Consider the following 52,447-nt stretch of genomic DNA (forward strand, 5'->3'; position numbering starts at 1 on the left):
TACGGTCCAGCAGCCCGTGGTCGATCCGCAGTCCGTCCGGCGACTCGCCGACCGTCCAGTCGTACTCGCCGACGAACCGTCCCGCGCTGCTCGCGCCCGCCGCGCCGAGCAGCGGCACGCCGGTCGCGAGGACCGTCCACACGCTGTGGGTGGCCAGCCAGAGCACCGGGGGCACGACGAGCGCGGCGAGCAGCGCGCCCCAGGTCGCGCCGGTGAGCGCCAGCGCGATCGCGAGCTCGCGCGCGGGCACCCGCAACAGCTCCCGCGCGGGTGCCTCGCCCACTTCGTGCGCCGTCTCGGGCGCGAAGCCCGCCGCCCGCGCGAGCAGCTCGGCGCGCAGTACGCGGGCCTCTTCCTCACCCAGGAAGGCCAGTTCGTCCTTCTTCTCGGCGCCGACCACGTCGAGCCGGAGCTTCGCGACGCCCGCGATCCGCGCCAGCAACGGCCGGCTGACGTCGATCGCCTGGATGCGTTCCAGACGGATGTGCGCGGCACGTCGGAACAGCAGACCGGTCCGGATGCGCACTTCGCTCTCGGTCACCGAGAAGTGGGTGAACCACCAGGTCAGGAAGCCGTAGAGGGAGGCCGCGGGGACGAGGACGGCGAGCGCGATCAGCAGGGTCGTGGTGGTCAGCCGGGTCAGCTGCTCCTGCGCCTGGTTGGGGTCGTGCACGGCCCACCCGACGACCACCGCGACCGGCGCCCACGCCCGCCGGAACGGCGTGACCGGGTGCAGCCGGCGCTCGGTGACGAGCGACGAGGAGCGGGTGCCGGGTGTGTCCGCCGCGCCTGACGCGCCTGACGCGTCTGCCGTGAATGTGGTGCTTGCGGCTTCTGGTGCGGCTGAGGTGGGGGGTATGTCGGGTGTGCCGTCCTCGACGCCCGGGGTGGTCACAGCCCCGCCGATCGGGCCTCGCCGAGCTGGGTGAGCCGATCGCGCAGCCGTTCCGCCTCGGCCGGGTCCAGGCCCGGAATGGCCGCGTCGGTGGCGGCGGCCGCGGTGTGCAGCTGGACGCTGGCCAGCCCGAAGTGCCGTTCGACCGGCCCGGAGGTGACCTCGACGAGCTGCATGCGCCCGTACGGCACGACGGTCTCCTCCCGCCACAGCACGCCCCGGCTGATCAGCAGGTCGTCGGCGCGCTCGGCGTACCGCCAGGAGCGCCAGTTGCGGCCGAGCAGCACCCAGCCCCATCCGATGCCGGCCAGGGGCAGCAGCGCGAACGCGGCCCACGCGGGACCGGCGAGCAGACCGAGCAGCAGCCCGGTGCCGATGGCCGTCAGCCCCAGCCACACCAGCAGCAACAGCCGTCGCATCCGCAGCAGTCCCGGCGGCAGTCCGGTCCACACCGGTCCGGCCGTCGTCGTCTCCGTGCCACCCGGGCTCCCCGTTTCCATACCGTCAGCGTACGTAGGAGTGCACGTGAGGGAGACTGTGCCCATGACTCCTACGTCGGAGAGCACCGAGACCACGGTCGGGATCGGCGGTGCCGCGGAGAGCACCGACATGGTGCTCAACATCGGCCCCCAGCATCCCTCCACGCACGGCGTGCTGCGGCTGCGGCTCGTCCTGGACGGCGAACGCATCCGGCACGCGGAGCCGGTGATCGGCTACATGCACCGCGGCGCGGAGAAGCTGTTCGAGGCGCGCGACTACCGCCAGATCATCATGCTGGCCAACCGCCACGACTGGCTGTCGGCGTTCTCGAACGAGCTGGGCGTGGTCCTCGCGGTGGAGCGGATGCTCGGCATGGAGGTCCCCGGGCGCGCGGTGTGGACCCGCACGTTGCTCGCCGAACTGAACCGGGTGCTGAACCACCTGATGTTCCTCGGGTCCTACCCCCTGGAGCTGGGCGGCATCACTCCGGTCTTCTACGCCTTCCGTGAGCGCGAGGTGCTCCAGAACGTGATGGAGGAGGTCTCCGGCGGGCGCATGCACTACATGTTCAACCGCGTCGGCGGTCTCAAGGAGGACCTGCCGGCCGGATGGACCGCACGCGCGCGTGGCGCCGTCGCCGCCGTCCGTTCCCGCATGGACGTCTTCGACGACCTCGTGCTCGGCAACGAGATCTTCCGGGGGCGCACGCGGGACGTGGGAACGCTCGCGCCGGAGCACGTGCACGCGTACGGCGTGAGCGGACCGATCGCGCGCGCCTCGGGCGTCGACTTCGACCTGCGCCGGGACGAGCCCTATCTCGCGTACGGGGAGCTGCAGGACACCCTGAAAGTGGTGACCCGGACCGAGGGTGACTGTCTCGCGCGCTTCGAGTGCCTCCTGGAGCAGGCGCACAACGCGCTCGACCTCGCGGACGCCTGCCTGGACCGGCTGGGGGAGCTGCCACCCGGTCCGATCAACCAGCGGCTCCCGAAGGTCCTCAAGGCCCCCGAGGGGCACACGTACGCGTGGACCGAGAACCCCCTCGGCATCAACGGCTACTACCTCGTCAGCAAGGGCGAGAAGACCCCGTACCGGCTGAAGCTCCGCTCGGCCTCGTACAACAACATCCAGGCGCTCACCGAACTGCTGCCGGGCACTCTGGTCGCGGACATGGTGGCCATCCTGGGGTCGATGTTCTTCGTGGTGGGAGACATCGACAAGTAGCGCTCAGTCGGTTTCGGGTTTCGGATCCAGTGGGTGCAGCAGATCCGGCGGGTCCAGTGGGTCGGGGATCCCGACCGGCTGGAGCAGCCATCCGAAGTCGCCCAGTCCGCCCGGCGCGAGCAGCTCGGCGGCTTCCCCGGCGGTCGCGAGGGCGCGCACATACGCGGCGGGGTCGGTGGACGCCAGCGCGAGTGGGGGGCGTGCGCCTGTGATGCCCAAGGCGCGCAGAGCGGCGCGCTGCGCGAGCAGGCGCGCGCCGGACCGTGTTCGTGATGCGCCCGCCGTTTCGCCGTCCGCCGCCGTTTGCCCCGTCCCCGTCCCCGTCCCCGTCCCCGCCCCGGCCGCCGCCCCTCCCGCCGCCGCGCACGCGTCCAGCGCGACATGGGCCGTGATGTCGCAGGAACCGTCCGGCACGGGTGCCGTCCCGCGCCCCTCCCGGAAGCCGGTGAGCGTGCCGTACGGGGGGCGTGCGTCCGCGGTGTGCGCGTAGTCCACCGCCACCGCGAGCCCGCTTTCGACGCAGGCCACGGCGGACGCCCACGCCGTGTCCCGGGGCAGCCCGATCTCCGCCCGCAGCCCCTCCTCGCCCGTCGGCGGCCACCATCGCGCGAGCCACTCCGCCTCCACGCCGGACACCCGCTCACCGAGCCGCTCGGCCCCGTTGTCGCGGACGAGCACCAGCCGGGTGACCCCCGCGGAGTCGACCTCCGCGACCTCGACGGGCACGTTGTCCAGCCACTCGTTGGCGAACAGCAGCCCGGTGATCCTTCGTGGCGGCACGGGCAGCCACTCGATCCGGTGAGCGAGGCCAGCGGGGCGGTCGGCGACTTCGACGCCGTACGCGCGTGTGCGTGCCGCCACCCCGGTGGGGAGCGCGGCCAGGACACCGGTGACCAGCTCGCCCCGCCCGGCGGCCATGTCGACGAAGTCGAGCGACGAGGGCCGCCCCAGCGCTTCGTCGACCCGGCACAGCAACCGGGCCACGGCCTCGGCGAACAGCGGCGACGCGTGCACGGAGGTGCGGAAGTGCCCGGCCGGGCCCTCAGACCGCCGGTAGAAGCCACCCGTTCCGTCCACGCCGTACAGCGCGGTCTGCGTCGCCGCCCGCCAGCCGCGCCACTCGTCCGCGCCCGTCACCTCGTCCGCCACCCGGCCAGACTAGGCGTACAGGTGATCACGGCATCCACCTTGCGGAGTACACGGGCCCGGACCGGATCGGCCCTCCGGTTGACCCCTGCACGCATCGGGCTTCCCTACGCTGGGTCACGTGCAGCGCCTCTATGACTTCCTTCGCAGACACCCGACCGGGGTGGACGGCTTCTGGGCCCTCGTCCTGTTCGGGATCTCCGCTGCTGCCGGAACCGCCGGTCAGGACCGCGGCGGCACTGACTCCATGGCGCTGCTGGTGCCGGTCGTGTTCCTGTTGTGCCTGGTCATCGCGTTGCGTCGGCGCATGCCTGAGCAGATGCTGGTGCTCGCCGCCGCGCTCGGACTGGCTCAGCTGGTGCTGAACGTCGGGGTCACGGCGGCCGACTTCGCCCTGCTGGTGATCGTTTACACGGTCGCCGCGACCGGCGCCCGCTGGGCCTCCCGGCTCGCGCTGGTCATGGCGCTGAGCGCGGCAACGCTGGCGCAGGTGCGCTGGCCGCACGAGAACGCGAGCGTTCCGGGCCAGGTGGCGGTCATCGTCTTCCAGACGGTCCCGTTCGCCCTCGCCTGGGTGCTGGGCGACTCCATTCGCACCCGTCGCGCGTACTTCGCGCAGCTGGAGGAGCGCGCGGCGCGTCTGGAGAAGGAGCGCGAGGCGCAGGCGAAGGTCGCGGTCGCCGCCGAGCGCGCCCGCATCGCGCGCGAGCTGCACGACGTCGTCGCGCACAACGTGTCGGTGATGGTGGTGCAGGCCGACGGCGCCGCCTATGTCCTCGACGCCGCGCCCGACCAGGCGAAGAAGGCGCTGGAGACGATCTCCTCCACGGGCCGTCAGGCCCTCGCCGAGATGCGCCGCCTGCTGGGCGTGCTGCGTACCGGCGAGCACCAGGAGGGCGGCGAGTACGTGCCGCAGCCGGACGTCGAGCAGATCGAGGACCTCGTCGAGCAGTGCCGCGGCTCGGGCCTGCCGGTGGACTTCAAGGTCGAGGGCACGCCGAGGCCGTTGCCCAGTGGCGTGGAGCTGACGGCTTACCGCATCGTGCAGGAGGCGTTGACGAACACGCGTAAGCACGGGGGGCCGAACACGGGCGCGAGCGTGCGCCTGGTCTACTTCGACGACGGTCTCGGCCTGCTGGTCGAGGACGACGGCAAGGGCGCCCCGCACGAGCTCTACGAGGAGGGCGGCGCCGACGGCGCGGGCCACGGCCTGATCGGGATGCGCGAGCGGGTCGGCATGGTGGGCGGCACCCTGGACGCGGGCCCGCGGCCCGGCGGAGGATTCCGCATCAGCGCCCTGCTTCCGCTCAAACCCGCGCATTGACACCGACGCACGCCCCTTGGTGACACCTGTCACGCCCCCCATCACAGAAGATGAAGAAACGGAAGAGGACTCGATGACGATCCGCGTGATGCTGGTCGACGACCAGATGCTGCTGCGCACCGGGTTCCGGATGGTTCTCGACGCCCAGCCGGACATGGAGGTCGTGGCGGAGGCGGGCGACGGTGTCGAGGCCCTCCAGGTGGTGCGCTCCACGGAGGTCGACGTCGTGCTGATGGACGTCCGCATGCCGAAGCTGGACGGTGTGGAGGCCACCCGGCGCATCTGCGCCGAGCCCGAACCGCCGAAGGTGCTGATCCTGACCACCTTCGACCTGGACGAGTACGCGTTCTCCGGACTGAAGGCGGGCGCCTCCGGCTTCATGCTCAAGGACGTACCGCCGGGTGAGCTCCTGGCCGCCATCCGCTCGGTGCACAGCGGTGACGCGGTGGTCGCCCCGTCCACCACCCGCCGTCTCCTCGACCGGTTCGCGCCGATGCTGCCCAGCACCGGCAAGGAGCCCCGGCACAAGGATCTGGAGCGGCTCACCGAGCGGGAGCGCGAGGTCATGGTGCTGGTGGCGCAGGGACTGTCCAACGGGGAGATCGCGGCCCGGCTGGTGCTGTCCGAGGCGACCGTCAAGACCCACGTGGGCCGCATCCTGACCAAGCTGGGGCTGCGCGACCGGGTGCAGGTGGTGGTCCTCGCGTACGAGACGGGGATCGTCCGGGCCGGTGGCCACGGCTGACCCCACGGCCCTGCGGCCCCGCGCTCGCGCCGACGGCTAGCGGAGCATCCCTTCCAGGTAGTCGCTGCCCAGCCGGGCCACCACCGTCACGTCGAGCTGGTGCAGTACGTAGCGGCCGCGCCGGCGGGTGGTGATCAGGCCCGCCTTCTTGAGGACGGCGAGGTGCCGGGATATCTCGGGGGCCGTCATCCCGTGCACCTGGGCCAGCTCGGTCGTGGTGTACGCGCTGCGGGCCAGCAGTCGGCAGATCCGCATCCGGACGGGGTGGGACAGCGCGGTCATCCGCAGAGCCAGCTGCTCCACCGAGGGCGGTGAAGCCAGTTCCGGCGAGCCGACCGGGTAGTGGAGCACCGGCTGCCAGCCGTACCGGTGGAGCACCATCAGGTGCGGCCAGCCGAGGCTCGTCGGTACCAGCAGCAGGCCGCCGTCCCCGGTGGTGCTGCGGCCCTGGACCAGCTTGTCGACGGTGATCCGCGCGGCGTCCACGTCGAGCGTCACGGCCGAGGACACCGAGGCGAGGGCCTCCGCGAGGCCCTTGCGGCGCAGGAGATCCGTCTTGTAGCGGGCGTCCGCGGCGAGGGGAAGGCGTACCCGGGCCCAGACGTCGGCGAAGAACGCCTCGTCGCAGTCCTCCAGGAACTGCCGCAGCCAGCCACGCACGCGTGGCGGATCGTCGAGCAGCCGCCGGGTGAACCGCACCTGCCGAGGTCCGCGCGTGGCGGCCAGCTCGAAGGCGCGCCGGCGCAGCGCCGGGTCGGCGAGCACGCTGGGGCTCGGCACGTCGTACCCGGGCGCACAGGTGAACTCCAGGGCCGAGTCCACGAACTGCTCGTCCGTCAGTTTGTCCAGGAGGTCGAGCTCCTCGGCGAGCGTGGCCCCGGGGAGCGTACTTCTGCCCGGGATGCCCGCGTACGGCAGGAAGATGTCCGAGAACGTCGTCCGCCACAGAAAGTCGGCCTCGCACATCCGGTCCGCCAGGTGCGAGTCGAGCCGGGCGGTCACGCCGGTGACCCAGCCCTGAAGGCCGGGATGGTGCCCCGGCTCGGACAGCGCGTGCAGCGCCATGCCGAGCTCGGCCAGGGGCGACGGCACGACCGCGACCCTCTCCGGCCGCAGCCCCGCGATGTCGATGCTCAGGCTCATGCCCTCATGGTGCACCCCACCAGTGACAACGCGGTCGGCGATTGACGACCGCCGTCAATCGACGCGACGCGCGGCCCCGTCCGGGCACAGCCTGAAGAGGCCGCGGAGACCACGTTCGTTCCTGGAGGGATCAGCCATGAGCATCACGCAGGAGTACGTCCTCGACGCCTACCGCGCCAGGCAGCACGGCGAACCAGTCGTGCCCGCGCCCGGCGCCCACGACTGGCAGGTGATCCGCGAACTGGGCGACTACGGGCAGTTCCGCGCGGTCCTCGCCGGCCGCCCCGCCCACGGGCGGCTGTGGCGGGCGCTGGTCCGCCGGCTGCGCCCGCGGCCTCGCCCTGCCTGCTGACGACCCGTCGGTCACCCTGCCCTGCTGACGACCCGTCGGTCACCCGGCCCTGTCGGCGACTTCAGTCACCCGGCCAACGAAGTCCACGACCGCCCTCTTCACGTCGTCCGCCGTCCATGTCAGTCCGGCGGCGCGGACGGTGACCTCGGTGAAGGACAGCCCCGGCCCGCCGCGGGTCCAGGCGCCGGCGAACAGCATCGTCCTGGTCCGCTCGGCCTGGAGCGCCGCCGCTTCGGCGAGTACATCCGCCTCGTACGGCAGCCAGACCTGGAACTCGTGCGTGTGCGGCACCCCGGGGTGCACACGCGCCCACGCCACGCCCGTTCCGGCGAACCCCTCGCGCAGCGCGGCGGCCACCACACGCGCGTGGGTCACGTACGCGGGCAGCCGGGGCAGCTCGCGCTCCAGGCCGACGAGTGCCGACAGCGCGGTGGGGAACTGCTGGAGGACCATCCCGCCGTAGCGGTGCCGCCAGGTCTTCGCCTCGTCCACCAGCGTCTTCGGGCCGGCGAGCGCGGCGCCGCCGAAGCCGTCGAGGGACTTGTAGAACGACACGTAGACGCTGTCGGCCAGGTCCGCGATCTCCCGCAGGGAGCGGCCGAAGTGGTGGGTCGTCTCCCACAGGCGCGCCCCGTCGAAGTGCACCACCGCGTCACGCTCGCGTGCCGCCTCGACGACCTCGGTCAGCTCCTCCCACGAGGGCAGCACATAGCCGGCGTCCCTGAGGGGCAGTTCCAGCATCAGTGCCCCGAAGGGCTCCTCGAAGTCGCGCACCTCCTCGGCCGTGGGCAGCCGGGGCTCGCGCGTCACCCGGACCGTGCGCAGTTCGCTGACGGTGGTGAGGGCGCCCCGCTCCCACACCTCGGGGTGACTCAGCGCGTGCAGCGCGACCGTGGGGTTGCCGGTGCGTCCCGCCCAGCAGCGCAGGGCGACCTGCTGGGCCATCGTGCCGGTCGGGAAGAAGGCGGCGGCCTCCGTGCCCAGCAGCCCGGCGACCCGCTCCTCCAGGGCCGCCACGATCCCGTCGCCGTAGAGGTCCGCGGGCTCGTCCAGGTCGTAGACCTGCGGCGCGGCCTCGTGCAGCAGCGCGAGCCGGTCACGCAGGGTGCCCCGGGCCCCGTCCCGCGACAGGACGCGTTCGGCGTCCCGGTGGGCGACCGCCCGCCGCTCCCGCAGGCGCTGCCGCGCCGACTTCTCCTCGCCCTGCCCGGCCGTGTATGTCATGCCCCGGATGATGCCGTGCGGCGGCTCGCGGGGCCACGGGCGTTGCAGGCGCCCGCCCGCCGCCTGTCCGTCCGCCGTCCGCCCCGCCCGCCCCCGTCCCAAGCCCCCCGCCCCCACCCGCCGGACGGCTGGTCGGGGGCGGGTGGGATAACCCACAGCCTGTGGACAACCGGATGCCTCTTCGACGGATAGCGTTAACATGACGAGAAATCGTCCGGTACCCGGAGCGGACTGGAACGGAAGGCCCCCGTCGCGTGAGTACAGTCCAACAGCCAGACCCCAGGGACCGCCCCGCGCGGCTCGCCGTCGGCGTCGTCGGCGCCGGTCGGGTGGGTCCCGCCCTGGCCGCGTCCCTCCAGCTCGCCGGACACCGCCCGGTGGCCGTCTCCGGCGTCTCCGAGGCCTCCAGGCGGCGCGCCGCGCAGATGCTGCCCGGCGTGCCCCTCCTCCCGCCGGCCGAGGTTCTCCAGCGCGCCGACCTGGTGCTGCTGACCGTCCCCGACGACACCCTGCCCGGGCTCGTGGAGGGCCTCGCCGAGACCGGCGCCGTACGGCCGGGCCAGCTGCTCGTGCACACCTCCGGGCGGTACGGCTCGAAGGTCCTCGACCCGGCCCTGCGCGCGGGCGGGCTGCCGCTGGCCCTGCACCCGGCGATGACCTTCACGGGCAGTCCCGTCGACGTCCAGCGTCTGGCGGGCTGTTCCTTCGGCGTCACCGCCCCGGACGAGTTGCGGCTGGCCGCCGAGGCCCTGGTGATCGAGATGGGCGGCGAGCCGGAGTGGATCGCCGAGGAGAACCGGCCGCTGTACCACGCGGCCCTCGCCCTGGGCGCCAACCACCTGGTCACGCTGGTCGCCCAGTCCATGGAGCTGCTGCGGGCGGCCGGCGTCGAGGCCCCCGACCGGATGCTCGGCCCGCTGCTCGGTGCCGCCCTCGACAACGCGCTGCGCTCGGGCGACGGGGCGCTCACCGGACCGGTCGCGCGCGGGGACGCGGGCACGGTCGCCGCGCACATCGCCGAGCTGCGCGAGCACGCCCCGCAGACCGTGGCCGGCTATCTGGCGATGGCCCGCGCGACCGCCGACCGCGCGCTCGCCCACGGGCTCCTCAAGCCCGAGCTCGCCGAGGACCTCCTCGTGGTACTCGCCGACGAAGCCCACGGCACTCCCGGGAACCCCGGTGCCCCGGGCACGCACGGCACCGAAGGAGATGCCGGATGACCACCACCCTGCTGCGCACCGCCGACGAACTGCACGCACGCACGCGTGGCGGCCGCCGGGCCGTCGTGATGACGATGGGCGCCCTGCACGAGGGACACGCCACCCTCGTCCGCACCGCCCGCGAGCTCGCCGGGCCGGACGGCGAGGTCGTCGTCACGGTCTTCGTCAACCCGCTCCAGTTCGGCCGGGGCGAGGACCTCGACCGCTACCCGCGCACCCTGGACGCCGATCTCAAGCTCGCCGGGCAGGCGGGCGCGGACGTCGTCTTCGCCCCGTCCGTGGACGAGGTCTACCCGGGCGGCGAGCCCCAGGTCCGCATCGACGCGGGCCCGATGGGGGAGCGCCTCGAGGGCAGCTCCCGCCCCGGACACTTCGACGGCATGCTCACCGTCGTCGCGAAGCTGCTGCACCTCACCCGGCCCGACGCAGCCCTCTTCGGGCAGAAGGACGCCCAGCAGCTCGCCCTGATCCGCCGCATGACACAGGACCTGAACTTCGGCGTCGACATCGTCGCCGTGCCGACCGTGCGCGAGGAGGACGGGCTCGCCCTGTCCAGCCGCAACCGCTACCTGTCCGCCAAGGACCGGCGCACCGCGCTGGCGCTCTCCCAGGCCCTGTTCGCGGGCCGCGACCGGCATGCCGCGCAGGAGGCACTGCGGGCACGCGCGCGTCAGGTGCCCGCCACCCACGCGCGTGCCGAGGCGCTCAGTGCCATAGGGGAGTCCCGAGCGGCGGCCGACGCGCACGCCGTCGCCAAGGCCGCCCCCGGCAACCCGGCGGCCGTCCACGCGGCGGCCCGCGCAGTCCTCGACGAAGCCGCCCGGCTGGACCCGCCGCTGGAACTGGACTACCTCGCGCTGGTCGACCCGTCGGACTTCACGGAGATCACCGAGCTCGAGGACGACTTCACCGGCGAGGCCGTCCTCGCCGTCGCCGCCAGGGTCGGGACGACCCGGCTGATCGACAACATCCCCCTCACCTTCGGAGCCGCCTCGTGACCAGCACAGGCATACGACTGCACGCGCCCGAGCCCGGGTGGAACATCGCCGCGGACGTGGTGGTCGTGGGCTCCGGCGTCGCCGGCCTCACCGCCGCCCTGCGCTGCGAGGCCGCCGGCCTGAAGACCGTCGTCGTCACCAAGGCCCGGCTCGACGACGGCTCGACCCGCTGGGCGCAGGGCGGCATAGCCGCGGCCCTGGGCGAGGGCGACACGCCCGAACAGCACCTGGACGACACGCTGGTGGCCGGCGTGGGCCTGTGCGACGAGGAAGCCGTACGGATCCTCGTCACCGAGGGCCCCGACGCCGTGCGCCGGCTGATCGAGACCGGCGCCCACTTCGACGAGGCGGAGGAGGGCGGCCTGGAGCTGGCCCGCGAGGGAGGCCACCACCGACGTCGCATCGCGCACGCGGGCGGCGACGCGACCGGCGCCGAGATCTCCCGCGCGCTCGTCGAGGCGGTTCGCGCGCGTGGCCTGCGCACGATCGAGAACGCGCTCGTGCTGGACCTGCTCACGGACGCCGGCGGTCGTACCGCCGGTGTCACCCTGCACGTGATGGACGAGGGCCAGCACGACGGCGTGGGCGCCGTGCACGCCCCCGCGGTGGTCCTCGCGACGGGTGGCATGGGCCAGGTGTTCTCCGCCACCACCAACCCGTCGGTGTCGACCGGCGACGGTGTGGCGCTCGCCCTGCGCGCGGGCGCGGAGGTCGCCGACCTGGAGTTCGTCCAGTTCCACCCGACCGTGCTGTTCCTCGGCGCGGACGCCGAGGGCCAGCAGCCCCTCGTCTCCGAGGCCGTGCGCGGCGAGGGCGCCCACCTGGTCGACGCGGACGGCGTGCGCTTCATGGTCGGGCAGCACGAGCTGGCCGAGCTGGCGCCCCGGGACATCGTCGCCAAGGGCATCATGCGCCGCATGCAGGAGCAGGACGCCGAGCACATGTTCCTCGACGCCCGCCACTTCGGCGCCGACATGTGGGAGCACCGCTTCCCGACGATCCTCGCCGCCTGCCGGGTCCACGGCATCGACCCGGTCACCGAGCCCGTCCCGGTCGCCCCGGCCGCCCACTACGCCTCCGGGGGCGTGCGCACCGACTCCCACGGCCGTACGACCGTGCCGGGCCTGTACGCGTGCGGCGAGGTCGCCTGCACCGGCGTGCACGGCGCGAACCGGCTCGCGTCGAACTCGCTCCTCGAAGGCCTCGTCTACGCGGAACGCATCGTCGCCGACATCGCGGCGAGCCGCGCGGACGACGGTCTGCACGCGCGGGTGCCTGCGCCGGTCGAGCACCCCGAGAAGCCGGCCCACCCGCTCCTCGCCCCGGAGGCCCGGTTCGCCATCCAGCGGATCATGACCGACGGCGCGGGCGTCCTGCGCTCCGCCGAATCCCTGGAGAAGGCGGCCGGCCAGCTGGTGCGGCTGCACTCCGACGCCCGGGACGCCCTCGACGAGAACGGCAAGACGGCCGAGCCCGGTGTCGACACCTGGGAGGCCACCAACCTCCTGTGCGTGGCGCGGGTCCTGGTCGCCGCCGCCAGGCAGCGCGAGGAGACCCGCGGCTGCCACTGGCGCGAGGACCACGCCGACCGCGACGACGCGAACTGGCGCCGGCACATCGTCGTACGGCTGAATCCGGACCGCACGCTCGCCGTACACACCACCGATACCGCAGACTTCCCCCCGACCCGGCAGCACCACCAGGAGCAGTGACAGACGTGAGCACCCCCGACCTTCCCCTCGCCCAGAGCGGCGGCTGCGGCGACGGCTGTGCCTGCGGCGCCGACGCAGACGCCGAATTCACCGACGAGGGATACGCCGAATACGCTGAGTGCGGGCTCGATCCCGCGCTCGCCCAGCTGTTGTCCGAGGCCGGACTCGACCCCGTGGAGGTCGAGGACATCGCCAACGTCGCCATCCAGGAGGACCTGGCTCACGGAGTCGACGTGACGACCGTCGCGACCATCCCCGAGGAGGCGGTCGCCACCGCCGACTTCACCGCGCGTGAGGCGGGCGTGGTCGCGGGCCTCAGGATCGCCGAGGCGGTCGTCTCGGTCGTCTGCACCGACGAGTTCGAGGTCGAGCGGCACGTCGAGGACGGCGACCGGGTGGAGGCCGGCCAGAAGCTGCTGTCCGTCACCACGCGCACGCGTGACCTCCTCACCGCCGAGCGCAGCGCGCTCAACCTGCTGTGCCGCCTGTCGGGCATCGCCACCGCCACACGCGCGTGGGCGGACGTCCTGGAGGGCACCGGGGCACGCGTGCGTGACACCCGCAAGACGACCCCGGGTCTGCGCTCCCTGGAGAAGTTCGCCGTCCGCTGCGGCGGAGGCGTCAACCACCGCATGTCGCTGTCCGACGCGGCGCTGGTCAAGGACAACCACGTGGTCGCCGCGGGCGGCGTCGCCCAGGCCTTCGAGGCCGTGCGGGAGACCTTCCCGGACGTGCCGATCGAGGTCGAGGTCGACACCCTCCACCAGCTGCGGGAGGTCGTCGACGCCGGCGCCGACCTGATCCTCCTGGACAACTTCACGCCCCCGGAGTGCTCGGAGGCCGTCGGCATCGTCGGCGGGCGCGCCCTGCTGGAGGCGTCGGGCCGGCTGACCCTGGTCAACGCCAAGGCGTACGCCGAGACCGGCGTCGACTTCCTCGCCGTCGGTGCCCTGACGCACTCCTCGCCGATCCTGGACATCGGTCTGGATCTGCGAGCGGCGGAGTAGGGAACGGGGACCGGCCATGCTGCTGACGATCGACGTGGGCAACACGCACACCGTGCTCGGCCTGTTCGACGGTGAGGACATCGTCGAGCACTGGCGGATCTCCACCGACGCCCGCCGCACCGCGGACGAACTGGCCGTGCTCCTCCAGGGCCTGATGGGGATGCACCCGCTGCTCGGGGACGACCTGGGCGACGGCATCGACGGGATCGCGATCTGCGCGACCGTGCCCTCCGTACTGCACGAGCTGCGCGAGGTGACCCGGCGCTACTACGGCGACGTGCCCGCCGTGCTCGTCGAACCCGGCGTGAAGACCGGCGTGCCGATCCTGTTCGACAACCCCAAGGAGGTCGGCGCCGACCGCATCATCAACGCGGTCGCGGCGAACGAGCTCTACGGCGGCCCGGCGATCGTCGTCGACTTCGGCACGGCGACGACCTTCGACGCGGTCAGCGCGCGCGGGGAGTACGTCGGCGGGGTCATCGCCCCCGGCATCGAGATCTCCGTCGAGGCCCTCGGCGTCAAGGCCGCACAGCTGCGCAAGATCGAGTTGGCCCGGCCCCGGAGCGTGATCGGCAAGAACACGGTCGAGGCGATGCAGTCCGGGATCGTCTACGGGTTCGCGGGCCAGGTCGACGGCGTGGTGACCCGGATGGCCCGTGAGCTGGCGGACGACCCGGACGAGGTCACGGTGATCGCGACGGGCGGGCTGGCGCCGACGGTGCTCGGCGAGTCCTCGGTGATCGACGAGCACGAGCCGTGGCTGACGCTGATCGGGCTGCGCCTGGTGTACGAGCGGAACGTGTCACGCATGTGAGCGACAACGGCCGCCGTGCAGTCAGGACCGGCGCGGCCGCGCCGGTCCGGTCCGGGCCGACCCGGCCGACTCCGCCCACCGGGCGGGTGGACGAGCGGAGGCAGGCCGGGGTGAGCGCGGCGGGCCGGGGACGGTGGCGGCGGGTGACGCGGCCCGGCGGGGGCGGGCCACCGAGGGGCCGGGGCCGCCAGGGCCACCAGGGCGGATTACGGGCGCGCCACGCCCACCCCTTATGTCGAATTTGTCTGATTAGCGCGTATCGTCGCGGCATGCCCACGCCCTACGGATCCCGCGGCGGCATGGCGTTCGGCACGGAGGAGCTGCGTGTGCTCCGCCGCGCCCTCGCCCTCGCCCTCCACCCCGGCCCCGTCTCCGCCGAGGACATCCAGGACTGCCATCGCCTCGCCGAGTCCCTCGACGAGGCGATGCGTGAGGCCGCCCGGTTGCGGGCCTTCCTGGTGGCCGACCTCGCCCGGTACCGCGCCGCCCTCCCCGGCACCGCCGCCGGCTACCTCGCGCTCCTCGAACAGGTGCTGACCACCGGCTACCGGCCCGACCCCGACGATCTCGCCGCGCTCCGCGCCCTGCGCGGCAACCCCGCGGCGGCCGCCCTGCTGACCCGCTGCCAGGTGCTCGCCGAACGGGACGTGCGTGCCCGTCTGGCCTGCCGCACGGTCCGCAGGGCGCCGGAGGCCGCTCCGACCGTCCCGGCGTCCCGTACGCGGCTTCTGGCCCTTCCCGGGGGTCTTTCCGCGGAAGGCTGGGCCCGTATGCCCGTCGCCGCCGGGGAGCAGGGCGGGCGGGCGGGTGAGGAGCCGCGGAAGAAGCCCCCCGGATCGCCTCCGGCACCCGCCCCCGGTCCGGCCCCCGTCCGGCCCGTCACGCCGGAGCCCGCCCGCAGGCCCGTCCCCACGCCGGGCGAGGTCTTCCCGCGCCGCAAGCCGAGCCCGTCGCCGCCCGCCGATCCGGAGCAGCGCAGGATGGCCGCCGGCTGACACGCGCGACCCTGCCCCGGTGTCCGGTTCCCTTCTGGCTACCCTGGGTCCATGGACTATGTCTCCGCGCTCGTGCCTCCCGTCGTCATGGCCGTTTTCTTCGTCGGTGTGATCAGGGTGATCGTGAAGACCCAGGGCGGTGCCAACAAGGCCAAGGAGGACGCGGCCGTGGACGCCGTCCTCGCGCGCGCGGACGGCGCCCGGCGGGCCCCCGCAGGTCCCGACGCCTGACCCGGCCACGACGCTTCCGCATCCCCAGGGCGTGCGGCTCCTTTCGGGGCCGTGCGCCCTTTTTGTTCGCGTTTGCCGATAAAAGTGCCCGTCCGGCACGCGATTGGCGAGATCTCCCACTATTGTTCTGAGCGTGCCTCGCCCATTGGGAGAACTCGAAGACTCGGTCATGACGCGGGTGTGGAAGTGGAACCGCCCGGTGACCGTTCGAGAAGTCCTGGAAGACCTTCAGCAGGAACGGTCCATCGCGTACACCACGGTGATGACCGTTTTGGACAATCTCCATCAGAAGGGCTGGGTGCGCCGCGAAGCGGAAGGCCGGGCCTATCGATATGAGGCGGTCTCGACCCGGGCCGCCTACGCAGCCGCCCTGATGAACGACGCCTGGGCGCAGAGCGACAACCCCGCCGCCGCTCTCGTCGCCTTCTTCGGGATGATGAGCGAGGAACAGCGGCTCGCGCTGCGCGACGCCGTACGCATCGTCCAAGGTCCGGAAACAGCCGAACCCGCGACTGCGGGGAGTCCCGGGAGTACGGGGAGTACCGGCGAGAACCCCGGCTCGGCGACGGAGGCCGACGGACGATAGCGTCCGCACATGTCAGCAGAGAGTCCCCCGGCCGAGAACCGCGAAGTCACCGCTAAAGCCATCACCGTCCGCCGGGCCCGGACCGGCGATGTCTTCGCCGTGCGCCGTCTCCTTGACGCGTACGTCCGCGGCGGCATCCTGCTCGACAAAGCCACGGTGACGCTTTACGAGGACATCCAGGAGTTCTGGGTCGCCGAACGCGACGACAACGCCGAGGTGGTCGGCTGCGGCGCCCTGCACGTGATGTGGGAAGACCTGGCGGAAGTCCGCACTCTCGCGGTGAAGCCCGGGCTGAAGGGCGCCGGTGTCGGTCACCAGTTGTTGGAGAAGTTGCTCCACACCGCCCGGTGGCTCGGCGTTCGCCGGGTTTTCTGCCTGACCTTCGAAGTGGACTTCTTCGGCAAGCACGGCTTCGTGGAGATCGGTGAGACGCCGGTCGACACCGATGTCTACGCGGAGCTGCTGCGTTCCTATGACGAGGGCGTCGCGGAGTTCCTCGGACTCGAACGAGTGAAACCGAACACCTTGGGCAACAGCCGGATGCTTCTGCATCTGTGATCGTCGCCGTCCATTCACATCGACGCGCACTGCCCTGGTTCCCTATGTCCGAAACGCGCACGTTTCCGGGCGAGGGGCGGGCTGCCGGTCTCTGCCGGGGGTTTGTGTTTTCCCAGCAAAAGCGGTTTGCTTTCCGACGTACTGCAGTACTGCATATAACAGGGGCTCGGCTAAACGGCGGACGCCGCGGACCCCCGACCCTCACGTTTTCGATGAAAGGAAATCCGGTGGCACAGAAGGTTCAGGTCCTTCTTGTCGACGACCTCGACGGCGGCGAGGCGGACGAGACCGTGACGTTCGCGTTGGACGGCAAGACCTACGAGATCGATCTCACGACTACCAATGCGGACAAGCTCCGTGGACTTCTCGAGCCCTACGTGAAGGGTGGCCGTCGTACCGGGGGCCGCGCTTCGGGTGGGCGTGGAAAGGCGCGCGCCGCTTCCGGTGGCAGCCAGGACACCGCCCAGATCCGCGCGTGGGCCAAGGAGAACGGTTACGAGGTCAATGACCGCGGCCGCGTTCCGGCGTCCATTCGTGAGGCTTACGAGAAGGCCAACGGCTGAGGCTCGCGCGCCGCAGCCGGACACGGTGACAGTGCGTCGCCAGCGTGTCCACCAGCCGTACGAGATCGGGGGCGCCCCCAACGTCCCCCAGTGCCGACATCATCGGCAGCGAGGCCTCTGTCTCGCACCCTGCCACGGGGGGCCGCAGCCAGACGGCGGCCCCCTGCACCGGCCCGGGACGGTTCGGGCCCGGCTCACGGTCCCGGTCCGGCTCACGGTCCCGGTCCGCCTCACGGTCCCGGTCCGGCTCACGGTCCCGGTCCCGCCCGGAAGGTGGAAGGGGAGCCTCGATGAGCCCGCCCGCGCCGATCGCCGTCAGATCCAGTGGCAGCGCGCCCCACTCCAGCCACTGAAGGATCCCCGGCACCTCCTCCGCGCCGCCCGCCGCCACCAGCAGCCGCATCCGGTCGCCCCGCACGGCCACCGGCGAACCCGGCGCCAGTCGCCGCAGTGCCCCGAGGCCCGCCTCGGCCGGCACGTCCAGCACGTCGAAGCGCTCGCCCACCAAAAGTCGTACCGGCTCCCCGGGCACCGTGGTCCAGCCCAGTTCGTTCTCGTACCAGCCGCGGATCCGGTCGGCCGGATCATCCGGGCCGGGCGGCCGTCGGGGGAGGGGGACCGTGAGGATCGCGGCGGCGGCCGAGCAGACAGCCGATGGGACTGAGCCAACCATGCCAAGTGCAACCGCCGAAAGGCCCGCGAGTTACGCTGGGTGTTTGGACGGACGCCCACTGTGTCGACAATCGGGGCGTGTGGGGGTGTCGGGGGACGCAAGGTTGTTCGCCCGTAGCGGAGGGGACGGGGGCGTACGGCATGGACTGTCGGTCGCAGCGGGTAAGACATCCCTAGTGGGAGGGGGCGACACGCAGGAAAGGCCGTCTCACGTTCGCCATCGGCGTACTGGCGACTGGGGTAACTGCCTGGCCTGCGGGAACATCGTCTCGCACCATCGGGTTGGAGCAGATGTCGGCGTTCGGGGTCAGGAGGCCATCGACGGTGTCGGCAGTTGGAATGAGCGGTCCCCGCTTGCGGGACTAAGCTGCGGAAGGACAGGGAGGGGAAGTTCCCCCCACTGCCTGACCGCTCTGAGGAGCGATTAACGATGTTCGAGAGGTTCACCGACCGCGCGCGGCGGGTTGTCGTCCTGGCTCAGGAAGAAGCCCGGATGCTCAACCACAACTACATCGGCACCGAGCACATCCTCCTGGGCCTGATCCACGAGGGTGAGGGTGTCGCCGCCAAGGCCCTTGAGAGCCTCGGGATTTCGCTCGAGGCGGTCCGCCAGCAGGTGGAGGAGATCATCGGTCAGGGCCAGCAGGCCCCGTCCGGGCACATCCCCTTCACCCCCCGTGCCAAGAAGGTCCTGGAGCTGTCGCTCCGCGAGGCGCTTCAGCTGGGACACAACTACATCGGCACGGAGCACATCCTGCTCGGCCTGATCCGCGAGGGCGAGGGCGTCGCCGCCCAGGTCCTCGTCAAGCTGGGCGCAGATCTCAACCGGGTGCGGCAGCAGGTCATCCAGCTGCTCTCCGGCTACCAGGGCAAGGAGACCGCCGGCGCCAGTGGTGGCCCTGCCGAGGGCACGCCCTCGACGTCCCTGGTCCTCGACCAGTTCGGCCGGAACCTCACCCAGGCCGCTCGTGAGTCCAAGCTCGACCCGGTCATCGGGCGCGAGAAGGAGATCGAGCGGGTCATGCAGGTGCTGTCCCGCCGCACCAAGAACAACCCGGTCCTGATCGGTGAGCCCGGCGTCGGCAAGACCGCCGTCGTCGAAGGCCTCGCCCAGGCCATCGTCAAGGGCGAGGTGCCCGAGACCCTCAAGGACAAGCACCTCTACACCCTGGACCTCGGCGCCCTGGTCGCCGGCTCCCGCTACCGCGGTGACTTCGAGGAGCGACTGAAGAAGGTCCTCAAGGAGATCCGCACCCGTGGCGACATCATCCTGTTCATCGACGAGCTGCACACGCTGGTCGGTGCGGGTGCCGCCGAGGGCGCCATCGACGCCGCCTCGATCCTGAAGCCGATGCTGGCCCGTGGTGAGCTGCAGACCATCGGTGCGACCACGCTGGACGAGTACCGCAAGCACCTGGAGAAGGACGCGGCCCTCGAGCGCCGCTTCCAGCCCATCCAGGTCGCGGAGCCGTCCCTGCCGCACACGATCGAGATCCTCAAGGGTCTGCGTGACCGGTACGAGGCGCACCACCGTGTCTCGATCACCGACGAGGCGCTGGTCCAGGCCGCCACCCTGGCCGACCGGTACATCTCGGACCGCTTCCTGCCGGACAAGGCGATCGACCTGATCGACGAGGCCGGTTCCCGGATGCGTATCCGCCGGATGACCGCGCCGCCGGACCTGCGCGAGTTCGACGAGAAGATCGCCGGCGTCCGCCGCGACAAGGAGTCCGCGATCGACTCGCAGGACTTCGAGAAGGCCGCCTCCCTCCGCGACAAGGAGAAGCAGCTCCTGGCCGCCAAGGCCAAGCGGGAGAAGGAGTGGAAGGCCGGCGACATGGACGTCGTCGCCGAGGTCGACGGCGAGCTGATCGCCGAGGTCCTCGCCACGGCCACCGGCATCCCGGTGTTCAAGCTGACCGAGGAGGAGTCCTCGCGTCTGCTGCGCATGGAGGACGAGCTCCACAAGCGGGTCATCGGCCAGATCGACGCCGTCAAGGCGCTGTCGAAGGCGATCCGTCGTACGCGTGCGGGCCTCAAGGACCCGAAGCGTCCCGGTGGTTCGTTCATCTTCGCCGGTCCGTCCGGTGTCGGTAAGACCGAGCTGTCCAAGGCGCTCGCCGAGTTCCTCTTCGGTGACGAGGACGCGCTGATCTCCCTCGACATGTCGGAGTTCAGCGAGAAGCACACGGTGTCGCGGCTCTTCGGTTCGCCCCCCGGATACGTGGGCTACGAAGAGGGCGGCCAGCTGACCGAGAAGGTCCGTCGCAAGCCGTTCTCCGTCGTCCTCTTCGACGAGGTCGAGAAGGCCCACCCGGACATCTTCAACTCGCTGCTCCAGATCCTGGAGGACGGTCGGCTGACCGACTCCCAGGGCCGGGTCGTGGACTTCAAGAACACGGTCATCATCATGACGACCAACCTCGGCACCCGGGACATCTCCAAGGGCTTCAACCTGGGCTTCGCGGCCTCGGGCGACAAGAAGTCGAACTACGAGCGCATGAAGAACAAGGTCTCGGACGAGCTCAAGCAGCACTTCCGCCCCGAGTTCCTCAACCGCGTCGACGACGTCGTCGTCTTCCCGCAGCTGACGCAGGAGGACATCCTGCGGATCGTCGACCTGATGATCGACAAGGTCGACGAGCGCCTCAAGGACCGGGACATGGGCATCGAGCTCTCCCAGCCCGCGAAGGAGCTGCTCGCGAAGAAGGGTTACGACCCGGTGCTGGGTGCGCGTCCGCTGCGTCGCACCATCCAGCGCGAGATCGAGGACACGCTCTCGGAGAAGATCCTCTTCGGCGAGCTGCGCCCCGGTCACATCGTGGTCGTGGACACCGAGGGCGAGGGTGAGACCAAGACCTTCACCTTCCGCGGCGAGGAGAAGTCGGCTCTGCCCGACGTCCCGCCGATCGAGCAGGCGGCCGGCGGCACCGGACCGAACCTGAGCAAGGAAGCCTGACCCTCAGGGGGTTGAGCGCAGAAAGGGGCCGGTGCTTCACAGCACCGGCCCCTTTCGCATGCGCTCACAAGCCTCGCAGACGTCTCACGGCCCCTGCCGTGGCCTCCACGGCCATGGCAGGGGCCAGGGGGCTACGACAGCTGGCCGTCGTAGTCCGGCAGTTTGTACGTCGTCTCGGCGTGGCCGCCCGAGAGGTCGGTGGCGCTGTTGCCGATGTTCGCGATGATCGTGTAGCCCTTGGACTCGATGTTGACGCGCTGGGCGGTCTTGTAGGCGGCGACGTCCTTGAAGAGGTCGAGGAAGCCGCGTACGTACAGGCCGGAGACCTTGTAGCCGACGTACTTGAGGTTGTAGTCGGTCACCCCGGAGATGATGCCCGGGCGGGCGGTGACGAAGAACAGGGAGACGCCGTGCTCCTGGGCGTACTCGGCCACGTCGAGGACCGGCTTGTTGGCCGGCTGGGGGTAGCTGAAGCCGAAGTCGGTCTCCAGTGTGGTGTTGTCGATGTCGAAGACGATCGCCTGCTTCTCGCCCGGCTTGGTGGCGGCGATGCGCTGCTTCAGCGCCGGCAGGGCCTGGTTCATCACGGCCTGGCAGTCCTGCTGCCAGGTGGCGTAGTCGACGTCCTCGGCGGCGGCCGTGGTGGCGACGGTGGAGGTGCCGGTGGCCGTCGCGGCCTGGGCGCCGACCGGGACCGCCATCGCCGTGACGGCTGCCGTCGCCACGGCGGTCATGGCTATGCGGCGCGTCCAGGTGCCTCTGGTCATGTGTGGGGTCCTCTCGCGTCCTTGCGCTGCCGGTGTCGTGAGCATGCTGATAGCTGGTGGTGACCTGGGGGGAACCAGCGGGTTACTGGACGGTAGAGGTGACTGAGAGCCTGATCACAGACCCGCGTACGCGAACGTGAGCGGGGTCACAAGTGGCCCGTGAGGTACGGGAGTAGCCGCCGTCACATTCCGAAGTCCCTTACAGGGGGCGGCCGGTGACATGCGGCACAGACGATTCGGGCGCTACTAGACCGAATAGTCGTAGCCCAATTAGGAGCAAAAAGGACATACGGCCCCAAGGTTCCGACCCTCGTTCAGGCCTCCGGCGTGGGGCGCTGCCGCAAGTGTCGGGAAAGGGCGATCTGTCAAGAAGTGAGAAGTTTTGGGGTGAAGTACTAGATTAAGTCGTAGATCACACGTTTGGGCGCTTGTGGGCCCCGGGGTTACCAAGGGATGGCCACTGCGGCGGAGGTTCACGCCGGGTGGTTTCTTCTGCCCCCACCCCCGTGAGGTCTTCGATGTTCCAGCACGTCACGTTCCGTTCCTCCCGTACGTCCCTGCTCCGCACTCGTGTGGCCGTCGGGGCCGCAGCCCTGGGCGCCTCGGTCGTGCTGGGAGCCGGAGTGGCGTCCGCCGCCGCGCCCGCCGCAGCACCGGCCGCCGCCAAGACGGCCGCCTCGGCGGCTTCCTGGATAGACCCGGTGAAGAAGTACACGCTGTCCGCCGGATTCGCCCAGGCGGGCAAGATGTGGCAGTCCACGCACAGCGGTCAGGACTTCGCCGTGCCGAGCGGCACCAAGGTCATGGCCGCGCACGGCGGCACCGTGGTCAAGGCCGGCGGCAACGGAGCCGGTGACGGCCCCGCCTACGGCAACGCCATCGTGATCAAGCACGCCAACGGCGTGTACTCGCAGTACGCCCACCTCTCGCGCATCGAGGTGAAGGTCGGTCAGATCGTCAAGACGGGCCAGAAGATCGCCCTGTCGGGCAACACCGGCAACTCCAGCGGCCCCCACCTGCACTTCGAGATCCGGACGACCGCGAACTACGGTTCGGCGATCAACCCGGTCACCTTCCTGCACAGCAAGGGCGTGAAGGTCTGACGCCCATGTGATCAGGTGCCCTGGTGCGCCTGTGTCACCAGATCGATGGCGACCTCGAGGACGGCTGCGCGCTTGTCCTCGGGGTCGCCTTCGAGGTCCTGGAGGAAGAACATGCCGGCGTGCAGCGTGAAGATGGCGCTCACGCAGCGGACCTGGTCGGTGAGGGGGGCGTCCGTGTCGATGATGATGTCGCGCAGGCCCCGCATGCGGTCCTTGAACGAGTCGCCGATCTGGAGTTCCCGTACCGTCGCCTGGTTCTCCTGCATGAAGCGGAAGAGCGGGGTCGCCTCGGAGAGGGCCCGGCTGTAGCGCCGCACGAGTTCCTGCTTGGTCTCCAGGGTGTGCGGCTGGCTCCTGCCCCAGTCGATCAGGTCTTCGATCGGCTTCGTCAGATCCGTGAAGATGCCGACGATGATCTCTTCCTTGGTCTTGAAGTGGTAGTACAGGGCCGCCTTGGTGACCTCCAGGCGCTCCGCGATCTCGCGGAGGGAGGTCTTCTCGTAGCCCTGCTCGGCGAAGAGTTCGAGCGCGACGTCCTGGATGCGCTGGCGGGTGTTACCGCGCCGCTGCTGCTTCGTGCCGTCCATGGTGACGTCCATTCTCGTGCTCTCGCGCTCCCGCTGGAACTTACTTGCCGTCCGGCTAGTTACCTACGGGAACTTACTTGACGCCCGGCTAGTTGCAGGTCTACCTTCCCAGTGTAGTGAACTAGCCGGGCGGCAGGTAAGTGGCCGGCCGGGGGGAAGCCCAGGGGAGTGGGAACGATGGCGGACACGAAGACAGTCGAGACCGAACCGGAGAAACAGCCCAGGAGCGTGCGGGTCGTCCTGCTCGCACTGATGATCACGATGATGCTCGCGATGCTCGACAACATGATCGTGGGCACGGCGATGCCTACGATCGTGGGTGAGCTCGGCGGACTCGAACACCTTTCGTGGGTCGTGACCGCGTACACCCTCGCGACCGCGGCCTCCACCCCGCTCTGGGGCAAGCTCGGCGACATGTACGGGCGCAAGGGCGCCTTCATGACGTCGATCGTGATCTTCCTGATCGGGTCCGCGCTGAGCGGTATGGCGCAGAACATGGGCGAGCTGATCGGCTTCCGCGCGATCCAGGGTCTCGGCGCCGGCGGTCTGATGGTCGGCGTCATGGCGATCATCGGTGACCTGATTCCGCCGCGGGAGCGCGGCAAGTACCAGGGCATGATGGCCGGCGTCATGGCGCTGGCCATGATCGGCGGTCCGCTGGTCGGCGGCACCATCACCGACAACTGGGGCTGGCGCTGGTCCTTCTACATCAACCTGCCGCTCGGCGTGGTGTCGCTGGCCCTCATCAGCGCCGTCCTGCACCTGCCGACGAAGCGTTCGCAGTCGCGGATCGACTATCTGGGCGCCGGTCTGCTGACCGTCGGCATCACCTCCATCGTCCTCGTCACCACCTGGGGTGGCTCGGAGTACGCCTGGTCGTCCGCGCGGATCATGGAACTCATCGGGATCGGTGTCGCCTCGCTCATCGGGTTCGTGTTCTGGCAGAAAAGGGCCGCCGAGCCGATCGTGCCGCTGCACATCTTCCGCAGCCGCAACTTCACCCTGATGTCGCTCATCGGCTTCGTCACCGGCTTCGTGATGTTCGGCGCCACCCTCTTCCTGCCGCTGTACCAGCAGTCGGTGCAGGGCGCCTCCGCGACCAACTCCGGTCTGCTGCTCCTGCCGATGCTCGGCGCCATGCTGGTCACCTCGATGGTGGCGGGCCGGGTGACCACCAACAGCGGCAAGTACAAGATCTTCCCGGTCGTCGGCAGCGTCGCCATGGTCATCGGCCTGTACCTGCTGTCCACGATGGACACCGGGACCAGCCGTCTCACCTCCGGTGTGTTCATGGCCGTCGTCGGTCTCGGCATGGGCTGCCTGATGCAGATCACGATGCTGGTCGCGCAGAACAGCGTCGAGATGAAGGACATGGGCGTCGCTTCCTCGTCCACCACTCTCTTCCGTACGCTCGGCTCCTCCTTCGGTGTCGCGATCATGGGCGCGCTGTTCAACAGCCGCGTCCAGGACGTCATGTCCGAGCGGGCCGGCGCCCTCGGTTCCAAGGTCACCGAGCAGTCCGCGCAGCTCGACGCGGCCAGCCTGGCCAAGCTGCCCGTCGCGGCCCGCGAGGCCTACCAGCACGCGGTGTCGGCCGGTACCCACTCCGCCTTCCTGCTGGGATCCGTGGTGGCGGTGATCGCGCTGGTGGCGGCGGTGTTCGTGAAGGAGGTCCCGCTCAAGGGGGCCGGACCGCAGAAGGACGGCGCGGAGCCGACCGACGGTACGGCTGCGGCGCAGCCGCCCCTCGTCGAGGCGCTCTGACCCGAGGCGCTCTGACTCGAGGCGATTCGACTCGAGACCGTCTGAGTCGAGGCAGTCCGACCTCGTTGCAGTGAGCCAAGGCCCCCCGGCGGTGTCCGCCCCGGGGGGCCTGTTGCTTGGCCCTTCGACCGAGCAGCGCACCGCGGCCTGTCCGCCTCACGGCATCAGCCGGTGGCTTCCCGTGTTCGTCGGCGCGTGCTCGGGCAGCCACAGGACGGCGACGGCGCCCTCGGCGGGTATGTGCTCCGGGGCTCCCGCCGGCCGTACGTTGCGGAAGGTCAGCCGGGCCCCCAGTACGCGGGCCTGGCCCGCGGCGATGGTGAGCCCGAGCCCATGCCCGTGTCCGGCCCGGTCGGCGCTGCCGGTGCGGAAACGGCTGGGTCCCTCGGCGAGCAGGTCCTCGGGAAAACCCGGGCCGTGGTCGCGGACCCGGATGACCCGGCCCTCGACGGTGACCTGGATCGGCGGCTTGCCGTGCCGGGCGGCGTTGGCCAGCAGGTTGAACAGCACGCGCTCCAGGCGCCGGGGGTCGGTCGTGACCATCGACTCGTGCACCACCCGCACCTCGACGTCAGGGTCCTTGGCCGCGACCCGCCGGGCCACGAACTCGCCCAGCACGATGTCCTGGAGTTCGGCGCGCTCCGAGGCACCGTCGAGGCGGGCCACCTCCAGCACGTCCTCGACCAGGGTGCGCATGGCCTTCGCCCGGTCCAGGACCAGTTCCGTCGGCCGGCCGGGCGGCAGCAGCTCGGCGGCCGTCAGCAGTCCCGTCACCGGGGTACGCAGTTCGTGCGCGATGTCGGCGGTGACCCGGCGCTCGGCCTCCAGCCGCTCCTGAAGCGTGTCGGCCATGGCGTCCACCGCGCTCGCCAGATCATCGGTCTCGTCCCGCACGACCCCGCCGATCGCGTCCCGTACGCGCACGTTCGACTCGCCCTTGGCGACCTGGTTCGCCGCGGCCGCCGCCTTGCGCAGCCGGCGCGAGAGCTGCCCGCCGATGAGCACTCCGAGCGCGCTGCCGCCGAGGACCACCGCGATGGAGCCGATCACCAGAGCCTGGTCGAGATCGTTGAGGATGTCGGTGCTGCGGTCGGTGAAACCGGTGTGCAGGGACAGCACATGCCCGTCCTTCACCGGCACGGCCGCCCAGATGTCCGGCACTCCACCCGTGCGGTCGGAGACGAAGGTGGCCCGGCGGCCCTCCTCGACCTTCTCCCGCAACGACGGCGGCAGGCTGAAGTCGTCGATCTTGATGTTGGGGAAGTTCGGCCGTCCCGACTGCTCGTAGTTTTTCTGGGCGATCTGGACGCGTTCGTCGGCGAGGTCGCGTGCGTTGTCCAGCATGGACACGCGGGCGGCGTTGTGCACGACCAGGCTGAGCGCGATCGCCACCAGCGCGCCGACCAGCGCGATCGCCGCGCTCAGTTTCCATCGCAGCCCCGTACGGATGCCCACGCCCTCCGTGCGGGCCGGAACCAGCTGCCGGATCATCCCCCGCATCCTCCTGCCCCTGTCCCTGCCCCGCTCAGGCCTTCAACTTGTAGCCGAAACCGCGGACCGTCTCGATACGGTCCTGACCGATCTTCGTCCGCAGCCGCTGCACATGGACGTCCACGACCCGGGTGTCGCCGCCCCAGCCGTAGTCCCACACCCGCTCCAGCAGTTTGTCGCGCGAGAGAACCGTGCCGGGAGCGGAGGAGAACTCCAGCAGCAGGCGCATCTCGGTCGGGGTCAGCGCCACCGGCTGCCCGGACCGGCGCACCTCCATGCCCTCGGTGTCGATCTCAAGATCACCGAACGACAGCACTCCGCCCGCGGTGGAGGCGGCGGGCTCGGTGCGGTCGCCGCCGCCGGCGTGCCCGAAGCGGCGCAGTACGGCGCGGATCCGGGCCACCAGCACGGCGCCGTCGAAGGGCTTGGTCACGTAGTCGTCGGCGCCGGCCTCCAGACCGAGGACGACGTCGATGGAGTCGGCGCGCGCCGACAGCATGATCACCGGCACGGTGGACTCGTCCCGGATCCGCCGGCACAGGCTCACGCCGTCCAGGCCCGGCACCATGACGTCCAGCAGCGCGATGTCCGGGCGGTCCGCACGGAACGCCTCCAGTCCCGACAGGCCGTCGGGCATCGCGGTGACCACGAAGCCGTCCCGCTCGAGGGCGAGCTGGGTGGCCTCGCGGATGACGTCGTCGTCCTCGACGAACAGGACGTGGGTCTGGTCTGCCATCCCGGTGCTCTCAGTTCTCGTATGCGTTCATGTAGGCGTTCCCGTGTGCGTTCATGTACGCGTGCGGGCCGTCGATCCGGCGGGGTTCTGTCTGCGTCCTGTCGGTGACCTGTCGGGTGTGTCCCTTGCTTGGACGCGTGGAGCGCGCGGAGCGTTCACTTCTCGTGCGTTCCATGTGTGCTCCCTGCCGGTCCTTGCCCGTCCCTGCCCGTCCATCCATTGATCGGAACGAGCGGCCCGATCGGTTCACACCGCCGGAAGATTTTTTCGGACGCCGCTCCGGGGCAGGTCAGCCGGCCTCCGGCACCACCGTCGGGTCCGTACCGACGACGCTGCTGTAGTCGTTGTGCCAGCTGTACTCCTTGACGAAGTGGCCCGAGGTCCAGCGGTACGTGATCACGTTCTCACCGGACGGGTCGGAGACCGGGTCGCCCTTCTCGTACACCTGCTTGGTCACCACCAGGTCGCCCCGGTCCATCTCCGCGTAGACGGGCGGCTCCTCGGCCCTGAACACGTTCATGTAACCGCCGTCGATCCTGCGGTACACGTACGAGCCCACGCCGACCACGTCGCCGCAGGTGAGTACGTTGACGATGATGTCGTTTCCGGAGCCGCCGGTGAGGTCACCGTACGAGACGTCGACCGGGTACTCGTCGCCGACGCAGGGCTGAAGCTCGCGCTTGACCTCCGCCGAGACCGCGGGGTCGTCCTTGACCAGCCGGACCGCGTCCGTCCGGTCGGGGGGAGCGGTGGAGGCCGACGAGGGGGAGGTGGTGGCGCCCGCCACCGCGTCGGCGTGGGCCGGGCCCTCGTCACGGGCGCCGGTGCCGCCGGTGCCACAGGCGGAGACGAGAAGGGCGAGGGCGGCGAGCACGGACATCGCCGTGATCGCCGCCTGGATGGTGCTTCGGGCCGGTGTGGGCCCGGCCTCGGTCAGGCCGCCACGCAACGCTCCCGCTCCTCACGCTCCAGCGCGCGTGCGTCCAGATCGCGGGCTTCCAGCTCCTCGCGGAGCCGGGCGAGCGCCCGGTGCAGCGTGCTCTTGACCGTTCCGGCCGACATGCCGAGGGCGGCGGCCGTCTCCTCCGTGGACATCTGCTCCCAGTGTCGCAGCACGACGACACTGCGCTGCTTCGGAGCGAGAACCTTCATCGCGTCCATCAGCAGGGCACGGTCCGCGTGCTGCTCGGTGGAGTCGTCCACACGGGCGTCCGGGAGCTGCTCGGTCGGGACTTCCTCGAGCTTGCGGGCCCGCCACCACTCGGTACGGGTGTTGATCATGACCCGGCGCAGGTAGGCGTCCGCGAGCCGCTTGTCCGCGATGCCGTCCCAGCGGCCGTACGTCCGGGCCAGTGCGGTCTGGAGGAGGTCCTGTGCGTCGACCGGATCCGGGACCAGGCGCCGGGCGCTGCGCAGCAGCGCGTCCTGCCGCGTGCGGACGTATTCCTCGAACTCGAGCACCTCGTCCTGTGCCATGGTCAACCGCCTCCGATTCCCCGTACCGGCGGACTGCCGCCGCCGGTTCACTGCCTGTGGTCTGTAGCCGTCGTGTTCCTGCCGGGTACGCAACTGAAGCTACGGAGGTGTTGTCACGGCGCTGTCCGAAGCAGCCTGCGGCTAGCGCTCAGCTGTCCGTCAGTTGTGTAACGGAGCGAGGTTCGGGGTAGAGAGACGGGCTGAATGCGTCACCTATAGGGCGTTGTGTCCGGCTGTTGAGCGTGACAAGAGCCCGGCGACGGCTGTGATGGAGCCGTACACCTGTGAAATGACGATGTGTCAGGTCATCGGCAGGCGGTACAGCCCGCCCGGCAGCGGCTCCACGAGTCCGTCCGCGACGAGGCCGTCCAGCGCACGCGCGCGTTGCACCGGCTCGTGCCACACCCGGTCGAGGGCGGCCTGCGGCACGGGGGCGGGCGCCTCCCGCAGGACGGCGAGCAGCTTGCCCCTGACCTGCCGGTCGGTGCCGGCGTACGTCTGGCCCCGGCGCGGCGGTCCGTCGTGCTCCGGTTTGCCCGCGAGCCGCCAGGCACACCGCGCCGCGATCGGGCAGCGCACGCACGTCTCGTTCTTCGCCGTGCAGACGAGCGCGCCGAGTTCCATGGACGCGGCGGCCCAGCGTGCGGCGGTCGGCTCGTCCTCGGGCAGCAGGGCGCGGGCCAGTTTGCGTTCGGCGGCCGTGGTGGCGTTCGGCGGGTACCGCACGCCCGTGACGGCGCGCGCGAAGACACGGCGGACGTTGGTGTCCAGGACGGCGTGCCGGCGTCCGTACGCGAAGGAGGCGACGGCCGCGGCCGTGTACTCGCCGATGCCGGGCAGTGCGAGGAGTTGCGCGTGGTCCGACGGCACATCGCCGCCGTGCCGTTCCGTTATCGCCACCGCGGCGCCGTGCAGCCGCAGGGCGCGGCGCGGGTAGCCGAGCCGCCCCCACGCGCGTACGGCCTCGCCCGGGGCCTCCGCGGCCAGGTCGGCGGGGCGCGGCCAGCGGGCGAGCCACTGCTCGTAGACCGGCAGGACGCGGCTGACCGGTGTCTGCTGGAGCATGAACTCGCTGACCATCACGCCCCACGCACCGGCCTCGGGGCGCCGCCAGGGCAGGTCGCGGGCGTTCTCCTCGAACCAGTCGATCACCGGCGAGTGCAGGTCGGCCGCGGTCACGTCGGCGTCGGAGCGGGCGGGGGTACGGTGCGGGGGTTTCGTGGGCGCAGTCATGGCCCTTCCGATCCTGCCATGCGCACCGGGGCACGCGCGCGTACCGCCACTCGACCGGGGTGGGGTCCCGGGGGGCACGCCACGCGCGCGTGACGCGGGCCGTGGCCAGAGGTGCAACGGGAGATCGTCAAGCGGCGACGAACCGCGCGGGCCGACGTCGGGGCGGGAGACGTGGTTTCCGGGATGATGATCCGGAAAAGTTGTGGTCGTGGCGGCGGGTGGGGCCAGCGAACCACTCGATCTCTCGTAGAGTTTGCGCCGTGGGATCTATGCGCAATCCGGTCGGGCCGCTTCCCTCCTCCATCTACTGGCGTCGGAGGGTCGTACTGCTGTCCGTGTTCGCCCTGTTGGCCCTGCTGATCCTGTGGGTGGTGACCTCGGGCGGAGGCGGCGGGAACAACGGCGCCGACGGTGGCGGCGGCAAGAATCCCGCGTCCTCCATCACGCCGGGGCCGTCCGGATCGGGGCCCGCGATCAGCCAAAACCCGGGCGGACGCGACGAGTCGAGCGCAGGTGCCACCAGCGGCTCCGGGTCGGGCTCCGGGTCGGGCACGGGCTCGGGTGACGGCGCCGGATCCGGTGGCTCGGACGGTGGCTCGGCGGGCGCGGGCGGCACCGACGACGGCGCCAACGGCAGCGGCAGTGGCGGCGGCAGTACCGCCGGCGGTGGCGTCGGCAGCGGTACCGGAACGGTGCTCCCGGCCGGGACGACACTGCCCAACTGCACCGCCGGAGTGGTCACGTTGACCCTGCGCAGCGTCCAGAACTCCTACTCGCCCGACCAGACGCCCACTTTTCAACTGACCGCGAAGAACAGCTCGGGAAGCGACTGCAAGGTCGATGTCGGGCCCAGGTCCGCGGTGTTGACGATCACGAAGACGGGCGGTGCCGACGCGTACTGGTCGTCCGCCGACTGCCCCAGGGCATCCGGGAGCCTGCTGTACCGGGTGCCGGCCGGGGACAGTTTCACGTACACCGTGAAGTGGGACCGCAAGCCGAGCGCCCCGGAGTGCGCGACGCCGCCGGCCGGGGTGGCCGGAGCGGGTACGTATCTGCTGGAGGCGAAGGCTCCGGGGTTTGCCAAGGCTCAGACGTCGTTCGTGCTGAACGACGACTAGACCGAACTAGACGTACCGCTCCAGGATCGACGACTCCGCCAGCCGGGACAGGCCCTCGCGGACGCTCCTGGCCCGGGCCTCACCCACGCCGTCCACCGTCTGGAGATCGTCGACGCTGGCGGCGAGGAGCTTCTGGAGGCCGCCGAAGTGCTCGACGAGGCGGTCGATGATGGCACCGGGCAGGCGAGGCACCTTCGCCAGCAGACGGAAGCCGCGGGGCGAGACCGCCGAGTCCAGGGCCTCGGGGGAGCCGGTGTAGCCCAACGCGCGGGCCACCGTGGACAGTTCGAGCAGCTCGGCGTGGCTGAGCGCGTCCAGCTCGTACAGCGCCTCGTCGACCGTGCGGGACCGCTTGGCCGTGGGCTCCGGCACATAGTCCCGGACCACCAGCTCGCGCTCCGGCTCCACGCCCGCGATCAACTCGTCGAGCTGGAGGGAGAGCAGACGCCCGTCCGTGCCCAGTTCGACCACGTATTCGGCGATTTCGGTGGCGATGCGGCGCACCATCTCCAGGCGCTGGGCCACCGCGGAGACGTCCCGGACCGTCACCAGGTCCTCGATCTCGAGCGCTGACAACGTTCCCGCGACCTCGTCCAGGCGGAGCTTGTAACGCTCCAGGGTCGCCAGCGCCTGGTTCGCGCGGGACAGGATCGCCGCGGAGTCCTCCAGGACGCGGCGCTGTCCGTCGACGTACAGGGCGATCAGACGCATGGACTGGGAGACCGAGACGACAGGGAAGCCGACCTGCTTGCTGACCCGGTCCGCCGTACGGTGCCGGGTGCCCGTCTCCTCCGTGGGGATCATGGGGTCCGGCACCAGCTGGACCCCGGCCCGCAGGATCTTCGACAGGTCGGAGGAGACCACGATGCCGCCGTCGAGCTTGCACAGCTCACGCAGGCGCGTGGCCGCGAACTCCACGTTCAGGACGAACCCGCCCGTGCACATCGCCTCGACCGTCTTGTCGGAACCCAGCACGATGAGCCCTCCGGTGTTGCCGCGGAGGATCCGCTCCAGGCCGTCGCGCAGGGCCGTGCCGGGAGCCACCGCGCTCAGCGCGGCGCGCATCAGGCCCTCGGCACCGGAACTCCCACCGGACTTTCCGGGAGCTGCCGCCCGGTCGTTGGCTGCCACTGCACTCCTCCGGTCACAGGTCTGGGACGTTCCCGTTTCGCGCACTCGTTTCGCACGGACGGGCGAGACCAGGGCAAAGTCTACCGGCGCTCCTCCGCGTCCCGTGGGGCGTCTCGGCGACGGGAGCGCGGCAGGACCCGCAGGGCGTCCCCTATGTCCGCGACTTCCACAACCTTCATGCCCGCGGGGATCTTGCCCGGATCGCTCGGCACGAGCGCGTGCGTGAAGCCCAGGCGGTGTGCCTCCGAGAGCCTGCGCTGAACCCCCGTGACCCGTCTGACCTCGCCCGCGAGGCCGACTTCGCCGATCGCCACGAGGTTTTTGGGTAGTGGGGTGTCGCTTGCCGCGGAGGCCAGGGCAAGGGCGATCGCCAGGTCCGCGGCGGGCTCCGAGAGCTTCACCCCGCCGACCGTCGCCGAGTAGATGTCCCGCTTGCCCAGCGCGCTGATCCGGCCTCGCTGCTCCAGAACGGCCAGCATCATCGAGACCCGGGAGGTCTCCAGGCCGGACGTCGTGCGGCGGGGCGAGGGGATCTGTGAGTCGACGGTGAGTGCCTGTACCTCGGCGACCAGCGGACGACGGCCCTCCAGGGTCACCGTCAGACAGGTGCCCGGCACCGGTTCGTCACGACGGGTCAGGAAAAGTCCGCTTGGGTCGGTAAGGCCCGTAATGCCCTCGTCGTGCAGTTCGAAGCAGCCGACCTCGTCGGTGGCGCCGTAGCGGTTCTTGACGCCTCGCACCAGGCGCAGGCGCGCGTGGCGGTCCCCCTCGAAGCTCAGGACGACGTCCACGAGGTGTTCGAGGAGGCGCGGACCGGCGATCGCGCCGTCCTTGGTGACATGGCCCACCAGAAGCGTGGACATACCGCGCTCCTTGGAGACGCGGATCAGGGCGCCGGCGACCTCGCGGACCTGGGCCATGCCACCGGGCGCTCCGTCGATCTCCGGGGAGGCCACGGTCTGCACCGAGTCCATGATCAGCAGGGACGGCTTCACCGCGTCCAAGTGTCCGAGGACGGCCGCCAGATCGGTCTCGGCGGCCAGGTAGAGGTGGTCGTCGATGGCGCCGATGCGGTCGGCGCGCATGCGTACCTGGGAGGCCGATTCCTCACCGGTCACATACAGGGTGCGGTGTTCGTCGCTCGCCGACTTGGCGGCCACGTCCAGCAGGAGGGTCGACTTGCCGACGCCCGGCTCGCCGGCCAGGAGCACGACCGCGCCCGGTACGAGCCCGCCGCCGAGGACGCGGTCCAGCTCGGGCACGCCGGTCGGGCGGGCGGTGGCCTGACGCCCGTCCACCTGGCCGATGGGCAGGGCGGAGGTGGTGACGCGCCCCGGCGTCGTCGTACGGACCGCGGGCGTGCCGTACTCCTCGACCGTCCCCCAGGCCTGGCACTCGGGGCAGCGGCCGAGCCACTTGGCCGTCTGCCAGCCGCACTCGGTGCAGCGGTAGGACGGACGGTCCTTGGTGGTCTTCGTACGGGCAGCCATGGGGAAACCGTAACCGCCGCCACCGACAGCCGGACGTCCCTGTGGACAACCGGACCCGCCGGACGCCCGTCCTGAGCGCCCGGCCGGCGCCCCGCGCCCGCCCGTGCCTGCTGCGGAGAGGGCGGGCACCCCCTGTGAACCGGCCACGGCCCGTCACGAACGGGCCATGGGACCCCCCTTCCGTGTGCCCTTATGAGGGATCGTTTCACCCGTACGGATTAAAAGGACTCAAGGGACAAGAAGACCTGGTTCCGTGCCGCCTACGGTCGCACGGGTGATGAGCAGCAGCCCGGAAATTTCGACCCGCACGACCGGCGCATACCGGGCGCACCGGGAGGCGCGCGACAGCGCTGCGGCGCGCACGCTCGCGCAGTGGCCTCCCGCGCGCTACGAGCCGTACCTGGACGGCCTGTTCACCTACTGCCTGTCCGTCCTGTGCGACCACGACGCGGCCACCGCCGCCCTCGGCAACGTCCTGGCGTTCGCCGAACGGCGTGGCCAGCGCGTCCCCGACACGGCCGGCGACCGCCGGGCCTGGCTGTACGCGCTGGCGCGCTGGGCCTGTCTGCGCAAGCTCACCGAGGCCAAGCACACCGAGGCCAAGCAGAAACGTCAGGGCACGCACGCGGCGGCACGCGACGGCGCCCGCCGACAGCGGAGCACCAAGCCCGCGAACGCCACGGCCTTCACCGCTCCCGCGATCTCTACTGCTTCCGCGACCTCCTTCTTCTCCGCGGCATCCACCGCGGCGGAGGTCCCGACCGCCTCCGACGAGGCCGGCGAGCGACGTCGGCGCGAACTCACCCTGCTCGCCTGGCCGGAGGCCGCCGGCACCACCCCGGAGCAGCGCGAGGCACTCGAACTCGCCGTACGCCATCACCTCGCCGCCCACGAGGTCGCCGCCGTGCTCGGCAAGGACCTCGCCGCCGCCCGCGAACTGCTCGCCTCCGCCGCCTGCGAGGTCGAGCGCACGCGCGCGGCGCTCGCCGTCGTCGAGACCGGCGGCTGCCCCGGAGTGGCCCGGCTCACCGGTGAGCACCAACTCGTGCTCAGCGCCGCCGTGCGCCGCGAACTCGTCCGGCACGTCGACGACTGCCCGCGCTGCCGCCGGGCCGCCGAACGCGCCGTGCCGGGCCGCTGGCCGGGCGCCGGGGTGACCCCCGCCGAGCTGCCCGTCCTGCAAGCGCCCCGCGCGGAGCTGCACGTGGCCATGGCCCGTCTCACCCGCGCGCGGGGCGCCGCAGTGCCGCGCTACGACCGACGGGGCTTCCCGATGGACCCCAAGGACCGTGCCGCCCGCCGGGAGCGGCTACGCGCGCGTGCCGTCACGACGACCGTCGTCGCCACCGTCGTCGCCGCTCCCGTGCTCGCCCTGTGGGCGGCCTACCGGGGCACACCGACGGGGGAGGGGGCCGAGAGCCGCTCGGTCGGCACCAGCGAGGCGCACGGTGCCGACAGCCTCGACGGTGAGACGGTCGGCGGCTACGAGAACGCGGGAAACGCCAGCACCCGCCCCGGCACCGGCTCCACCAAGAACAACGGACCGGACGTCTCCGTGGAGGTCGTCAGCGTCACCGGACTCGGCAGGAGCACCTCCGGCCCCCTCTCCGTGACGGTCGCCAACAGCGGCGACACCACTCTCATCACCCTCACCGCGGGCGCCCACGGCGAAGGTGACGATGACGGTGACGGTCCGGTCCGCTGGTCGGCCACCACGGCGGCCTCCTGGCTCTATCTGAGCCGTTCCACGGGCAGCCTGAAGCCCGGCGAGTCGGTGACGATCAAGGTGTACGTCGACCATCTGCGCGAGCCCTCCGGGCACTGGCACGCGCGCGTGGCGATCGCCCCGGCGGGCGCCGTCGTCTCCATCGAGGGCTACGGCACCGCCTCCGGCCCCTCGGGCCCCGGCAACGGCCCGGGCCACGGCGGTCCGCCCCCGTCGTCCGGCCCGGAACCCACGCCCACGTCCCCGCCCTCCCCGGACCCCGCCCCGACCGACCCACCGGCCTCCTCCGACCCGGAGCCCACCCCGGGCGACCCGTCCCCGACGACCTCGGAGGACTCGCCCCCGCCGTCCGACGACAACGGCCCGCCGAGCCCGGCGACGCCCTAGGGGGTCCGGGTGGCCCGGGTGTCTCAGTTCGTCGAGTCCGTCGGACCGGTCGAGTCCGTCGGACCGGTCGGGTCCGCCGGGTGCGGTGCCACCAGCGGGAGCTGCGAGGCGAGGCGCTGTTCGCACAGTTCGACCAGGCGGTCGTACCCGGCCTTGCCCATCAGCTCGGTGAGCTCCGGGCGGTAGGAGACGTACACCGGGTCGCCCGCGCCGTGTGCCGAGGTCGCGGACGTGCACCACCAGTGCAGGTCATGGCCGCCCGGCCCCCAGCCGCGGCGGTCGTACTCACCGATCGACACCTGGAGCACCCGCGTGTCGTCGGGCCGGTCGATCCAGTCGTACGTCCGCCGCACCGGCAGCTGCCAGCAGACGTCCGGCTTGGTCTCCAGCGGCTCGCGGCCCTCCCTGAGGGCCAGGATGTGCAGCGAGCAGCCCGCGCCGCCCGCGAAACCGGGGCGGTTCTGGAAGACGCACGAGCCGTTGAACGGGCGGGTCTGACGGGAGCCATCGTCGTCCTCCGAGACCCAGCCGTTCCGGGTGCCCTCGTCGTGGTGCTGCCAGATGTCCGGCGTGAGCCGCGCCACATGTCCGGCGACGCGCTTCTCGTCGTCCTCGTCGGAGAAGTGGGCGCCCAGCGTGCAGCAGCCGTCGGCCGCGCGGCCCGGCTGGATGCCCTGGCAGCCGCTGCCGAAGATGCAGTTCCAGCGGGAGGTCAGCCAGGTCAGGTCACACCGGAAGACCTGTTCGTCGTCGGCCGGGTCGGGGAACTCCACCCACGCGCGCGCGAAGTCGAGACCCTTCTCGTCCGCGGCCACAGCCTTGGCCGCGAGGGCCTTCACTTTCGCCGCCTGAGCCTTGTTCGACTTCTTCGCAGGCTTCACCGGCTTCGCCCGCGAAGGACCGTCGGTGGATTTGTCGGTCTTCGCCTTGTTCGTCTTTGGCACTCGTCCAGGGTAAGTCGCCAGGAGCCCCTTCGGACACGTCCCGCCCGCCGCCCGACCAGCACTTCTCGAGGAGGGGCTTCGCCCCGCACAACCTGGATCGCCCTGTGGGCAGTAGCGTTCCCTGCATGAGACTCGGTGTCCTCGACGTGGGATCGAACACGGTGCATCTGCTGGTGGTGGACGCGCACCCGGGCGCGTGCCCCCTTCCCGCGCACTCGCACAAGGTGGAACTGCGCCTTGCCCAACTCCTCGACGAGGACGGGGCGATCGGCCCCGAGGGCGTCGGCAAACTGATCGCCGTCGTCAAGGAGGCACTCCAGGCCGCCGAGGACAAGGGCGTCGAGGACCTGCTGCCGTTCGCGACCTCCGCCGTACGCGAGGCCAGCAACGCCGACGACGTCCTCGCGCGCGTGCAGGCCGAGACCGGCGTCGAGCTCCAGGTTCTCACCGGTGCCGAAGAGGCCCGGCTCACCTTCCTCGCCGCCCGCCGCTGGTTCGGCTGGTCCGCCGGAAAGCTGCTGGTCCTGGACATCGGCGGCGGCTCCCTCGAGATCGCCTTCGGCATCGACGAGGAGCCCGACGCGGCCGTCTCGCTGCCGCTCGGTGCCGGCCGGCTCACCGCGGGCTGGCTGCCCGGCGACCCGCCCGACCCCGAGGACATACGAGCGCTGCGCCGCCACGCCCGTGCGCAGATCGCCCGTACGGTCGGGGAATTCAAGCGCTTCGGCGCCCCCGACCACGTCGTCGCCACGTCGAAGACGTTCAAGCAGCTCGCCCGCATCGCCGGCGCCGCCCGTTCCGTCGAAGGCCCGTACGCCCCGCGCCAGCTCAAGCGCGAGTCCCTCGAGGCCTGGGTGCCCCGCCTGGCCGGCATGACGACCGCCCAGCGGGCGGAGCTCCCCGGTGTCTCCCCGGGCCGCGCCAACCAGCTCCTCGCGGGCGCGCTGGTGGCGGAGGGCGCGATGGATCTCTTCGGCGTCGAGAACCTCGAGGTCTGCCCATGGGCGCTCCGGGAAGGCGTCATCCTCCGCAAACTCGATCAAATGGCGTCGGCGTAACGGACCCAAGGGGCTTGGCTTCGGCGTGACGAGCCCACGGGTTCCGGCGTCGGCGTAACGGGCTCCGCGGTGCACGGGGGAGCGTGGCCGTGAGCCGTGAGCCGTGAGCCGTGAGCCGTGAGCCGTGAGCCGTGACGCCGGTCGTCCCGCGCGCGGGACAACGGCGGCTCATCACGCGGGACACCGACGGCTCCACCACGCGGGACACCGACGCCCACGAGGTACCGCCCGCCAGCCGTGCCGCCGTACGCACCAGCTCGCCGCGCCGCCGTACCCATCCGCCCGTGGCGAAGGCCACAACGGCGGCCGGGCACCCCGCACCTGGGTGACCGCACCCCGTAACCTGTCCCCCATGGCAGAGCCAGTCGTGCGGATCCCGGATGCGAAGGTCGCCCTGTCGACTGCCTCGGTCTACCCGGAGTCGACGGCGACGGCCTTCGAGATCGCCGCACGCCTCGGGTACGACGGCGTCGAGGTCATGGTCTGGAACGACCCCGTCAGCCAGGACATCGACGCGCTGCGCAGACTCAGCGACTACCACCGCATCCCCATCCTCGCCGTCCACGCCCCGTGCCTGCTCATCACGCAGCGCGTGTGGTCGACCGACCCGTGGACCAAGCTCCAGCGGGCCCGCGCGGCGGCGGAGAAGCTCGGTGCCGGCGCGGTCGTCGTCCACCCGCCGTTCCGCTGGCAGCGCCAGTACGCGCGCGACTTCGTCACGGGCATCTGGCGGATGGCGGACGAGACGGACGTACGGTTCGCCGTCGAGAACATGTACCCCTGGCGCTACCGCGACCGCGAGATGCTCGCGTACGCGCCGGACTGGGACGTCACCAAGGACGACTACCGGCACTTCACGATCGATCTCAGCCACGCCTCGACGGCCCGCGCGGACGCGATGCAGATGATCGACCGCATGGGCGACCGCCTGGGCCACGTCCACCTCGCCGACGGAAACGGTTCGGCCAAGGACGAGCACCTGGTCCCCGGCCGCGGCTCCCAGCCCTGCGCCGAGCTGCTGGAACGGCTCGCGCTGACCGGCTTCGACGGGCACGTCGTCATAGAGGTCAACACGCGGCGCGCGATGTCGAGCGCCGAACGCGAGGCCGATCTGTCGGAGGCCCTGGCCTTCACGCGCCTGCACCTGGCCTCCTCCGCCTCCTCGCCCTCCGCCGCCTCCTCCTCGCCCTCCGCCTCCGCCTCTTCCTCCGCCTCGGCCTCGTCGCCGACGCCGTCCTCCGCGGCGAAGGTGCCACGCCGATGACCGGCGTCACCGCCCGCAAACGCGGTCGTCCCCCTCGTGCGGAGTCGGCGGACACCCGCGACCGCATTCTGACGGCCGCCCGCGAGGAGTTCTCCGAGCGCGGCTACGAGAAGACGTCCGTACGCGGTATCGCGAAGGCGGCCGACGTGGACTCGGCGCTGGTGCACCACTACTTCGGCACCAAGGAGCAGGTCTTCGAGGCGGCCATCGAGGTCGCGTTCGCGCCCGCGCTCAACGCCCCGGAAGCCGTCGCCGACGGGCCGCTGGACCAGGTCGGCGAGCGGTTCGCCCGCTTCATACTCGGCGTCTGGGAGAACCCCACCACCCGCAAGCCGCTGCTGGCGATCGTGCGCTCCGCCGTGAACAACGAGACCGCGGCCGCAGTCTTCCGGCGCCTCGTCGCCTCCCAGCTGCTGCGCCGCATCGCCGTCCAGCTCGACCTGCCGGACGCCGAACTGCGCGCCGAACTGGCGGCGGCGCAGCTGGTGGGCTGCGCGATGCTGCGGTACGTGATCAAGGTGGAGCCGCTGGCCTCGGCGGACCTGGAGCTGATCATCGCCCGCGTGGCGCCGGTCGTACAGGGACACCTGACCCAGCCATGACCGCCTGCCCCGGGCGTGACCGCCTGCCCCGGGCGTGACCCGCCTGACCCGCCCGACCCGGGCGTGACCGGCGGTGTCGCCGAGACATCCGTCCCGTATTCCGGACACCTCGTCCCGCCCCGTGGATGACCGGCGTACGCTCAATAACAGCCCTACCTGTCTGAAGGAGCGAGCGACGATGCCCGAGCTGAGGTCCCGCACAGTCACCCACGGTCGCAACATGGCGGGCGCACGCGCCCTTATGCGCGCCTCCGGTGTACCCGGTGCGGACATCGGCCGGAAGCCGATCATCGCCGTGGCGAACAGCTTCACCGAGTTCGTGCCCGGACACACCCACCTCCAGCCGGTCGGCCGGATCGTCAGCGAGGCGATCACCGCGGCCGGCGGCATCCCGCGCGAGTTCAACACGATCGCCGTCGACGACGGCATCGCGATGGGCCACGGCGGCATGCTCTACAGCCTGCCCTCCCGCGACCTGATCGCGGACAGCGTGGAGTACATGGTCGAGGCGCACTGCGCCGACGCTCTGATCTGCATCTCCAACTGCGACAAGATCACCCCGGGCATGCTGAACGCGGCCCTGCGGCTGAACATCCCCACGGTCTTCGTCTCCGGCGGCCCGATGGAGTCCGGCCGCGCCACGCTCGTCGACGGCACCGTCCGCACGCTCGACCTGGTCGACGCGATGTCCGAGGCCGTCAACGAGAAGATCTCGGACGAGGACATCCTCCGTATCGAGGAGAACGCCTGCCCGACCTGCGGCAGCTGTTCCGGCATGTTCACCGCCAACTCGATGAACTGCCTGACCGAGGCCATCGGCCTCTCCCTCCCGGGCAACGGCTCGGTCCTCGCCACTCACACGGCCCGCAGGGCGCTGTACGAGGACGCGGGACGCACGGTGATGGACATCACCCGCCGCTACTACGAGCAGGACGACGAGACGGTCCTGCCCCGCAACATCGCCACCATCGAGGCCTTCGAGAACGCGATGGCCCTCGACATCGCGATGGGCGGTTCGACCAACACGATCCTGCACCTCCTCGCCGCCGCCCAGGAGGCGGGCGTCCCGTTCGGCCTGGAGGAGATCAACGCGGTCTCGCGCCGTGTGCCCTGCCTGGCGAAGGTCGCGCCGAACGTCGCGAAGAACCGCACGTACTACATGGAGGACGTGCACCGCGCCGGCGGCATCCCCGCCCTGCTCGGCGAACTGCACCGCGCGGGTCTGCTCAACGAGGACGTGCACGCGGTCCACAGCCCGTCCCTGGGGGACTGGCTGAAGACGTGGGACGTCCGCGCCGGCTCGCCGTCGGCCGAGGCCCTGGAACTCTGGCACGCGGCCCCCGGTTGTGTCCGTTCCGCCGAGGCGTTCTCCCAGTCCGAGCGCTGGGAGGCGCTGGACGAGGACGCCGAGGGCGGCTGCATCCGCTCCGCCGAACACGCCTACAGCAAGGACGGCGGCCTCGCCGTCCTGCGCGGCAACCTCGCCGTCGACGGCTGTGTGGTCAAGACGGCCGGCGTCGACGAGTCGATCTGGACCTTCGAGGGCCCGGCGGTCGTCTGCGAGTCGCAGGAGGAGGCCGTCGAGAAGATCCTCAACAAGCAGGTGACGCACGGCGACGTCGTCGTCATCCGCTACGAGGGCCCCAAGGGCGGCCCGGGCATGCAGGAGATGCTCTACCCGACGTCCTTCCTCAAGGGCCGCGGCCTCGGCAAGACCTGCGCCCTGATCACCGACGGCCGCTTCTCCGGCGGCACCTCGGGCCTGTCGATCGGCCACGCCTCGCCCGAGGCGGCCTCCGGCGGCACCATCGCCCTCGTCGCGGACGGCGACCGCATTCGCATCGACATCCCGAACCGCACCATCGAGCTCCTCGTCGACGACGCCGAGCTGGCCCGGCGCGAGGCGGCTCTCGGCGGCGTCCACGCCCCGAAGAACCGCGAGCGCAAGGTGTCCGCCGCCCTGCGGGCCTACGCCGCGATGGCGACGAGCGCCGACAAGGGCGCGGTGCGGGACGTGTCGAAGCTGGGCTGACGCCACCGCGCAGTCAGGCCAGGCCGGCTGTGAGGGCCGTCTCCGTCGTACGGAGGCGGCCCTCGGCGCGTCTCACCCCGCCCGCTGTCACCAGTCGGCCGGGTCCCGCCCGTCCACCGCGGAGACGGCCCGCTGTCACCAGCCGGCCGGGTCCCGCCCGTCCACCGCGAAGACGGTTCCGTCGGGAGCGCCGGCGTAGACACGGCCGTCGACCGCCTCGGGCGCGGCCAGCGTGGCGACCACCTCGTCCGAGTTGGCGCCGAGCCGCAGTGCCGTCTGCCCGACCAGCTTGCCCTTCTCCGCGTCCACGGCGAGGAGACGCCCGTCGGCGGCGCTGAAGTAGACGCGCTCGCCGTCCGCGGCCGGCACCGAACCCCGGCTCACGGACGTCTGGAGGGACCACACCTGCTTGCCCGCGGCCGTGTCGACGGCCACGAGCGAGCCGTCGAAGGCCAGGAGGTAGACCCGGTCCCCCTGCACGGTGGCCTGCGGCTCCTGGAGCGCGACGCCCAGCCTCACCCGCCGCGACACCTTGTCCTGCGGGTTGTAGCGGACCACGGCGCCGACCGTGCCGTAGTCGCCGCCCCGGGACAGCAGGACCAGGCTGCCGTCCGTGGTGCCGACGAGACTCGACGCGCCGCTGAGCCGTTCGTCCCACCGCACCTTCCCGGTCGTGGGATCCACGGCCGTGATCCGGGTGTGCCCGTCGTCCGAGGTGCTCGCCACATACGCCAACGGGTCCTGGGGGAACGCCGTGAAGTACGGCTCGCTCACCCCCGGAATGCGCCGGGTCCACGACGGCTTCCCCGTGGCGGCGTCCACACCGGTCACCGTGCCGTCGGACGCGGTGAGCAAGAGGGTGCCGCCGACGACCCGGACGCCTGGACAGCCCGACAGGTCACGCTGCCAGCGCGTGGCGCCCGACACCGGGTCGAGCGCCTCCATCCGCCTGCCCGAGTGTGTGATCACCAGAGCCAGCCCGCCCGCCAGCACCGGCGCCTGGCCCGGCCGGTCGTCGTCGGTGAGCGCGTGCCGCCACAGCACCCGCCCGTCGGACGCGTCCAGCGCCGACACCAGCCCCGACTGGACACAGAGCAGCCGCCGCGCGTCGTAGGTGCACAGGGGCATGCCTGCCGTACCCGTACCCGCGGCGGCGCCGGTGGCACTCTTCGCCGGTCGCGCACTCCATGCGGTGAAGGCGGGCGACGTGGAGTGCGAACCGCCCGGGTTGCCCCGCGCGTCCTTGCCCGAGTCGTCCTCGCCGGGCCCCTGCGTGGCGAGAAGCGCGCCGCCCGAGAGGACGACGGCCAGGGCGCCGGCCGCGAGAGCCGTCCGCCGACGCCCGCTCCCGCGCCTCACCTCCGCCTGTGCCGGTACCGGAGCCGGTCCCTGCGCGAGTTCCTGGGCGAACCCCTGCTCCGAGGGCTCCGTCCCGGACTCCTCCAGCACCCGCTGCGACGGTATGAACGCCTGCGTGTCGTACGAGGCCGCGACCGACCGCAGTTCGTGCATCAACTCGTCGGGCGTGGGCCGGTCCTCGGGCTCCTTGGCGAGACAACGCACCACCAGCGGCGCCAGGTTCCCCGGCACGCCGGTCAGATCCGGCTCGTCGTGCACGACCTGGTAGGCGACGACGTACGGGCTGTCGGAGTCGAACGGCCCGCGTCCTGTCGCCGCGTGCACCATCACCGACCCGAGCGCGAAGATGTCGGCGGCCGGCCCCACCTCCCGAGGCCGCCGGAACTGCTCCGGCGCCATGAACGGCGGCGTACCGATCAACTTGCCTGTCTCAGTGCGCAGTTCGCTGTCCTTCGGCCGGGAGATACCGAAGTCGATGACCTTCGGCCCGTCCTCGGCGAGCAGCACGTTGCTCGGCTTGAGATCCCGGTGCACGACCCCGACACGGTGGATGTCCCGCAGTGCCTCCGCGAGCCCGGCCATCAGCCGCCGCAACTCGCCCGAGCGCATGGGCCCATTCCGCTTCACCTGCTCGGCGAGGGTCGATCCGGGAATGAACAGGGTTGCCATCCAAGGCCGTTCGGCCTCCGGGTCGGCGTCGACGACGGGCGCGGTGAACGCCCCGCTCACTCGCCGAGCGGCGGCCACCTCCTGCCGGAAACGGCCTCTGAACTCGGGATCCCGGGCGAACTGGGCGTGTACGACCTTCACCGCGACCTTCATCCCGGAGGTGCTACGGGCCAGGTGCACCACGCCCATGCCGCCGGAGCCCAGGCGCTCTTCCAGGCGGTAGTGACCGGCGTACGCCGGAAGTTCCGCTTCCGCGCCCGCTCCGGTGTTGCGCTGTGGCGACATGGACCACCCCCGTGCTGTTCAACCGCGCGCGCGACGAACGGAGCCTAGTCGATGACTTTTACGGGACCGAGGCGGCTTGCCAGCCAGGTGTGCGAATCCTGTACATGTGTTTCATTGTGTGTTTCAGGGGAATCAACGTGGCCCCATGGCATTCATGGGGTTCGACGGGGGAGGTTTTTTCATGTCTGTTGACCGCGTGGAAGAGGTCGCGAGCGAGGCGGCGGCGGAGGCCGTCACGACGGCCGCGGCGGCTCTCACCTATTACCCGGTAGCCCCGGGCGTCCGGTTGAACGTCCGCAGCGGCCCCGGTACGGGCTACCCGGTCGTCAAGGTCCTGGCCGAGGGCACGAAGGTCCCGATCTTCTGCCAGACCCCGGGCACCTCGGTGACCGGCCCGTACGGCACGACCAGCATCTGGGACAACATCGCCGACGGCCAGTTCATCTCGGACGCGTACGTACGAACGGGCAGCGACGGCTACGTCACCGCCCACTGCGCCTGAGCGGGCCCGAGCCCGAGATCGGCCCCGGCCCCGGCCCGGCCCTGAGCCTGGCCCCGGCCCCGGCCCCGGCCCGGCCCTGAGCCTGGCCCCGGCCCCGGCCCGGCCCTGAGCCTGGCCTCGGGTGAAGGTATGGCCCAAGGCTCGGGCCCAGTCTCGGGGTGGACCCGGGTCTCGGTTCCGGACCGAGTGACGAGCCGGGCCCCGGCCTAAGCCCGTCACTCGGTCCGGTTCAGGCCCGTCTGTGATCGTCCTCGATCGGGGTCGCACGGACGGGTACGGAGTAGCCGCGGACCAGCCCCGGAACCGCTTCGGACCCGTCTCCGAGCAACCCACCCGGGAGCCCGCCTCCATCCGGAGCCATAATCGTCCCGTGAGCGACGAAAACGACGCCCCGGACACTTCGGCGGGTTCCCGGGACACATCGGCGGGTTTCCGGGGCTCGACGGCCGGCTCCCAGGGCACATCGGCGGGTTCCCGGGGCTCTACGGTCGGCGCCGGGAACGGGAGCGCCTCCGCGCGATCCCACGGCACCCCCGTCGCACAGGCGGCCTCGCCCCCGGTCAAGGCGACCACGCCGACAGACCAGGCCGCGACGCCGACAGACCAGGCCGCCACGCCGACCGGCAAGGTGGGCGCCCCCGCAGGTCAGGCGGAAGCCGCCGGCGCCGGGCCCCGACCGGAGCCTCTCCGCTTCTTCGGCACCACCTGGGTGAACCACGACCCCGGCTTCCAGGGTTACGCGGCCCGCCGCACCGCCGCGACCGTCGGCTCCCTCGCCGGGGTCATCGGCTCCTGCCTCGTCCTGCGCTTCGCCTACCAGGGCGTCGCGATCGCCGGTCTCGGCAGCTTCGTGACCCTCCTGGTCGTCGTGATGTTCGCGGTCTGCAGCGCCCTCGCCTTCCGCCACACCTGGGAGGGCTTCGCCAAGCGTCCCGACCCCGACCGCCAGGCATCCCTGCGGGGCCTGCTGGCCGTCGGCTTCGTCGGCTCGCTGCTCGCCTACTTCTTCCGCACGTTCACCGAGGCGCCCGGCGAGAAACTCCACCGCGCGGAGTACGACGCGGCCCGCGCCCAGTACGAACGCCGCTCAACCCGCCGTACGGGCAACCCGTCGAAGAAGCGCCGCCGCGGCTGACCGCTCCCTGCCCGTTCCTGACGGCCCCCGGAAACGGCCCCCACCGGAACCAGCCCGCGAATCCGGAACCAGCCCGCGAATCCGAAACCCGCACTGCGTCCCTCCCGCCGCCGCCAGCATGGCCCCATGTCGTCCCCGTCCCGCACCCTCTCCTACAGCGCCCGCACTCCCTCGCACAGCGCCCCCGCCCTCTCCCACAGCGCCCCCGCCCTCTCGCGCAGCGCCCGCGCTTACTCACTCCTTCAACGCCGCCGCAGCCCGTTACGCCGCGAACCGCCCCTCCCACCCGACCGCCGTCCTCGACACGATCGAGGGCCTCGCCGGCCGCCCCCTCGCCGGCGCACGGGTCGCGGACTTGGGGGTTGGCACCGGAATGGCGACCGCCCCCTGCATGAGCGCGGCGCCGACGTCATCGCCGTCGAGCCCGGCGACGGCATGGCCGCACAGTCCGGGAGGGTCTCCCCGACGTACCGATCGTCCGAGGCGACGGCAACCACCTCCCCCCGGCCACCGCCTCCCTCGACTTCCTCACCTACGCCCGGTCCCTGCACTGGACCGACCCGGCCCACTCGGTGCCGGAGGCGCTGAGCGTCCTGCGCCCGGGCGGCGGGCTGGCGCTGTGGTGGAACACCGACGCCCTCGACGTGCCGTGGATCGCCGCGCGGTCGGACCGACTCCACCGGCACTTCGGCCCACCCCGCAGCCGAGACCAACAGCAGCGTCGACGAGCCCCGCCCATGACCCTCAGCTCACCCCCTTCCCCTTCCCCCTCCCCCTCCATCCCCGCCCGTCCCTCCGTCCCAATCCCGCTACTTCCACCACTCCCACCACTCCCATCCCGAGCGGCGGCCCACCCTTCAGGGCCGCCGCTCACGCGTGACCCACATTCCGTGGCCCGCCCCGCGCCACGCCACTTGACGACCCATCCCGCTCCGAGCATTATTCATCACATGATGAATTCTAAGCCCGGCTCCCGCCCACCCGACGAGGACACGGACCAGGCCCCACCGCCCACCCCACCCGCCACCCCCGCCGTACGAGCCGAGAACCTCACCGTTCTCCGAGGCCCCCGCACGGTCCTGCGCAGCCTCGACTTCACCGTCCCCCGCGGCCAGATCACCGGCCTGCTGGGCCCCTCCGGCTGTGGCAAGTCGACCCTCATGCGCTCGATCGTCGGCACCCAGGCCAAGGTCACCGGCACCCTCGACGTCCTGGGCCGCCCCGCAGGCCACCCCGCCCTGCGCACGCGCATCGGCTACGTGACCCAGGCCCCGTCCGTCTACGACGACCTGACGATCCGCCAGAACCTCGAGTACTTCGCCGCGATCCTCGACCCGGGCCGAGCGGCAGCGGACCGCCGCCACGAGAACGTCACCCGAGCCATCGCCGACGTGGACCTCACCACCCACGCCGACGCCCTCGCAGGCAACCTCTCCGGCGGCCAGCGCAACCGCGTCTCGCTGGCCGTGGCCCTCCTGGGCACCCCCGAACTCCTCGTCCTCGACGAACCGACCGTCGGCCTGGACCCGGTCCTCCGCCGCGACCTGTGGAACCTCTTCCACGACATCGCCACCACCCGGGGCGCGACCCTCCTCGTCTCCTCCCACGTCATGGACGAGGCCGAGCGCTGCCACCGCCTGCTCCTCATGCGCGAGGGCGAGATCCTCGCTGATGCCACCCCCGAGGCCCTGCGTACCCGCACCGGCGCCGACACGGTCGAGTCGGCCTTCCTGCACCTGGTGGACGCCGCGACTGAGGCAGCGCGCACGAGGGAGACCGGGGAGACCGGCACGAGGGAGCCCCGCACCAAGGAGCCCCGCACCACGGAGCCCCGCACCAAGGAGACAACCCGATGACCACGACGACGCTCCCCGCGCAAGCTCCCACCCCCGCTGCCACCCCGCGGCCCACCAGCGCCCTGAGCCTCTCCCGCACCACCCCCACCGCGGCCAGGGTCCTGCGCCAACTGCGCCACGACCCCCGCACCATCGCGCTGCTGGTCCTCATCCCCTGCGTGATGCTGTTCCTGCTCCGCTACGTGTTCGACGGCAGCCCGCGCACCTTCGACAACATCGGCGCGTCCCTCCTGGGCATCTTCCCGCTGATCACGATGTTCCTGGTCACCTCCATCGCCACCCTGCGCGAACGCACCTCGGGCACCCTCGAGCGTCTCCTCGCCATGCCCCTGGGCAAGGGCGACCTGATCGCCGGCTACGCCCTCGCCTTCGGCATCCTCGCGATCATCCAGTCGACCCTGGCCACCGGCCTGGCGCTCTGGTTCCTCGACCTGGACGTCACCGGCAGCCCCTGGCTCCTGCTCCTGGTAGCCCTCCTCGACGCCCTGCTCGGCACCGCCCTCGGGCTCTTCGTCTCGGCCTTCGCGGCCTCGGAGTTCCAGGCGGTCCAGTTCATGCCGGCGGTGATCTTCCCCCAGCTCCTCCTCTGCGGCCTCTTCGCCCCCCGCGACACCATGCACCCCGCCCTGGAGACCCTCTCCGACGTCCTCCCCATGTCGTACGCGGTCGACGGCATGAACGAGGTCCTCACCCACACGCACATGACAGCCACCTTCGTACGAGACGTCCTCGTCGTCGGCGGCTGCGCCCTCCTGGTCCTGTGCCTGGGAGCGGCGACCTTGCGACGCCGTACAGCGTGACCACCCAGCCCGTCCGGCGATTGCGGACGAGGCCGTCCAGGACGAAAGGGGGTCTGGGGCACAGCCCCCAGAGGAAACGATGGAAGTCCCCCGCCTGAGCGAAGCCGAGAGTGGGGGAGGGAAGGGGCGGCGGGGGCGAAAAACCCCACGTCCGCCCACCGGACGCCCAGGCCGGCACCGCACCCCCGGTGCGAGGATGACGGGCGAAGGACGACGGACGACGCACCCCTCCGGAGGACCCCCCAGCCATGACCCAGAAAGTCGCAGTCCTCGGCACCGGCAAAATCGGCGAAGCCCTCCTCAGCGGCATGATCCGAGGCGGCTGGCCCCCCGCCGACCTCCTCGTCACCGCCCGCCGCCCGGAACGAGCCGAAGAACTCCGCACCCGCCACGGAGTCACCCCGGTCACCAACGCCGAGGCGGCCAAGTCCGCGGACACCCTGATCCTCACGGTCAAGCCGCAGGACATGGGCACCCTCCTCGACGAGCTCGCCCCGCACGTCCCCGCCGACCGCCTGGTGATCAGCGGAGCCGCCGGCATCACCACCGCCTCCATCGAGGAGCGCCTCGCCTCCGGGACCCCCGTCGTCCGCGTCATGACGAACACCCCCGCCCTCGTCGACGAGGCGATGTCCGTCATCTCGGCCGGCACCCACGCCACCGCCGCCCACCTCGCCCACACCGAGGAGATCTTCGGCGCCGTCGGCAAGACCCTCCGCGTCCCCGAGTCCCAGCAGGACGCCTGCACCGCCCTCTCCGGCTCCGGCCCGGCGTACTTCTTCTACCTGGTCGAGGCCATGACGGACGCCGGCATCCTGCTCGGCCTGCCCCGCGACAAGGCCCACGACCTCATCGTCCAGTCCGCGATCGGCGCCGCGACGATGCTCCGCGACAGCGGCGAACACCCGGTCAAGCTCCGCGAGAACGTCACGTCCCCCGCCGGGACCACCATCAACGCCATCCGCGAACTCGAGAACCACGGCGTACGAGCCGCCCTCATCGCCGCCCTCGAGGCCGCCCGCGACCGCAGCCGCGAACTGGCCGCCGGCAAGAAGGACTGACCTCCGCCACGGGAGCAGCGAGGCAGGGCCGGGGGAGCAGCGGCGCACGGCCGGGGGAGCGGTCAACCGCCGGCCGCCCCCACGATCTCCTCCGTGGTCACCACCCGGGCGAACCCACCCCCGTGCAGGGACACCGCGGAAGCCTGGGCGATCTCCTCCGCGCTCCGCCGCCAGCCGAACGGACCCTCCAGGTCGAACGTGTACGTCGCGTCGTACGCGAACAGCACGTCGTATCCGAGGTTGCCGCCCATCCGCGCCGTCGTCTCCGCGCACATGTTCGTCTGGATTCCGGCCACCACGATCTGCGAGATCCCCTGAGCCGTCAGCCAGGCCCCCAGATCCGGCGTCCCCAGGAAGGCCGAGTTCACCGTCTTCGTCAGGAACAACTCGGCCCCGGCGCCCTTTCCCCGCCTCTCCTCCACGTACTCCTTGAAGTCGTTCCCCTCGTATCCCGGCCGCAAAGGCGACCCCGGCTTCACCGAGTCGTGCCGCACGAAGACGACCGGCCGCCCCGACCCCTGCCATACGTCGATCAGCGCGGCGATGTTGTCATCGGCCCCGGGATTGTTCCGCGCCCCCCAGAAGTCCAGCTCCTCGAAGCCCTTCTGTACATCGACGACCACCAGCGCTGCGTTCTCTGCGATCTCCATGCCATCGATCCTGCCGCCGAGTGCATCCGCACCCCCAGAGGGTCGAAAGACATCGATCGATGGTTTACTGCCATCCATGAAGTCCGCGTACCGGGTCGCCCTCGTCGCCTTCCCCGGCATCCGCGCCTTCGACGTCTCCGTGATCACCGAGGTCTGGGGCACCGACCGCACCGATCGCGGTGCCCCCGCCTTCGACCTGCGCAGAGTCGCCACCGACAGCAATTCCGTCCCGATGCGCGGCGGCCTGGCCCTCCACCCCGACCGGACCCTCGACTGGCTCTCCCGAGCCGATCTGATCCTGGTCCCCGGCCTGGACGACCACCTCACCCCCGCACCCGGCCCCGTCCTGGACGCCCTCCGTCACGCACACGCCCGAGGCACCGCCCTCGCGGCCCTCTGCGGCGGCGCCTTCACCCTCGCCCAGGCCGGCCTCCTCGACGGCCGCCGGGCGATCACCCACTGGAACCTGGTCGACCTCCTCCGCACGCACCATCCCCGGGTCACCGTCGTCCCCGACGCCCTCTTCATCGAGGACGACAACATCTGGACCGCCGCCGGCACGGCAGCCGGCATCGACCTCTGCCTTCACCTGGTCCGTCGCTCCCACGGCGCCGAAGCGGCCGCGACCATCGCCCGCTCGATGGTCACCGCCCCCTTCCGCACCGGCACCCAGGCCCAGTTCATCGAGCACCCGACCCCCCGCGCGGACCGGGACGCCGACACCCTCGCCGCCGTACGCGAACACGCCCTGCGCCACCTGCACGAACCACTCACCGTCGCCGGACTGGCGGCACGGGCCGGCATGTCCCCGCGCAGCTTCGCCCGCCACTTCACGGCCGCGACCGGCGCCACACCCCTGCGCTGGCTTCTCGACCAGCGCATCGCCGCGGCCCAGAAACTCCTCGAACGCACCGACCTCCCGATGCCGGAGGTGGCCCGGCGTTCCGGCTTCGGCAGCGAGGTCACGATGCGCCAGCACTTCGCGTCGCGCCTCGCCACCAGCCCACGCGCCTACCGCGCCGCGTTCAGCAGCCGATCGGTGACGGACTCCGTCGCCGGCGGAAGCAACCCGATCGCGCGATAGGCGCTGCCCACGACCGGCCGCGCCATCGCCCGGGCCCTTCTCCGCCCCGTCCCGCAGCACCTTCTCCACCTGGACGGGATCTGCGCACAGTTCCCTGTGCCGGGCCTGCACGGGCCGCAGTACCTCGACCACCGGGCCGCTCCTCCCGGTCGTATACGACCTCCCGCCCACTGTCGGTGACGGCCCGCATGACCTTCCTGCGCACCACATCCGGCTCGTCCAGCAGATAGACGATGCCCGGCCCAAATCGTCGCTCTTGCCCATCTTCGACGTCGGCGCCTGGAGGTTTCGTCACCCCCGCGCGTGCTCATGCACATGACTCTGTACGAACACGGTGCGCAGCTGGGGATCCAGTCCCGCCGCCAGCAGCAGCGTCGCGACCTGCCGACTGAGCCGGCGCACCCGCGCCGGATCGTGGCGAGCCGCGTGCAGATCGACGACGCAGAACACCGCGTCCGCCCGGTACTGGTCCACCCCGGCCCACTGCCGCAGAGCGCCCAGGTGGTTCCCCAGAGTCGGATGCCCGCTCGGCTTGACCCCGCTGACGGCCCGCTTCATCTCTCCACCTCCTGGTCGAGACCGCCGCTCCGGCCGGCCGACCCCCTGGAACCCTGGAGGGAGAAGCGAGAACGGCCGCCGAAGGGCGGCCGTTGGGTACATACGTGAGTACGGCCGCCGTCAGGCGGCCCACCACAGCTGGGTGCACGTACACGTAGTCATGTCCGTCAGAGCAGGCCTCCGGGGTGCCTGGGAGACATGAGTTGACACACCCCGGCCACATACGTAGTGTTCTCCGAGTTGTCCGACGTGAGCGCCGACTCCGGTCGGTCCCCGGACAGCCATTTCGCAGGTACCAACCACCTCTCGATACGCAGTCGATTCGTCTGCCATCGTGTCGTTGGCGTGTGTATTCGCGAAATGAGGAATCCGCGTTCGAAAGGACGCAGCCCCCGATTGGCTTCGGGGGACGGGAATCCGCTAAAGTCTCACTCGTCGGAACGGCCCAACGGCCGGGAAGACAAGCCCCCTCTGACTGGGAATCAGCGCCGAAAGGATCTGATAGAGTCGGAACCGCCGGAAAGGAAACCGCGAAACAAAAGCGAGAACCTGGAAAGCACCGAGGAAATCGGGTCGAGAAAAGATCTGATAGAGTCGGAAACGCAAGACCGAAGGGAAGCGCCCGGAGGAAAGCCCGAGAGTATCGGGTGAGTACAAAGGAAGCGTCCGTTCCTTGAGAACTCAACAGCGTGCCAAAAATCAACGCCAGATATGTTGATACCCCGTCCCCG

General features: G+C 71.2%; 48 protein-coding genes and 2 pseudogenes (1 of these 50 only partly in view). 30 read left to right on the top strand and 20 right to left on the bottom strand.

Annotation, left to right across the window (positions count from 1 at the left end; genetic code table 11):
* Nucleotides 1-736: the 5' portion of a PH domain-containing protein gene (locus ACFWBB_RS05680; RefSeq protein WP_385267483.1), read on the bottom strand. Its footprint begins 539 nt before the window's first position; 736 of the gene's 1,275 nt are visible here — the first part of the coding sequence; it begins with the start codon at nt 734-736; its stop codon lies off the left edge, out of view.
* 155 nt (nt 737-891) lie between these two features.
* On the bottom strand, nt 892-1,395 hold the full coding sequence (locus ACFWBB_RS05685) for a PH domain-containing protein (protein ID WP_385267362.1): 504 nt from the start codon (nt 1,393-1,395) through the stop codon (nt 892-894).
* Nucleotides 1,396-1,438: 43 nt separating this feature from the next.
* On the opposite strand from ACFWBB_RS05685, the gene ACFWBB_RS05690 reads away from it, so the two are divergent.
* Nucleotides 1,439-2,599, top strand: coding sequence for an NADH-quinone oxidoreductase subunit D (locus ACFWBB_RS05690; RefSeq protein WP_385267364.1), 1,161 nt, complete (start codon nt 1,439-1,441; stop codon nt 2,597-2,599).
* 3 nt (nt 2,600-2,602) lie between these two features.
* On the opposite strand, the gene ACFWBB_RS05695 is transcribed toward ACFWBB_RS05690, so the two are convergent.
* Complete coding sequence (locus ACFWBB_RS05695; protein ID WP_385267367.1) at nt 2,603-3,748, bottom strand: SAM-dependent methyltransferase; 1,146 nt, start codon at nt 3,746-3,748, stop codon at nt 2,603-2,605.
* Between the two features lie 118 nt (nt 3,749-3,866).
* On the opposite strand from ACFWBB_RS05695, the gene ACFWBB_RS05700 reads away from it, so the two are divergent.
* Both ACFWBB_RS05700 and ACFWBB_RS05705 read left to right on the top strand, forming a co-directional pair.
* Nucleotides 3,867-5,069: a sensor histidine kinase gene (locus tag ACFWBB_RS05700; RefSeq protein ID WP_385267371.1), complete on the top strand. Its 1,203-nt coding sequence runs from the start codon at nt 3,867-3,869 to the stop codon at nt 5,067-5,069.
* 73 nt (nt 5,070-5,142) lie between these two features.
* Nucleotides 5,143-5,814, top strand: coding sequence for a response regulator (locus tag ACFWBB_RS05705; RefSeq protein ID WP_385267374.1), 672 nt, complete (start codon nt 5,143-5,145; stop codon nt 5,812-5,814).
* A 36-nt stretch (nt 5,815-5,850) separates the two neighbouring features.
* Here ACFWBB_RS05705 and ACFWBB_RS05710 read toward each other — a convergent pair whose 3' ends face one another.
* Entirely contained in the window at nt 5,851-6,957 is a 1,107-nt protein-coding gene (locus ACFWBB_RS05710; protein ID WP_385267376.1) for a DUF5937 family protein, read from the bottom strand.
* Nucleotides 6,958-7,093: 136 nt separating this feature from the next.
* Here ACFWBB_RS05710 and ACFWBB_RS05715 point away from each other — a divergent pair, with 136 nt between their 5' ends.
* The gene (locus tag ACFWBB_RS05715; protein ID WP_385267378.1) at nt 7,094-7,309 is read left to right on the top strand and encodes a hypothetical protein; all 216 of its coding nucleotides are present in this window, start codon (nt 7,094-7,096) and stop codon (nt 7,307-7,309) included.
* 39 nt (nt 7,310-7,348) lie between these two features.
* Here the strand turns inward: ACFWBB_RS05715 and ACFWBB_RS05720 are convergent, their stop codons facing one another.
* Nucleotides 7,349-8,533 (bottom strand): threonine aldolase family protein, encoded by a 1,185-nt coding sequence (locus ACFWBB_RS05720; protein ID WP_385267380.1) that lies wholly within the window; start codon nt 8,531-8,533, stop codon nt 7,349-7,351.
* 254 nt (nt 8,534-8,787) lie between these two features.
* Here ACFWBB_RS05720 and ACFWBB_RS05725 point away from each other — a divergent pair, with 254 nt between their 5' ends.
* The 10 genes from ACFWBB_RS05725 (at nt 8,788) to ACFWBB_RS05770 (ending at nt 17,217) form a co-directional block, all read left to right on the top strand.
* The gene (locus ACFWBB_RS05725) at nt 8,788-9,753 is read left to right on the top strand and encodes a Rossmann-like and DUF2520 domain-containing protein (protein WP_385267383.1); all 966 of its coding nucleotides are present in this window, start codon (nt 8,788-8,790) and stop codon (nt 9,751-9,753) included.
* The gene (panC, locus tag ACFWBB_RS05730) at nt 9,750-10,751 is read left to right on the top strand and encodes a pantoate--beta-alanine ligase (protein WP_385267385.1); all 1,002 of its coding nucleotides are present in this window, start codon (nt 9,750-9,752) and stop codon (nt 10,749-10,751) included. Before ACFWBB_RS05725 ends, panC begins: the two co-directional genes overlap by 4 nt.
* Nucleotides 10,748-12,463 carry an L-aspartate oxidase gene (locus ACFWBB_RS05735; protein WP_385267388.1) on the top strand — a complete coding sequence of 572 codons (1,716 nt, stop codon included), beginning with the start codon at nt 10,748-10,750 and terminating at the stop codon, nt 12,461-12,463. Before panC ends, ACFWBB_RS05735 begins: the two co-directional genes overlap by 4 nt.
* Before the next feature lie 5 nt (nt 12,464-12,468).
* Complete coding sequence (gene nadC, locus ACFWBB_RS05740; RefSeq protein ID WP_385267390.1) at nt 12,469-13,470, top strand: carboxylating nicotinate-nucleotide diphosphorylase; 1,002 nt, start codon at nt 12,469-12,471, stop codon at nt 13,468-13,470.
* 16 nt (nt 13,471-13,486) lie between these two features.
* Nucleotides 13,487-14,284, top strand: coding sequence for a type III pantothenate kinase (locus ACFWBB_RS05745; RefSeq protein WP_385267393.1), 798 nt, complete (start codon nt 13,487-13,489; stop codon nt 14,282-14,284).
* Nucleotides 14,285-14,583: 299 nt separating this feature from the next.
* The gene (locus ACFWBB_RS05750) at nt 14,584-15,279 is read left to right on the top strand and encodes a hypothetical protein (protein ID WP_385267486.1); all 696 of its coding nucleotides are present in this window, start codon (nt 14,584-14,586) and stop codon (nt 15,277-15,279) included.
* Nucleotides 15,280-15,330: 51 nt separating this feature from the next.
* Nucleotides 15,331-15,510 carry a hypothetical protein gene (locus tag ACFWBB_RS05755; protein WP_385267395.1) on the top strand — a complete coding sequence of 60 codons (180 nt, stop codon included), beginning with the start codon at nt 15,331-15,333 and terminating at the stop codon, nt 15,508-15,510.
* Between the two features lie 169 nt (nt 15,511-15,679).
* Entirely contained in the window at nt 15,680-16,096 is a 417-nt protein-coding gene (locus tag ACFWBB_RS05760) for a BlaI/MecI/CopY family transcriptional regulator (protein WP_385267488.1), read from the top strand.
* Between the two features lie 9 nt (nt 16,097-16,105).
* Nucleotides 16,106-16,654: an amino-acid N-acetyltransferase gene (locus ACFWBB_RS05765; RefSeq protein ID WP_385267398.1), complete on the top strand. Its 549-nt coding sequence runs from the start codon at nt 16,106-16,108 to the stop codon at nt 16,652-16,654.
* A 227-nt stretch (nt 16,655-16,881) separates the two neighbouring features.
* The gene (locus ACFWBB_RS05770; protein ID WP_015658762.1) at nt 16,882-17,217 is read left to right on the top strand and encodes an Lsr2 family protein; all 336 of its coding nucleotides are present in this window, start codon (nt 16,882-16,884) and stop codon (nt 17,215-17,217) included.
* Here the strand turns inward: ACFWBB_RS05770 and ACFWBB_RS05775 are convergent.
* Nucleotides 17,156-17,890: an SCO3374 family protein gene (locus ACFWBB_RS05775; protein WP_385267401.1), complete on the bottom strand. Its 735-nt coding sequence runs from the start codon at nt 17,888-17,890 to the stop codon at nt 17,156-17,158. The genes ACFWBB_RS05770 and ACFWBB_RS05775 overlap by 62 nt on opposite strands.
* A 429-nt stretch (nt 17,891-18,319) precedes the next feature.
* Here ACFWBB_RS05775 and ACFWBB_RS05780 point away from each other — a divergent pair, with 429 nt between their 5' ends.
* Nucleotides 18,320-20,848 (top strand): ATP-dependent Clp protease ATP-binding subunit, encoded by a 2,529-nt coding sequence (locus tag ACFWBB_RS05780; protein WP_385267404.1) that lies wholly within the window; start codon nt 18,320-18,322, stop codon nt 20,846-20,848.
* Nucleotides 20,849-20,979: 131 nt separating this feature from the next.
* Here ACFWBB_RS05780 and ACFWBB_RS05785 read toward each other — a convergent pair whose 3' ends face one another.
* Complete coding sequence (locus ACFWBB_RS05785; RefSeq protein WP_385267406.1) at nt 20,980-21,615, bottom strand: HAD family acid phosphatase; 636 nt, start codon at nt 21,613-21,615, stop codon at nt 20,980-20,982.
* Between the two features lie 518 nt (nt 21,616-22,133).
* Between ACFWBB_RS05785 and ACFWBB_RS05790 the strand changes: the two genes are divergently transcribed.
* Complete coding sequence (locus ACFWBB_RS05790) at nt 22,134-22,718, top strand: M23 family metallopeptidase (protein WP_385267408.1); 585 nt, start codon at nt 22,134-22,136, stop codon at nt 22,716-22,718.
* An 11-nt stretch (nt 22,719-22,729) separates the two neighbouring features.
* On the opposite strand, the gene ACFWBB_RS05795 is transcribed toward ACFWBB_RS05790, so the two are convergent.
* On the bottom strand, nt 22,730-23,317 hold the full coding sequence (locus ACFWBB_RS05795) for a TetR/AcrR family transcriptional regulator (RefSeq protein ID WP_385267410.1): 588 nt from the start codon (nt 23,315-23,317) through the stop codon (nt 22,730-22,732).
* 165 nt (nt 23,318-23,482) lie between these two features.
* On the opposite strand from ACFWBB_RS05795, the gene ACFWBB_RS05800 reads away from it, so the two are divergent.
* Entirely contained in the window at nt 23,483-25,069 is a 1,587-nt protein-coding gene (locus ACFWBB_RS05800; protein WP_385267413.1) for an MDR family MFS transporter, read from the top strand.
* Nucleotides 25,070-25,225: 156 nt separating this feature from the next.
* On the opposite strand, the gene cseC is transcribed toward ACFWBB_RS05800, so the two are convergent.
* The 6 genes from cseC to ACFWBB_RS05830 form a co-directional block, all read right to left on the bottom strand.
* Nucleotides 25,226-26,569, bottom strand: coding sequence for a two-component system sensor histidine kinase CseC (cseC, locus tag ACFWBB_RS05805; RefSeq protein WP_385267416.1), 1,344 nt, complete (start codon nt 26,567-26,569; stop codon nt 25,226-25,228).
* Between the two features lie 25 nt (nt 26,570-26,594).
* Nucleotides 26,595-27,296, bottom strand: a complete 702-nt coding sequence (gene cseB, locus ACFWBB_RS05810) for a two-component system response regulator CseB (RefSeq protein ID WP_385267419.1) — start codon at nt 27,294-27,296, stop codon at nt 26,595-26,597.
* 10 nt (nt 27,297-27,306) lie between these two features.
* Complete coding sequence (locus tag ACFWBB_RS05815; protein WP_385267422.1) at nt 27,307-27,471, bottom strand: hypothetical protein; 165 nt, start codon at nt 27,469-27,471, stop codon at nt 27,307-27,309.
* 114 nt (nt 27,472-27,585) lie between these two features.
* Nucleotides 27,586-28,245 carry a hypothetical protein gene (locus ACFWBB_RS05820; RefSeq protein ID WP_385267425.1) on the bottom strand — a complete coding sequence of 220 codons (660 nt, stop codon included), beginning with the start codon at nt 28,243-28,245 and terminating at the stop codon, nt 27,586-27,588.
* Nucleotides 28,230-28,772 (bottom strand): SigE family RNA polymerase sigma factor, encoded by a 543-nt coding sequence (locus tag ACFWBB_RS05825; protein ID WP_385267428.1) that lies wholly within the window; start codon nt 28,770-28,772, stop codon nt 28,230-28,232. The genes ACFWBB_RS05820 and ACFWBB_RS05825 overlap by 16 nt, the downstream gene beginning before the upstream one ends.
* Nucleotides 28,773-29,072: 300 nt before the next feature.
* Nucleotides 29,073-30,005 carry an A/G-specific adenine glycosylase gene (locus tag ACFWBB_RS05830; RefSeq protein ID WP_385267431.1) on the bottom strand — a complete coding sequence of 311 codons (933 nt, stop codon included), beginning with the start codon at nt 30,003-30,005 and terminating at the stop codon, nt 29,073-29,075.
* Nucleotides 30,006-30,265: 260 nt separating this feature from the next.
* On the opposite strand from ACFWBB_RS05830, the gene ACFWBB_RS05835 reads away from it, so the two are divergent.
* A complete protein-coding gene (locus ACFWBB_RS05835) occupies nt 30,266-31,123 on the top strand; it encodes a hypothetical protein (RefSeq protein ID WP_385267434.1) in 858 nt (285 codons plus the stop codon).
* A gap of 6 nt (nt 31,124-31,129) precedes the next feature.
* Here the strand turns inward: ACFWBB_RS05835 and disA are convergent, their stop codons facing one another.
* Both disA and radA read right to left on the bottom strand, forming a co-directional pair.
* On the bottom strand, nt 31,130-32,254 hold the full coding sequence (gene disA / locus ACFWBB_RS05840; RefSeq protein ID WP_385267436.1) for a DNA integrity scanning diadenylate cyclase DisA: 1,125 nt from the start codon (nt 32,252-32,254) through the stop codon (nt 31,130-31,132).
* A gap of 80 nt (nt 32,255-32,334) precedes the next feature.
* Entirely contained in the window at nt 32,335-33,744 is a 1,410-nt protein-coding gene (radA, locus tag ACFWBB_RS05845) for a DNA repair protein RadA (RefSeq protein WP_385267439.1), read from the bottom strand.
* Between the two features lie 277 nt (nt 33,745-34,021).
* Here radA and ACFWBB_RS05850 point away from each other — a divergent pair, with 277 nt between their 5' ends.
* On the top strand, nt 34,022-35,857 hold the full coding sequence (locus tag ACFWBB_RS05850) for an RNA polymerase sigma factor (RefSeq protein WP_385267442.1): 1,836 nt from the start codon (nt 34,022-34,024) through the stop codon (nt 35,855-35,857).
* Nucleotides 35,858-35,880: 23 nt separating this feature from the next.
* Here ACFWBB_RS05850 and ACFWBB_RS05855 read toward each other — a convergent pair whose 3' ends face one another.
* Nucleotides 35,881-36,696 (bottom strand): hypothetical protein, encoded by an 816-nt coding sequence (locus tag ACFWBB_RS05855; RefSeq protein WP_385267491.1) that lies wholly within the window; start codon nt 36,694-36,696, stop codon nt 35,881-35,883.
* A gap of 230 nt (nt 36,697-36,926) precedes the next feature.
* On the opposite strand from ACFWBB_RS05855, the gene ACFWBB_RS05860 reads away from it, so the two are divergent.
* The 4 genes from ACFWBB_RS05860 (at nt 36,927) to ilvD (ending at nt 41,757) form a co-directional block, all read left to right on the top strand.
* Entirely contained in the window at nt 36,927-37,859 is a 933-nt protein-coding gene (locus tag ACFWBB_RS05860) for a Ppx/GppA family phosphatase (protein WP_385267444.1), read from the top strand.
* Nucleotides 37,860-38,211: 352 nt separating this feature from the next.
* Nucleotides 38,212-39,123, top strand: a complete 912-nt coding sequence (locus tag ACFWBB_RS05865; RefSeq protein ID WP_385267447.1) for a sugar phosphate isomerase/epimerase family protein — start codon at nt 38,212-38,214, stop codon at nt 39,121-39,123.
* Complete coding sequence (locus tag ACFWBB_RS05870) at nt 39,120-39,725, top strand: TetR family transcriptional regulator (protein ID WP_385267449.1); 606 nt, start codon at nt 39,120-39,122, stop codon at nt 39,723-39,725. Before ACFWBB_RS05865 ends, ACFWBB_RS05870 begins: the two co-directional genes overlap by 4 nt.
* Before the next feature lie 178 nt (nt 39,726-39,903).
* Entirely contained in the window at nt 39,904-41,757 is a 1,854-nt protein-coding gene (gene ilvD / locus ACFWBB_RS05875; RefSeq protein WP_385267452.1) for a dihydroxy-acid dehydratase, read from the top strand.
* A 135-nt stretch (nt 41,758-41,892) separates the two neighbouring features.
* On the opposite strand, the gene ACFWBB_RS05880 is transcribed toward ilvD, so the two are convergent.
* A complete protein-coding gene (locus tag ACFWBB_RS05880; RefSeq protein ID WP_385267454.1) occupies nt 41,893-44,070 on the bottom strand; it encodes a serine/threonine-protein kinase in 2,178 nt (725 codons plus the stop codon).
* A gap of 181 nt (nt 44,071-44,251) precedes the next feature.
* On the opposite strand from ACFWBB_RS05880, the gene ACFWBB_RS05885 reads away from it, so the two are divergent.
* From ACFWBB_RS05885 to proC, 6 genes and pseudogenes are all read left to right on the top strand, one after another.
* Complete coding sequence (locus ACFWBB_RS05885) at nt 44,252-44,572, top strand: SH3 domain-containing protein (protein ID WP_385267456.1); 321 nt, start codon at nt 44,252-44,254, stop codon at nt 44,570-44,572.
* A 628-nt stretch (nt 44,573-45,200) separates the two neighbouring features.
* Nucleotides 45,201-45,707: an EamA/RhaT family transporter gene (locus tag ACFWBB_RS05890; RefSeq protein ID WP_385267493.1), complete on the top strand. Its 507-nt coding sequence runs from the start codon at nt 45,201-45,203 to the stop codon at nt 45,705-45,707.
* 118 nt (nt 45,708-45,825) lie between these two features.
* A pseudogene (locus ACFWBB_RS05895) lies at nt 45,826-46,399 on the top strand (class I SAM-dependent methyltransferase); the annotation flags it as partial.
* 258 nt (nt 46,400-46,657) lie between these two features.
* Nucleotides 46,658-47,563 (top strand): ABC transporter ATP-binding protein, encoded by a 906-nt coding sequence (locus ACFWBB_RS05900; RefSeq protein ID WP_385267496.1) that lies wholly within the window; start codon nt 46,658-46,660, stop codon nt 47,561-47,563.
* A complete protein-coding gene (locus ACFWBB_RS05905; protein ID WP_385267459.1) occupies nt 47,560-48,363 on the top strand; it encodes an ABC transporter permease in 804 nt (267 codons plus the stop codon). The genes ACFWBB_RS05900 and ACFWBB_RS05905 overlap by 4 nt, the downstream gene beginning before the upstream one ends.
* Nucleotides 48,364-48,611: 248 nt before the next feature.
* On the top strand, nt 48,612-49,424 hold the full coding sequence (gene proC / locus ACFWBB_RS05910) for a pyrroline-5-carboxylate reductase (protein ID WP_385267461.1): 813 nt from the start codon (nt 48,612-48,614) through the stop codon (nt 49,422-49,424).
* A gap of 62 nt (nt 49,425-49,486) precedes the next feature.
* On the opposite strand, the gene ACFWBB_RS05915 is transcribed toward proC, so the two are convergent.
* A complete protein-coding gene (locus tag ACFWBB_RS05915) occupies nt 49,487-50,074 on the bottom strand; it encodes a cysteine hydrolase family protein (protein ID WP_385267464.1) in 588 nt (195 codons plus the stop codon).
* 76 nt (nt 50,075-50,150) lie between these two features.
* Between ACFWBB_RS05915 and ACFWBB_RS05920 the strand changes: the two genes are divergently transcribed.
* The gene (locus ACFWBB_RS05920) at nt 50,151-51,158 is read left to right on the top strand and encodes a GlxA family transcriptional regulator (RefSeq protein ID WP_385267467.1); all 1,008 of its coding nucleotides are present in this window, start codon (nt 50,151-50,153) and stop codon (nt 51,156-51,158) included.
* Here ACFWBB_RS05920 and ACFWBB_RS05925 read toward each other — a convergent pair.
* Nucleotides 51,086-51,716, bottom strand: a pseudogene (locus tag ACFWBB_RS05925) (hypothetical protein). The gene ACFWBB_RS05920 and the pseudogene ACFWBB_RS05925 sit on opposite strands and share 73 nt — an antisense overlap.
* Nucleotides 51,717-52,447: the final 731 nt, after the last annotated feature.

It is taken from the genome of Streptomyces sp. NPDC060000, from assembly GCF_042737375.1.
In the GTDB taxonomy this organism is placed as follows: Bacteria; Actinomycetota; Actinomycetes; order Streptomycetales; family Streptomycetaceae; genus Streptomyces.

Excerpts from the sequence above, each read along its gene's own strand:
- ACFWBB_RS05685 (WP_385267362.1), bottom strand. The coding sequence starts at position 1,395 with ATGGAAACGGGGAGCCCGGGTGGCACGGAGACGACGACGGCCGGACCG.
- ACFWBB_RS05690 (WP_385267364.1), top strand. The coding sequence starts at position 1,439 with ATGACTCCTACGTCGGAGAGCACCGAGACCACGGTCGGGATCGGCGGT.
- ACFWBB_RS05705 (WP_385267374.1), top strand. The coding sequence starts at position 5,143 with ATGACGATCCGCGTGATGCTGGTCGACGACCAGATGCTGCTGCGCACC.
- ACFWBB_RS05710 (WP_385267376.1), bottom strand. The coding sequence starts at position 6,957 with ATGAGCCTGAGCATCGACATCGCGGGGCTGCGGCCGGAGAGGGTCGCG.
- ACFWBB_RS05715 (WP_385267378.1), top strand. The coding sequence starts at position 7,094 with ATGAGCATCACGCAGGAGTACGTCCTCGACGCCTACCGCGCCAGGCAG.
- ACFWBB_RS05720 (WP_385267380.1), bottom strand. The coding sequence starts at position 8,533 with ATGACATACACGGCCGGGCAGGGCGAGGAGAAGTCGGCGCGGCAGCGC.
- panC (WP_385267385.1), top strand. The coding sequence starts at position 9,750 with ATGACCACCACCCTGCTGCGCACCGCCGACGAACTGCACGCACGCACG.
- ACFWBB_RS05745 (WP_385267393.1), top strand. The coding sequence starts at position 13,487 with ATGCTGCTGACGATCGACGTGGGCAACACGCACACCGTGCTCGGCCTG.
- ACFWBB_RS05750 (WP_385267486.1), top strand. The coding sequence starts at position 14,584 with ATGGCGTTCGGCACGGAGGAGCTGCGTGTGCTCCGCCGCGCCCTCGCC.
- ACFWBB_RS05755 (WP_385267395.1), top strand. The coding sequence starts at position 15,331 with ATGGACTATGTCTCCGCGCTCGTGCCTCCCGTCGTCATGGCCGTTTTC.
- ACFWBB_RS05760 (WP_385267488.1), top strand. The coding sequence starts at position 15,680 with ATGACGCGGGTGTGGAAGTGGAACCGCCCGGTGACCGTTCGAGAAGTC.
- ACFWBB_RS05765 (WP_385267398.1), top strand. The coding sequence starts at position 16,106 with ATGTCAGCAGAGAGTCCCCCGGCCGAGAACCGCGAAGTCACCGCTAAA.
- ACFWBB_RS05775 (WP_385267401.1), bottom strand. The coding sequence starts at position 17,890 with ATGGTTGGCTCAGTCCCATCGGCTGTCTGCTCGGCCGCCGCCGCGATC.
- ACFWBB_RS05780 (WP_385267404.1), top strand. The coding sequence starts at position 18,320 with ATGTTCGAGAGGTTCACCGACCGCGCGCGGCGGGTTGTCGTCCTGGCT.
- ACFWBB_RS05785 (WP_385267406.1), bottom strand. The coding sequence starts at position 21,615 with ATGACCAGAGGCACCTGGACGCGCCGCATAGCCATGACCGCCGTGGCG.
- ACFWBB_RS05790 (WP_385267408.1), top strand. The coding sequence starts at position 22,134 with ATGTTCCAGCACGTCACGTTCCGTTCCTCCCGTACGTCCCTGCTCCGC.
- ACFWBB_RS05795 (WP_385267410.1), bottom strand. The coding sequence starts at position 23,317 with ATGGACGTCACCATGGACGGCACGAAGCAGCAGCGGCGCGGTAACACC.
- ACFWBB_RS05800 (WP_385267413.1), top strand. The coding sequence starts at position 23,483 with ATGGCGGACACGAAGACAGTCGAGACCGAACCGGAGAAACAGCCCAGG.
- cseC (WP_385267416.1), bottom strand. The coding sequence starts at position 26,569 with ATGCGGGGGATGATCCGGCAGCTGGTTCCGGCCCGCACGGAGGGCGTG.
- cseB (WP_385267419.1), bottom strand. The coding sequence starts at position 27,296 with ATGGCAGACCAGACCCACGTCCTGTTCGTCGAGGACGACGACGTCATC.
- ACFWBB_RS05815 (WP_385267422.1), bottom strand. The coding sequence starts at position 27,471 with ATGGAACGCACGAGAAGTGAACGCTCCGCGCGCTCCACGCGTCCAAGC.
- ACFWBB_RS05825 (WP_385267428.1), bottom strand. The coding sequence starts at position 28,772 with ATGGCACAGGACGAGGTGCTCGAGTTCGAGGAATACGTCCGCACGCGG.
- ACFWBB_RS05830 (WP_385267431.1), bottom strand. The coding sequence starts at position 30,005 with ATGACTGCGCCCACGAAACCCCCGCACCGTACCCCCGCCCGCTCCGAC.
- radA (WP_385267439.1), bottom strand. The coding sequence starts at position 33,744 with ATGGCTGCCCGTACGAAGACCACCAAGGACCGTCCGTCCTACCGCTGC.
- ACFWBB_RS05850 (WP_385267442.1), top strand. The coding sequence starts at position 34,022 with ATGAGCAGCAGCCCGGAAATTTCGACCCGCACGACCGGCGCATACCGG.
- ACFWBB_RS05860 (WP_385267444.1), top strand. The coding sequence starts at position 36,927 with ATGAGACTCGGTGTCCTCGACGTGGGATCGAACACGGTGCATCTGCTG.
- ACFWBB_RS05865 (WP_385267447.1), top strand. The coding sequence starts at position 38,212 with ATGGCAGAGCCAGTCGTGCGGATCCCGGATGCGAAGGTCGCCCTGTCG.
- ACFWBB_RS05870 (WP_385267449.1), top strand. The coding sequence starts at position 39,120 with ATGACCGGCGTCACCGCCCGCAAACGCGGTCGTCCCCCTCGTGCGGAG.
- ilvD (WP_385267452.1), top strand. The coding sequence starts at position 39,904 with ATGCCCGAGCTGAGGTCCCGCACAGTCACCCACGGTCGCAACATGGCG.
- ACFWBB_RS05880 (WP_385267454.1), bottom strand. The coding sequence starts at position 44,070 with ATGTCGCCACAGCGCAACACCGGAGCGGGCGCGGAAGCGGAACTTCCG.
- ACFWBB_RS05885 (WP_385267456.1), top strand. The coding sequence starts at position 44,252 with ATGTCTGTTGACCGCGTGGAAGAGGTCGCGAGCGAGGCGGCGGCGGAG.
- ACFWBB_RS05900 (WP_385267496.1), top strand. The coding sequence starts at position 46,658 with ATGATGAATTCTAAGCCCGGCTCCCGCCCACCCGACGAGGACACGGAC.
- ACFWBB_RS05905 (WP_385267459.1), top strand. The coding sequence starts at position 47,560 with ATGACCACGACGACGCTCCCCGCGCAAGCTCCCACCCCCGCTGCCACC.
- proC (WP_385267461.1), top strand. The coding sequence starts at position 48,612 with ATGACCCAGAAAGTCGCAGTCCTCGGCACCGGCAAAATCGGCGAAGCC.
- ACFWBB_RS05915 (WP_385267464.1), bottom strand. The coding sequence starts at position 50,074 with ATGGAGATCGCAGAGAACGCAGCGCTGGTGGTCGTCGATGTACAGAAG.
- ACFWBB_RS05920 (WP_385267467.1), top strand. The coding sequence starts at position 50,151 with ATGAAGTCCGCGTACCGGGTCGCCCTCGTCGCCTTCCCCGGCATCCGC.